This is a genomic window from Aquimarina addita (genome assembly GCF_039539305.1).
GTDB classification, from domain to species: domain Bacteria; phylum Bacteroidota; class Bacteroidia; order Flavobacteriales; family Flavobacteriaceae; genus Aquimarina; species Aquimarina addita.
The window spans coordinates 356,194-413,864 of the sequence record NZ_BAABCW010000001.1; the positions used below are offsets into that span (position 1 = coordinate 356,194).

A 57,671-nucleotide genomic window follows, 5' to 3' on the forward strand; every position below is an offset into this window, starting at 1 on the left:
TAATCTGGAGTACCATCCATATCTGCATCATCAAATGGATCTGTTCCATCATTCTCATCAACATCCAAAATACCATCATTATCATCATCCGGATCTACATTATCTGCTACACCATCATTGTCATTATCTTCTATATCCCTGTAATCAACATCTCCTGTTCCCGGGAAATCATTGTCAGCATCGCCATAAGCATCTTCTAAAGTTGTACTATCAGTAACTACATCTCCCGTACCTAATCCATCATTAACTGTGGCTCCTACCTCAGTACTATCGTCATTATCGTCAAAAGCATCATCTAACCCATCTCCATCTGCATCATTACCTGAAGGGGTATTATCAGTATCACCATTCTCTGTGATATCTAAAACTCCATCATTATCACTATCTGTATCTAAATAATCAGCAGTGTCTATACCATCTGTATTCTCCGGATCAATAGCAACTCCAATTGGATCAATACCAACAGTAGTACCATCATCACCGTCATACACATCGTTAAGTCCATCGCCATCTGTATCTGTAAATGTTCCCGGAGGAATATAACCTCCTGATGTTTGTCCTTCTATATTATCTGGAATACCATCGCCATCTGCGTCAATATCTAAATAATCTGGTAAACCATCCGGTGTAGCTTCTGAATCTGGAACTGTTAACGGCGTACCATCAGTAACTTCTCCTGTACCAGAACCACTATCTACATTATCAACGGTATCAATCAATCCGTCAGCATCTGCATCTCCTCCATCCAAAACACCATCACCATCTGCATCAATACCACCTGCCTCTATAACATCTGGTAAACCATCATTATCTGAATCTAAATCAAATTGATTGATCACACCATCTCCATCAACATCAAAAACATCTATGATACCATCCATATTATCGTCATCTCCAAAATCTGGATCTAAATAATCTGGAGTACCATCCATATCTGCATCATCAAATGGATCTGTTCCATCATTCTCATCAACATCCAAAATACCATCATTATCATCATCCGGATCTACATTATCTGCTACACCATCATTGTCATTATCATTAGGAAGAACAACACAAAAATCAAAATTTCCAAATCCATATCCATGTTTGATATTAGTACACGTACTACAATTATTCCATTGAACAATGATACTACTAATTCCATTTATATCTGAAAAATTTATTCCTAACTGGCCATTGATAAAGCTATTAGTCCTTGTGGTCGCATCAACTATTCCAGTATCTTCATCAAATGTGTAGTTTGGAGTGGTTGGTGTTGAAAAATCTGGATAAATTGTATTTCCAAGCGTATTGATTGCTGTAATTGTAAATTCATCACCATTGCTACCAAATTTATCAACATTATATAAGTCAAAACCAACTGAATATACTACTGTGGTTCCTCCAGAAAAAGTAATCGTTTGTGTAATACCTGATGCAGAAGTGAATCCATCAGTAAAGATTTGTAGTACTTCCTTATATCCACGTGTAGCATTTGATCCTATACTTGGTGAAATGTCATTTGCTATTCCGGACTGAGCAGAATCCCAATTACCTAGAGTACCAGTATCTCCGGTAAAATTATGTGTCAAATTAACACCTGAACCTCCTATATTATTGAATGTATTTGTTAGCGCCCCAACAGGAGTATACTCAAATTCATTAATACCATCTGGAGCATTACTGTTCCAAATAAAACTATATACTGTATCGGTACACTCAGGAGTTGCATGTAGCTCATCTGGAACCTGAAATAAGAATCCATCATCCGCTCCCGATGTATTTACCCCTGCGACCGCTGTAATAGTATCCGGATCGGGTGCGCCCTGAGTTTGCGTACTGCCAGTTGGCAAATCAGCATTATCAATATCTATATTAGTATCACCAGCAGGAACTATTGCACTCCAATTTCCATTTGCATCTGTATCAACAGTCTGCGTACCTCCTCCAAATTCTGTAATATTAATTGTTACTCCTGATAAATTTACTTCTCCATTGTCCTGTATTCCATTTCCATTAGTATCAGCGTATAAATGCCCGCTTATTATAGGAAGACAAATACCAACGTTTGCATCAGTTACACTAGCATTAGTTCCTAAAGAATAATCGATACCTATCTCAGTAACTAAACCATTATCGTCAACGGTTGCTGGATCCGTAGTTCCAAATTGTCCCCCATCATCTCCATCCGCATCATTGTCATTATATGCTTCGTCAGCATCAGTACAACCATCTCCATCACTATCAAGGTTCAAGTAATCCGGAGTGCCTGTTGTTGTTGCTATAGGTACTAGACCTGTTCCCGCTGATGCCGGAATACCATTAGTAGGAGGAGTAGTTCCTACAGCTCCATCAGCTTGACCGGGATTAGCCGCACTCGGTGTACCTCCTGCTTCAATTACATCATAAATACCATCATTGTCTGAATCAAGATCTAATTGATCAATAACACCATCACCATCCGTATCAAAACCTGGTTGTATAGCATTATCAGTGTCACCTACACTAGCATCTCCGTCATCATTATCGAGATATGCAGGTATACCGTCATTATCTCCATCTAGAAATGGATCATTACCATTATTTTCTACAGTATCTAAAATACCGTCGTTATCATCATCAAGATCATCTGTATCATTAAAACCATCGTTGTCATGATCCACATTGAGTGTAGCTGCATTTTCAATAATGACGCACACATTATCAGGATGTGTAACTATCAAATTATAAATTGTTCCATCCAGACCTGTTACGTCCGAAATACCCAACATAAATGTATCTGTCCCACTATAAACTCCTTCATTTGATAAATTAACTCCATTTTTTTGCCACTGATATACTATAGTCGAACTTACATCTGTAGGACTGGCAGTATAGTCTGGTGTCCCAGGAGTTGTATATGTAGTAGTACTTAATGCAGTAGCATCTGTAGGTGCAAACGTTGTTGCTCCAGATACAACAGTCTGATCAATCAGATCGGTAGCGTCTACTAAAACTTGTGTTGCTATTTGAGTAGTATTACCAGCTGGTGTAACGCTGGTTGCTGGTGTAGTATCATAAGTATTTCCAGTTACTCCCGCAGCAATAACGAGACCATTAGCATCTACTAAACCATTATCAATAGAAGGTATCGGATCGTCTGCTCCATAAAAACCTCCATCTCCTCCGTCTGCAGTTAATGAAGCATAAGCTTCATTCGCATCAGAGCAACCATCATTATCCGAGTCAAAGTCATAAGCATCTGGAATAGAATCCAAATCTCTATCAAAATTATCATTAATCCCATCACCATTCGTATCAACAAAACCTGCAACACTTGGATTTCTATAATTGGGTTCTCCATTAATCCCCTGAATATCATCAGGATCTAAACCTGATCCATCCCCTTCATTAACATCAAGGATTCCATCATTATCATTATCCAAATCTACATCATCCGAAACTCCATCACTATCATAATCTAAAAAATCTCGAACCAATTCACAAGCAAAACCATCATTTGTGTTTGTTGGTTCTGCTATAAAAATCTTTCTGAGAGTAGTTGACGTATTTAATTCAGCATCATCTAATCTATAAATACCGCCTGAACTATTATTAAACGCATAGAGATTACCATCCAAATCTTTCCAGGTTGCTCCAAAAAACTCATTAACAGGTTCAATATTATCCAAAGAATAATCAATATTCAATAAACGTTGAGTGGCATCTCCTGTTGATAAATCGACAACATATAGAAAAGTTGTGTAAATTCCCGACCCTGGGGCTGTTTCGGTAAGTCCATTTACTCCGTATACCGTGCCTCCAAATAATGAAAAATCAGAAATATTACTAGGAAATGTAAAAGAGCCACCTGTATTAATAGGTTCTTCCACCACAGGAATGGTTACATTAAACGGAATTGGATCGGTTATTCCTGACACGTCTAAACTAACGATTTTGGTACCTAGTTTTATAAAACCAATCCTATCACCGTTAGCAAACATAGTGTTGTTTGTTCCTCCCGTATTACCGCTCATATTTATTGTACCTACCAAACTAAAATCATTAGGATCATATACCCTAATCGTATTTCCATTATTAGCAGGCGCGCTATATATATATCCAGTATTTACATTATAAGCAGAGTTGGTAGCACTTGTTCTTGGAGCACCGGCAAGACTTCCAATTGCCACAAATGATTGTGAAAATTGATTATACTGCTTTACCTGGGCTACACCGCCTGGATTAGGTGTTCCAAACGTCTGATATAAAGTAACAATAGGACCACAATCCTGTGCTTGCCCGTAAAAAAATGGAAATAATAGTAAAATTATGAAATTTAGGAATACATAACCTTTACAAAACCTGTAGTTCTGGGTATTTTTCTTCATACGATGATGGTTTACAATACTATTTCAGGCTACGGGTAATAGCTCTAAAAAGTATTTATAAAATATTAAGTAACTAATTTTTAGCACCTATGTTTCTATCCTTTTATTAAAATAGATATTCACAAATATGGTAGATTTTTTATCTATTAACAATTTTTTGCTTTGAAAGTGTAACCAAAATCGATACAAAACTCATTTATTCGATATAAGACATAAAAACAAGTAAGTAAATGTATATTACAAGGAAAAAACAAGAAAAGAATGAAGTAACCCTATTTTAATAGGTATAGTTATCATACAGCTCATTGTATTTTTTAGCATTATATTTGCACCCTTATTTAGTATATCAAGATGAAATTTATTGACGAAATTAAGAGAAGAAGAACTTTTGGCATTATATCACACCCAGATGCAGGAAAAACTACACTGACCGAAAAGTTACTTCTTTTTGGTGGCGCCATTCAGGAAGCTGGTGCTGTAAAATCTAATAAAATCAAGAAAGGAGCCACTAGCGATTTCATGGAAATCGAACGTCAAAGAGGAATCTCTGTTGCTACCTCTGTTTTAGCTTTTGAATATAAAGGGATCAAAATTAATATCCTTGATACTCCGGGGCATAAGGATTTTGCTGAAGATACTTTTAGAACACTGACAGCAGTGGATAGTGTGATCGTGGTAATTGATGTAGCTAAAGGTGTAGAGGAACAAACAGAAAAGTTAGTTTCTGTATGTAGAATGCGTAACATTCCGATGATTGTATTCATAAATAAACTTGATAGAGAAGGTAAGGATGCTTTTGAACTCTTAGATGAAATCGAACAAAAACTTGGATTAAAGGTCACTCCACTTAGTTTCCCCATTGGCATGGGTTATGATTTTAAAGGTATCTATAATCTTTGGGAGAATAATATCAACTTATTTAGTGGTGATAGCAGAAAAAACATCGTTGAAACTATTCAGGTCTCTGATTTAGCATCAACAGAATTAGATGAATTGATAGGAGATACCGCTGCAGAAACTCTTAGAGAAGAATTGGAACTAGTACAAGGTATCTATCCTAAATTTGATAAAGAAGCATATCAAAGTGGAACTTTGCAACCAGCTTTTTTTGGATCTGCCCTTAATAATTTTGGAGTAAGAGAACTGTTAGATTGTTTTATATCCATTGCTCCTACTCCGCGGCCTAAAGAAAGTGATACTCGTATAGTAGCACCTGATGAAAAAGATTTCACAGGTTTTGTTTTTAAAATTCATGCTAATATGGATCCAAAACATCGAGATCGTTTAGCCTTTATTAAAATAGTTTCAGGAACTTTTGAGAGAAATGTTTCGTATTTACACACCCGACATAAGAAAAAACTAAAATTCTCTAGTCCCAATGCCTTTTTTGCAGAAAAAAAAGAAATTGTAGATATATCATATCCAGGTGATATTGTGGGACTTCATGATACTGGTAATTTTAAAATTGGAGACACTTTAACAACTGGAGAACTATTAAATTACAAAGGAATTCCGAGTTTTTCTCCAGAACACTTTAGATACATTAATAATGCTGACCCCATGAAATCGAAACAGTTAGCAAAGGGTATTGACCAATTAATGGATGAAGGTGTTGCTCAATTATTCACATTAGAACTTAATGGAAGAAAAGTAATTGGCACCGTAGGAGCACTTCAGTATGAAGTGATACAATATAGATTAGAGCATGAATATGGTGCTAAATGTATTTATGAAAACTTAAACGTGCATAAAGCATGCTGGATACAGACTTCGGATACAGATAGTGATGAGTTCAAAGATTTTAAACGTGTAAAAAGTAAATTCCTGGCTAAAGATAAAAGAGGTCAGTTAGTCTTTTTTGCTGATTCTTCTTTTAGCTTACAAATGACGCAACAAAAATATCCATCAATAACATTCCATTTAACCTCAGAATTCTAAGATCATAAATTCCCAGAGGTGTAATAATTTATTAATTAAGTTCATGTAAGATCCTAAAAGGTCATATTTATGCGCTAATAGAGAAGTGCTAATTTGAAAAGAGGTCAATGTAAACTAACATTATTTAATAGATTTTATTTTTACTATTACAAAACCTATAATTGAAAATATAGCGGTCATGATAATTGACACTAATCTTTTTTACTATCAAACGATCGCTTACCAAAAAGAATTTCAAAAAACAGTTTGAAATCAGAAATCAAACTCCAAAATGGATATTTAAAAGTAGCTGGTTTATTTTTTTCGAAAAATGCGTGACCTACCCAAGCAAAACCATATCCAACGAGAGGTACAAAAATCCATTTCCAACTCCAATTAAAGTAAATCGCGATTCCGATAACTACAAATACCAGAAAAGTACCTATAAAATGTAATGTTCTACTTGTTTTATTTTGATGTTCTGTTAAATAGAATTTATAAAATTCTTGATATGTTTCGATTCGATCAGACATAACGTTTTTATTTTAAGACTTACTCAATATAACAAAATTACCACTATTATCAAGCGTATTATGTAAGCAAAAAACCTGTCTGATTATAAATCAAACAGGTTTTCTACTCTATATGCATTAAAATTATGCTTGTCCAGTAGGACCAAAATTTAGAGGAATAGAAGGCTGTTCGTAATCTTTAATTTCTCCATGTGCAGATTCAAATCGAGACACATTATCAGCAAGTGCTTTTAATAATCTCTTTGCATGCTGAGGAGTCAAAATTATTCTGCTCTTCACTTTACTCTTAGGTCTTCCTGGCATAATATTCACAAAATCTACTACAAACTCTGAAACTGAATGATTTATAATTGCTAAATTACTATAAACCCCATCAGCAATAGATTCATCTAATTCAATATTTATCTGATTTTGCTTTTGATTCTTCTGGTTTGACATGTTGCCTATTTTTATGTAAATATCAGTTTATCCTAAAAAAAACAGCCTGCTGTTATGCAGGCTGAATTATTTAATTATAATTTACTTCTTGTCGCTTCTCCATTCGATCTTCGAATTCTTCTTTAGAACCAACAATAATACTCTCATAGTTTCTCATTCCTGTTCCTGCAGGGATTCTATGTCCTACAATTACATTCTCCTTAAGACCTTCAAGATTATCTACTTTTCCACTTACCGCTGCTTCATTCAGTACTTTTGTTGTTTCCTGGAATGATGCTGCAGAGATAAATGATTTAGTTTGTAGCGATGCTCTGGTGATACCTTGTAATATCGGTGTCGCTGTTGCAGATGTTGCATCTCTTGCAATAACCAGATTTTTATCTTCTCTACGCAATAAAGAATTTTCATCTCTAAGATCCCGAGGAGTAATAATTTGACCTTCTTTAAGGTTTTCACTATCTCCAGAATCTTCAATAACTTTCATACCGAAGATCGCATCGTTCTCTACAATAAAATCAGATTTATGGATCAGTTGATTTTCTAAGAAAATAGTATCTCCCGGATCCACAATTCTTACTTTACGCATCATCTGTCTTACTACAACTTCAAAATGCTTATCATTAATCTTTACACCTTGTAGTCGATAAACTTCTTGTACTTCATTTACTAAGTATTGTTGTACTGCAGATGGCCCTTTTATCTTAAGAATATCTTCTGGCGTAACAGAACCGTCTGATAATGGCATTCCTGCACGTACATAATCATTTTCCTGTACTAGAATCTGGTTAGAAAGCTTCACTAAGTATTTCTTAATTTCACCTATTCTAGATTCCACTATAATTTCACGATTACCACGTTTAATCTTACCAAATGACACCACACCATCCACCTCACTTACAACAGCGGGGTTAGAAGGATTACGTGCTTCGAATAATTCGGTAACTCTAGGAAGACCCCCTGTAATATCACCCGCTTTAGCTGATTTACGTGGTATTTTCACTAATATCTTACCTACTTTAATCTTATCACTATCATCGACCATTAAATGTGCTCCTACAGGAAGGTTATATGAACGTAATACTTCATCTCCTTTTCCTAATACCTGTAATGTTGGTATTTTTTTCTTATCACGAGATTCAGAAATAACTTTTTCCTGGAAACCAGTTTGTTCATCAATTTCTACCTGATAGGTAATTCCTTGTTCGATATTTTCATATCTAACTTTACCAGCAAACTCTGATATAATTACACCATTATAAGGATCCCATTGACAAATCACCTGATCCGCCTTTATAGTATCACCACTCTTTATAAATAACTGAGAACCATAAGGAATTAAATTGGTACTTAAAACTATTTTGGTCTTAGGATCAATTACCTTTACTTCTGATGTACGTGAGATGACAACATCAATCACATTTCCATCATTATCTTCGCCTTCTACAGTTTTTAATTCTTCTATTTCAGCTTTTCCGTTGAACTTAGCTTTTAACTGATTATCCTCAGAAATGTTACCTGCAATACCTCCTACGTGGAACGTACGTAAAGTAAGCTGCGTTCCTGGCTCACCGATTGACTGAGCAGCTACAACACCAACAGCTTCACCTCGCTGTACCGTTTTACCAGTTGCAAGATTACGTCCATAACATTTAACACAGATACCTTTTTTAGCTTCACAAGTTAATGCAGAACGAACTTCTACAGATTCTACAGGAGAATTCTGAATAATTTTAGCAGTAGCATCATCTATCTCGACACCTGCTTCTACAAGAACTTCTTGGGTTAGAGGGTTGATCACATCACTTAATGAAGTTCTACCAACAATCCTTGCTCCAAGTGACTCTATAACTTCTTCATTCTTTTTAAGCGCTGAAACTTCTACTCCTCGTAAAGTTCCACAATCTTCTTCATTTACAATTACATCCTGAGCCACATCTACCAGACGACGTGTCAAGTACCCTGCATCAGCAGTCTTAAGAGCTGTATCCGCAAGACCTTTACGTGCACCGTGCGTAGAAATAAAGTATTCAAGAATCGAAAGACCTTCCTTAAAGTTAGAAAGAATTGGATTTTCAATAATTTCACCACCAGCAGAATTAGATTTCTTTGGCTTTGCCATTAATCCACGCATTCCGGTCAATTGACGAATCTGTTCTTTAGATCCCCTTGCACCAGAATCAAGCATCATATATACTGAGTTAAAACCTTGTTGATCTTCTCTAATACGCTTCATTGATAATTCTGTCAACTGTGCATTCGTAGAAGTCCAAATATCAATTACCTGATTATAACGCTCATTATTGGTAATAAGACCCATATTATAATTAGAAACAATAGTATCTACCTGTGTATTTGCATCATCAATCATTGATTGCTTTTCTGCAGGAATAATAATATCACCTAAACTAAAAGATAAACCTCCTCTAAATGCAAAGTTGTACCCTAATGTCTTGATTTCATCTAAGAACATTGCTGTTTCCGGCACACTAGTTACTTTTAAAATATCACCAATAATATCCCTAAGAGATTTCTTAGTTAATACTTCATTAATATACCCTGCTTTCTCAGGAACTTTCTCATTAAATAATACCCTACCTGTAGTAGTTTCTATTATTTTAGTTACTAATTCTCCTTCTTCATTGATATCCTTCGTTCTCACTTTTATATTAGCGTTGATATCCAATCTTTTCTCGTTATAAGCAATAATTACTTCTTCTGGAGAATAGAAAGTTAAATCTTCACCTTTTATAATTAATTCTGCTGTAGATCTTCTTGACTTAGTCATATAATAAAGACCTAATACCATATCCTGTGATGGTACAGTAACAGGAGAACCATTTGCAGGATTCAAGATGTTATGCGATGCAAGCATCAATAACTGAGATTCTAGTATTGCTTCAGGACCTAAAGGTAAGTGCACTGCCATTTGATCTCCATCAAAATCGGCATTAAATGCTGTACAAACCAATGGGTGTAATTGAATTGCTTTACCTTCTATTAATTTTGGCTGAAAAGCTTGAATACCCAGACGGTGAAGCGTAGGAGCACGATTAAGCAGTACTGGATGTCCTTTTAGAACATTTTCCAAAATATCCCATACAACAGGCTCTTTTCTATCTATTATTTTCTTAGCTGATTTTACAGTTTTTACAATTCCACGCTCGATCAGTTTTCTAATCACAAACGGTTTGTATAATTCTGCTGCCATATTTTTAGGCAGACCACATTCAAATAATTTTAATTCTGGCCCAACTACAATTACAGAACGAGCAGAATAATCCACACGTTTACCAAGTAAGTTCTGACGAAAACGTCCTTGTTTACCTTTTAACGAATCCGATAAGGATTTCAAAGGTCTGTTAGAATCTGTTTTTACTGCAGAAGCTTTACGTGTGTTATCAAACAATGAATCTACAGATTCCTGTAACATACGCTTTTCATTCCGTAAAATTACTTCTGGTGCTTTGATCTCCATCAAACGCTTTAAACGATTGTTTCGGATAATTACACGACGATACAAATCGTTTAAATCTGAAGTAGCAAAACGTCCACCATCCAATGGTACTAAAGGACGTAATTCTGGTGGAATAACAGGCACCACTTTAAGAATCATCCATTCTGGACGATTCTCTCTGTTTTTATTAGCATCTCTTAATGCTTCAACAACCTGTAATCTCTTTAGAGCCTCTGTTTTACGTTGTTTTGATGTTTCGTTGTTAGCTTTATGTCTTAGTTCGTATGATAACCCGTCAAGATCAATTCTTTTTAAGATTTCGATCAAACATTCAGCACCCATCTTTGCGATGAACTTGTTAGGATCTGTATCATCCAAATATAAATTTTCCTGCGGAAGACTATCTAGAATATTCAGATACTCTTCTTCTGTAAGGAAATCCATTTTTTGAACAGCTTCTCCTTCTTCATTCTTAGCGATACCTGGTTGGATTACTACATATCTTTCATAATAGATAATCATATCTAATTTCTTAGATGGTAATCCTAATAAGTATCCTATTTTATTGGGTAAAGATCTAAAGTACCAAATATGTGCTACTGGTACTACTAAATTAATATGACCAACACGATCTCTACGAACTTTCTTTTCTGTCACTTCAACACCACAGCGATCACAAACGATGCCTTTGTAACGTATTCTTTTATATTTTCCACAAGCACATTCAAAATCCTTTACAGGACCAAAAATACGTTCACAGAACAAACCATCACGTTCTGGTTTGTGGGTACGATAATTTATAGTTTCAGGTTTTAAAACTTCTCCTCTGGATGCTGCTAACACAGACTCCGGAGATGCTAAACCTATAGAGATTTTATTAAATCTCTTTACTGGATTCTTATCATTATTTCTTGCCATAATATATGGTTGCTTAAGAATTATTGTAATTAAATTTTGAATAGTATATTAATTCTTACCACACACTCAGATTTCTCATAGTGTGCGGTATTGAACTATTACATTATTCTTCTAATCTGATATCAAGTCCCAGACCTTTCAATTCATGCATTAATACATTGAATGATTCTGGTAATCCTGGTTCTGGCATAGGTTCACCTTTTACAATACTTTCGTATGTTTTAGCTCTTCCTATAACATCATCAGATTTAACGGTCAATATTTCACGTAAGGTTGCAGAAGCTCCATAAGCCTCTAATGCCCATACTTCCATTTCTCCAAAACGCTGTCCACCAAACTGAGCTTTACCTCCTAATGGTTGTTGCGTAATCAATGAGTATGGTCCTATAGAACGTGCGTGCATTTTATCGTCTACCATATGACCCAGTTTAAGCATATAGATAACACCTACAGTAGCCGCTTGATCAAATCGATCTCCAGTACCTCCATCATAAAGGTAAGTATGTCCAAATCTAGGAATTCCAGCCTCATCGGTAAACTCATTGATTTGCTCTAATGAAGCACCATCAAAAATTGGAGTAGCATATTTTCTACCTAATTTCTGACCAGCCCAACCTAAAACAGTTTCATAAATCTGTCCGATATTCATACGAGACGGTACCCCTAGTGGATTCAACACAATATCTACTGGTGTCCCATCTTCTAAGAATGGCATATCCTCTTCTCTAACAATACGTGCTACGATACCTTTGTTACCGTGACGCCCTGCCATCTTATCTCCTACTTTAAGCTTACGCTTTTTAGCAATATAAACCTTTGCTAATTTTATAATACCAGATGGTAATTCATCCCCAACAGAGATTGTGAATTTCTCTCTACGCAGGTTTCCTTGCAGGTCATTTTCTTTGATCTTATAATTATGTACAAGATCTGCTACCATAGCATTTAATGCATCATCAGTAGTCCACGTTCCTTTAGTAAGGTGTGCATAATCATCAACACTATTAAGCATTTTCTGAGTAAACTTCTTGCCTTTTGGCAATACTTCTTCACCAAGATCATTAATAACTCCCTGAGAAGTTTTACCTCCTACAATAACGAATAGCTTATCAATTAATTCTGTTTTCAGCAATTCGAATTTTGCATCATATGCTTTTTCTAAGATAGCAATATCCTCTTTATCCTGAGAACGTTTGCGCTTATCTTTTACAGCACGTGCAAATAATTTTTTATCAATAACCACACCATGTAATGATGGAGAGGCTTTTAAAGAAGCATCTTTAACATCTCCAGCCTTATCCCCAAAGATCGCTCTTAACAGCTTTTCTTCTGGAGTAGGATCACTTTCTCCTTTTGGTGTAATTTTACCAATTAAAATATCTCCTGGCTTTATCTCAGCACCAATACGAATCATTCCGTGTTCGTCAAGATCTTTTGTGGCTTCTTCAGAAACATTAGGAATATCATTAGTCAATTCTTCATTACCTAACTTAGTATCTCTAACCTCTAATGAATATTCATCAATATGTATAGATGTAAAAATATCTTCACGTACTACTTTCTCAGAAATTACGATTGCATCCTCAAAATTATACCCTTTCCAAGGCATAAAGGCTACTTTCATATTTCTTCCTAAAGCAAGTTCTCCATTTTCTGTTGCATATCCCTGACATAAAACCTGACCTTTAGATACTCTATCTCCCACTCTCACGATTGGTTTTAGATTAATCGATGTACCTTGGTTAGTTTTACGGAATTTTATTAAATTATAAGTTTTGGAATCGCTTTCAAAACTTACCATTCTCTGCTCTTCAGTTCTATCGTATTTGATACTAATTTTTTGTGCATCCACGTACTCTACCACACCTGCTCCTTCTGCATTAATCAATACACGAGAATCTGAAGCTACCTGACGTTCTAATCCAGTACCTACAATTGGAGCATCCACTCTTAATAATGGTACAGCTTGACGCATCATATTGGACCCCATCAATGCACGGTTGGCATCATCATGTTCCAAAAAGGGAATTAAAGATGCGGAGATAGAAGCAATCTGATTAGGAGCAACATCTGCATAATTAACAGTAGTAGGTTCGATTACCGGGAAATCACCTTCCATACGGGCAATAACCTTATCACTCTTGATGCTTCCATCATCAGTTAAAGGTATATTCGCTTGCATGATCAATTTCTCTTCCTCTTCTTCTGCGCTTAAATAAGTGTACTCGGCTAAATCTACTTTTCCTTCTTCTACTTTACGATAAGGAGTCTCTAAGAATCCCATAGAATTCACCTTAGCAAAAACTGCCAAAGAAGAAATCAAACCAATATTAGGTCCTTCAGGTGTTTCAATAGGACATAAACGTCCGTAATGCGTGTAATGTACATCTCGCACCTCAAAACCAGCTCGTTCTCTTGACAGACCTCCAGGTCCTAAAGCTGACAATCTACGCTTGTGAGTAATCTCTGCTAATGGATTGGTTTGATCCATGAATTGAGAAAGCTGATTAGTTCCGAAAAATGAATTAATTACAGAAGATAATGTTTTAGCATTAATCAAATCTATTGGCGTAAAAACTTCATTGTCCCTAACATTCATACGCTCACGAATCGTACGAGCCATACGAGCAAGTCCAACTCCAAATTGCTGAGATAATTGCTCACCTACAGTTCTAACACGACGATTAGAAAGGTGATCAATATCATCAATTTCAGCTTTAGAATTGATTAACTCAATTAAATATTTAATAATAGTAATGATATCTTCTTTGGTAAGCACCTGCTTATCCATAGCAATATCAAGACCTAACTTTTTATTCATTCTGTAACGACCAACTTCACCTAAATTGTAACGTTGATCAGAAAAGAATAATTTATCAATAATACCTCTTGCAGTTTCTTCATCAGGCGGTTCTGCATTACGTAATTGACGATAGATATGTTCAACTGCCTCTTTTTCAGAATTTGTTGGATCTTTTTGCAGGGTATTATGGATGATTGCGTAATCACCTTTCTGGTTATCCTCTTTATGTAGCAAAATAGTTTTTGCTCCAGATTCTATAATCTCTTCCAGATGATCTTTATCTAATACAGTATCACGGTCTAAAACAATTTCATTACGCTCTATTGATACAACTTCTCCAGTATCTTCATCTACAAAATCCTCATGCCATGTATTTAATACACGTGCTGCCAATTTTCGTCCTAAAACTTTCTTTAAACCAGACTTAGAAACTTTAACCTCTTCAGCAAGGTCAAAAATTTCAAGAATATCTTTATCTCTTTCGAAACCAATCGCTCTAAATAGCGTAGTAACGGGTAATTTTTTCTTTCTATCAATATATGCGTACATAACGCTATTGATATCTGTTGCGAATTCTATCCATGATCCCTTAAAAGGAATTACTCTGGCAGAATACAGCTTGGTTCCATTTGCGTGAAATGATTGACCAAAAAACACACCTGGTGAACGGTGTAATTGAGATACTACCACACGTTCTGCTCCGTTAATACAGAATGTACCACTAGGGGTCATATATGGTATAGTACCTAAATAAACATCCTGAACGATTGTCTCAAAATCCTCATGCTCAGGATCCGTACAGAAAAGTTTTAAACGTGCTTTTAGAGGCACACTATAAGTAAGACCTCTCTCTATACACTCCTGTAAATCATACCTTGGAGGATCAACGAAATAATCTAAAAATTCTAGTACAAATTGATTACGTGTATCCGTAATCGGAAAATTTTCCAAGAAGGTATTATAAAGACCCTCGTTTCCTCTTTCTTCAGATTTAGTTTCTAATTGAAAAAAATCCTGAAATGATTTGATCTGAATATCTAAAAAATCAGGATAATCAGGTCTGTTCTTTACAGAAGAGAAATTCAATCTTTCAGTTTGCGTTGCTAACATCAATGGACGGAATTAAATTAAAATTTAAAAAAAACTTGCGTATTTTAATACTTGATATTTATATACGCAAAATGGTTTAGACCTTATTACACTTTTTTGCGCAATAGGTCTAAACCTTTATGTCAATCTATGGTAAGCTTACTTAAGCTCAACCTCAGCTCCTGCCTCTTCTAATTGAGATTTTAGAGCTTCTGCTTCATCTTTTGCTACTCCTTCTTTAATTACACTAGGAGCTTCATCTACTAATCCTTTAGCATCTTTAAGACCAAGACCAGTTAATTCTTTTACTAATTTAACAACTGCTAACTTAGCACCACCTGGAGCCTTAAGTATTACATCAAATTCTGATTTTTCAGCTTCAGCATCACCTCCACCAGCACCACCAGCAGCTGCAACAGCTACTGCTGCAGCAGCAGGCTCAATACCATATTCATCCTTTAATATAACTGCTAATTCATTAACTTCTTTTACTGTTAAGTTAACTAATTGTTCTGCGAATTCTTTTAAATCTGCCATTTTCTATCGTTTTAAATAATAATTTTTAATTGAAATATATTTGTTAAAAAGTGCGTACACATTTATATTATCCTTCTTTTTCGGATAATGTTTTGATAATACCTGCAATAGTTCCTCCTCCTGATTTCAATGCTGAAATAACATTCTTAGCAGGCGATTGTAATAAGCCAATAATTTCTCCAATAACTTCTTCTTTAGATTTAATATCAACTAAAGCCTCTAAGTTATCATCACCTAAATAAATTGCTTCAGCAATAAAAGCACCTTTTAATACAGGTTTTTCCGATTTTTTACGAAATTCTTTTATCACCTTTGCCGGTGCATTACCAGTTTCAGAAAACATAATGGAGGTATTACCTTTTAAAATAGTTGGTAATTCTCCAAAGTCCTTATCAGAATTTTCCATTGCTTTAGCAAGCAATGTATTTTTGATTACTTTTAATGATACATTAGCTTTAAAACAAGCTCTACGTAAATTTGATGTTGTACCTGCATCCAGACCTGAAATATCTGTCAAATAGATATTTGTATTTTCAGCCAACTGAGCAGTTAAGTCATCAATTACTAGTGATTTTTCTTCTCTTGTCATGATTGTCTATCTTAATTACCCAGCAAAGTTTTTAGCATCTATCTGAACACTTGGGCTCATTGTAGAGGACATAAATATAGATTTTATGTACACACCTTTAGCCGTTTGTGGCTTTAACTTCACTAATGTTGTTAATAATTCATTAGCGTTACCTTCTATTTTATCAGCATCAAACGATGATTTTCCGATAGCTGCGTGAATGATTCCTGTTTTATCAACTTTAAAATCAATCTTACCAGCTTTTACATCTGAAACAGCCTTTGCTACATCCATAGTTACAGTGCCTGTCTTTGGGTTAGGCATTAGACCACGAGGACCTAAAACTCTACCCAACGGACCTAATTTACCCATTACACTAGGCATAGTGATAATTACATCAACATCAGTCCAACCTCCTTTGATTTTATCCAGATACTCATCTAAACCTACATAATCGGCACCAGCTTCTGTAGCTTCTGCCTCTTTATCCGGAGTTACTAATGCTAATACTTTTACATCTTTACCAGTTCCGTGAGGTAATGTTACAACACCACGTACCATTTGATTTGCTTTACGAGGATCTACATTAAGACGAACTGCGATATCTACAGATGCATCAAAATTAGTACTGGTAATATCCTTAATCAGTGCAGAAGCTTCTTTCAAGGAATACTCCTTTTTACTTTCCACCTTTGCTCTGGATTCTTTTTGCTTTTTTGTTACTTTTGCCATTTTGTAAATGTTTTTGGATTAAAAAGGAGCTTGTCCTTTTACAGTTACACCCATTGAACGAGCTGTTCCGGCAATCATTTTCATAGCAGACTCTACCTTGAAAGCATTTAAATCTGCCATCTTATCTTCTGCAATTGCACGAACTTGATCCCAAGTAACACTTGCTACTTTTTTACGGTTAGGCTCTCCAGAACCTTTTTTCTGTTTCGCTGCTTCCAGTATTTGTACTGCTGCTGGAGGAGTTTTAATAACAAAATCAAAAGATTTGTCTTTGTACACATTGATTACAACTGGTAATACTTTACCAGCCTTATCCTGTGTTCTACCATTGAATTGCTTACAAAATTCCATGATATTTACTCCGGCAGCACCTAAAGCAGGTCCAACTGGCGGAGACGGATTTGCCGCTCCTCCACGTACTTGAAGTTTTACAACCTTACTTATTTCTTTAGCCATTATCTATAATTTTAATTTAGAAAAGCTCTATTAAGTGGAAGCCCTAAGAGCTATTCTGGATATAATGTAACAATTATTATACTTTTTCTACCTGCATATAACTTAACTCTAATGGTGTTTTTCTTCCGAAAATTTTCACCATCACTTCAAGTTTACGCTTTTCTTCATTTACTTTTTCTACAGTACCGTTAAATCCATTAAAAGGACCATCAATCACTTTAATCGTTTCTCCTACTGTAAACGGTATTGCGATATTATCAGTTTTAACTGCTAACTCATCAACCTTACCAAGCATTCTATTAATTTCTGCTTTTCTTAAAGGAACCGGATCTCCTCCTTTTACCTCACCTAAAAAACCAATAACTCCGTTAATAGATTTAATAATATGAGGAATTTCACCCGAAAGATTTGCTTCAATCATAACATAACCAGGAAAATAAACTCTCTCTTTGTTTATTTTTTTCCCGTTACGTATTTGAATAACCTTTTCTGTAGGAACTAATATCTGAGAAACATAATCTTCTAATCCATTATGCGCAATTTCACGCTCAATATAATCTTTAATTTTGTTTTCTTGTCCGCTTACTGCACGTACAACGTACCATTTCTTTGTGTTACCAATTTCAGCCATTATACTTGTACTTGTTCTGGTTTAACTAATGAGAAATAATACTCTATTGCATTACTAAATACGGTATCGATCCCCCAGATAGCCAAGGCAAAAATTACAGAAAAAAGGATCACTACTAATGTCAACCTTTGCGCTTCTGCCCATGGTGTCCAAGTAACGTGATTCTTTAACTCGTTAAATGATTCCGATATATAGTTTACTAATCCTGCCATCCTATTATTCTATTTTTAACAAAAAATACAACTTTACTTTTTGTTATACAATTATCATATAAACTTCATAAAAACTTACAAAGATATCAAATTCAAAGCACGGGTTGAGAGACTCGAACTCCCGACACCTGGTTTTGGAGACCAGTGCTCTACCAACTGAGCTAAACCCGTATACATAAGGGAAGGTATCTGCCGCAACAGATACCTTTTCTTATATACTATTATTTATAGTATTAGTCTAAAATTTCGGTTACCTGACCAGCACCTACAGTTCTACCACCTTCACGGATCGCAAAACGAAGACCAACATTCATAGCAATTGTCTGAATTAGCTCTACAGTAATTGTTAAGTTATCACCAGGCATTACCATCTCAACTCCATCAGGAAGCGCAATGTTTCCAGTTACGTCAGTCGTACGAACGTAGAACTGAGGACGGTAGTTATTATGGAAAGGAGTATGACGTCCACCTTCTTCTTTTTTAAGAATATACACCTCAGCTTTAAACTTTTGGTGAGGAGTTACAGATCCAGGCTTAGTAATTACCATACCTCTAGAAATCTGAGATTTCTCTATACCTCTTAATAAAATTCCTGCATTATCTCCAGCTTCTCCTCTATCAAGAATCTGACGGAACATTTCGATACCAGTGATAGTAGAAGTAAGCTTTTCAGCTCCCATACCAATAATTTCAACTGGATCTCCTGTATTAGCAATACCCGTTTCTATACGACCAGTAGCAACAGTACCACGACCAGTAATAGAAAATACATCTTCAATAGGCATTAAGAAAGGCTTATCAACATCACGTGCTGGTAATTCAATCCAAGAATCTACTGCTTCCATTAATTTAAGAACGGAATCAACCCATTCTTGTTCACCATTTAATGCTCCTAATGCAGATCCAGGAATTACTGGTCCATTATCTCCATCATACTCATAGAATGAAAGAAGATCTCTTACTTCCATATCTACTAATTCAAGCATTTCTTCATCACCGTCTAGCATATCCACTTTATTAAGGAATACTACCATTCTAGGAATACCAACCTGACGTCCTAATAATATGTGTTCTCTTGTTTGTGGCATTGGTCCGTCTGTAGCCGCAACTACTAAGATTGCACCATCCATCTGAGCTGCACCAGTTACCATGTTTTTCACATAATCCGCGTGACCAGGACAGTCAACGTGTGCATAGTGACGATTAGCAGTTTGATACTCAACATGAGAAGTATTAATAGTAATTCCTCTTTCCTTTTCTTCTGGAGCATTATCGATAGTATCGAAATCTCTAGCCTCAGAAAGACCAGCGTCTGCTAATACTTTAGTAATCGCAGCCGTTAGCGTTGTTTTACCGTGATCAACATGTCCAATAGTACCAATATTTAAGTGCGGTTTGGAACGATCAAAAGTTTCCTTTGCCATAATTAATTTATTTTAATCTTAGTTATATATTAGTGTTCAATTTATGCTTCTGAACTAAGAGCCAATGACGAGATTTGAACTCGTGACCTCTTCCTTACCAAGGAAACGCTCTACCCCTGAGCTACACCGGCTTTTTAAACTACACAATGATAAACCAGAGTCCCTCAATAATCAGAAAGAAAACGGATTTATCACTACTTTTGTCTTTAAAAAACTTAACGCAATGTATGCATCGAGATTAGCTCTTTATGCTTAAACAACTTCTATAAAAGAAATTATTTAGAGCGAGAGACCAGGTTCGAACTGGCGACATTCAGCTTGGAAGGCTGACGCTCTACCAACTGAGCTACTCTCGCATTTTGTAATCCATTAATTTAGATTACTTGGTGTTTCAATATTTTAAAATAGTATTCTACGTTTGACAGCATTTTTTTTACAACATATACATTTTTAGATTCCTCTCTAAAGTATATTTTTTATTAAGTAAAAAACTACACTAACTATTTTGTGGGGAGAGCAGGATTCGAACCTGCGAAGACGTAGTCAGCAGATTTACAGTCTGCCCTCGTTGGCCGCTTGAGTATCTCCCCAATTGATCAGAATTATTTTTGAATTTTGAAAGCGCAAAACTAATAAAATATTTTACATTTCAAAGTGAATAAAAATTTTTTTACAAATATTTAATACCTTTCAAAAAGAATGAATAAAAAACCTTATTTCTTTCCAAATAAAAACAAAAAAGCATACGGTTTTTAATCTAATTAATTAAAATCGTTGAACTGAATCAACATCCTAATTCTGATAAAATCTCAATATTTCAATGAGCCGATGGAGGGACTCGAACCCACGACCTGCTGATTACAAATCAGCTGCTCTAGCCAGCTGAGCTACATCGGCTTTTTTACTTTTTAACATAAAAAAGTCCGCTATTTCTAACGGACTGCAAATGTATTGTATTTTATTCTTTACACAAAATAATTTTTAAAAAAAATTACTACACATGTGCATTTAATTTATCTTTCCTTTTTTGCAATTGCCTTTCTAATGACCCAACACACTCATCCACACCACCTTCGAAGCTTTTATTAATTTTTTTAATAATAAATTCATCCCCAGGCACACTTAATAAAATTTCTGTAATTTTATTTTCCTTACTACTTGTATTCATCACCTTAAAAAAAACATCTGCATGAATTATTCTACTAAAATGGTTTTCTAACTTATCTAGTTTAGCCTGAGTAAAATCTAATAATTTCTGATCTACATTAAAATTTACTGATTGCAAGTTTACTTTCATAGGTATTAAGTTTAAATTGGTTGAACGAAAATTTCAAAACCTAAAAAGAAAACAAACGGAAGATAACATCTAGTTATTTTTATTCCTAGGATGAGATGCTTTATACACCTTTGTTAACTCTGCCATACTTTGATTCACATACACCTGCGTTGCTGCTAAGCTTGAATGTCCAAGTAATTCTTTTACGGCATTTAGGTTTGCCCCTTCATTAAGCAAGTGAGTAGCAAAAGAATGTCTTAGTATATGCGGACTCTTTTTTACTTTAGAAGAAGCCTCACTAAAATAGTTATTTATAACACGATACACAAGCGTTTCATACACTTTAACTCCTTTTTCTGTTAATATAAAAAACTGAATTTCTGAATCAGAAACAACTTCTTCTCTCAAAGACAAGTACTCCTTTATTGTACTAACAACCGAAGGTATTAATGGTATATAACGTTCTTTATTTCTTTTACCCAACACCTTCACTAAAGCATTAGACAGATCAACATCTCCCAATGTAAGCTCAACAAGCTCAATTCGCCGCATTCCTGTCGCATAAAACAGCTCCACTATTAATCGATCCCTCACGCTTTTAAAATCACTCCCGGTAACCAAACACCGCAACACATTATCAACCTCTTTAGAAGAAAAAGGTATTTGTAGTTTTTTAGAAACTTTTAGAGATTGATGCTTTGTTAATGGATTTTTATCAATATGCTCTATCTTCAAAAGAAATTTATAATATGTCTTGAGAGAAGACACTTTCCTATTGACAGTACGATTAGAAATCCCACCATCCACTAAAGCCACAATCCAAGATCGGATTTGAGAATAATTAGAAGTAGATATATCACTAAGACTATATTCTTTTTCAAAAAAAACAGAAAAAGACTTCAAATCTGCTTCATAGGCGGTAATTGTATGCCTGGAATACTTTTTTTCTAAAAGAAGATAATCAATAAACTCTTTAACAAACATAAAAAAAACCATTAGACTGTAAAAGTATAAAACTTTTCACATCTAATGGTTTTAATTATTATATACTAAAAAACGTAGTTGATTTTAAATTAAAATCAATATAGACAACGTTTTCAATAGTTACTAAATTTCTTCTGCGTCTCTTAAGTGCTGAATATATTGCGCTTTTTGAATCTGAGCTCTACGCTCTACAGAAGGTTTTAGAAACGCTTGGCGCTTACGTAATTGACGCATTGTTCCTGTTCTATCGAATTTACGCTTAAAACGCTTTAGCGCTCGATCTATATTTTCTCCGTCTTTGACTGGTATAATTAACATAGTTGGACCTCCTTTCTTTAAAATTAGGTTGCAAATATACTACAAAAGTATTATTCACAAAGCTTTATTTTGTTTTTTTTGATTTAATTTTTACCACACTTCAATAATCCACATAAAAACTTAAAAATCAATCAAATAGTTCTAATAAACTACTTCGATCCAAGGACACTAAGTATAAAAACGAGATCAACTCACTACAAGAATCAGGAAACAAGATTCCTTTACCTTGCTTCTATGTACTACACTCAAGGCAAAGCCTTGAGGAACTCTAGTAATTAAATTTTATTGAGCTTCAAAAACATTTTGATATACTTATTAATAACACCATAATTTAGGTTTTGGTCTTATATTCTTTTTTATCAATAACCATTTTAGCTATAATCTCTCGCAAAATCTCAGAAGTCCCTCCTCCGATAGGCCCTAATCGACTATCTCTAAACAACCGTGCTAATGGATACTCTTCCATATACCCATATCCTCCTAAAAGCTGCAAACATTTATAAATCGCCTCATCAGCTATTTTGGTAGATAATAGTTTAGACATTGTTGCTTCTTTGACTACATATTGCCCATCATTTAATCTTTTTGCTACCGAATAATTAAATTCCTTGCACATCTCTACTTCGCTTGCTATATCAGCAATCGTATGTCTTAATGCTTGAAATTTATCAATAGTTTTACCAAAAGCTTCTCTCTGTTTCATATAATTCACCACATAATCTAGAGCAAATTCACTTCTGGCATGAGCATTTACACCCATTATTAATCTTTCTAATGCAAAATGCTGCATGATATATCCAAAACCTTGATTTTCTTCACCCATTAAATTCTCTAAAGGAATGCTTACATTATCAAAAGCGATCTCTCCAGTATCTGAAGCTCTCCAACCTAATTTATCCAATTTGGTCGCAGAAACACCTGAAGCTCCTCTATCTATAACAAAAATACTGATCCCTTTGTTTCCTAGATCAGGTCTGGTCTTAGCTGCAATTATTAAATAATCGCTATAAACCCCATTAGTAATAAAAGTCTTAGAACCATTAATAATATATGAATCCCCAGATTTAACAGCGGTGGTTCTCATACCCGCTACATCAGAACCTCCAAAAGGTTCAGTAATACAAAGACAACCTATTTTCTCTCCGGATATACTTGTTCGCAGGTATTTTTCTTTGATTCTATCATCCCCTTCTTTATTAACATGTGTCATCGCTAAATAGACATGCGCCCATATGGCAGCAGCAAACCCACCAGAATTTATTTTCTGAAGTTCTTCTAAGAAAATAATGGTGTAAAACAAATCCAAATCCATTCCACCATATGCTTCTGGGTATGCGATACCAAAATAGCCCATCTCACCGAATTTCTTCCAGATAAAACGTTCTATAACTCCTGTTTTCTCCCACTTTTCAATATGTGGTACCACTTCCTTTTTTAAAAAATCCTGAAGACTCTTTCTGAATAATTCGTGCTCTTCTGTAAAATACATAGTGTTCAAATGATATCTTTAATTTCTTAACTAACACATCACTGAAATTTTATATTTCCAATTCTATATCTCATACTATAATACTATATAATATTGACAAAACTATATAGCATAGATGTCTATTTCATAGGATATTACTTATAAATGAAACATTTAAATCTTTAATAAAGAGATAATTTGAAATCTTGGTTTTGAAAATTTACAGCAATTTTTTTTCCGATTCTTAATCTAATTTCAAATATAGTTCTATTCTATCTATCTTTTCTAAAGAAACTCCTATGATTTTTTCTAATTCTTTGAAATCCGATATTTCTTGATTTTCTGACACAAAATCTCGTATCTCTAAAGCTGTTTCAAAATCAAAATAGGGAATCTCTACGAGCTCCTTTACTGTAGCTTTATTGATGTTAATCTTTTGTATTTTAACAGGAGTTTTTACCGTGTATAAGGCTAACAATTTAGTGCGCTGATGCTCATATAAACCGGAAATATCCTGAAGTTGTATATCACTAATAAAGCCACCTATTTTATCCCTGTATTGCACAATCCTTTCTGCAATAAAATCAGGAATTCCTATTTCTTCCATGAGCAACTCAGCGCTAATCTGATTTAGATCACCTTTTTGCGCGTAAGATTTAATTGGATACTTATTCGTAAAACTAGGTGTTGATTTTTTATTCTTTTGAATCCAATCCGGAAATTTAAAGAATGGCGAAATCTTTGCAAGTATAGAATCTGAAACCTTAGTTACTTTTTTAAAATCTTCAGTAGAATTTATCCACTTACCGTGACTTCTAAATTCATACAATTTATCTAATTCTAAAGTTGACAACCCTAAGACATAGCCCTTATAATCTGATATAAAATTTGGATTAAAAGGTCTCTGCTCATATGACTCTTTATTCTTAAGCACTTCTTCTTTTAAACAATTAATCTGTGATTGATGCACTGCAAGTTTTTTTAACCCAACGATATCTTCTTTCTGAGGATTAGGATAAAAATAAAAGGTTATCAATAAACAGAAAATTAATAAAGCAAATACAAAAATCCCATTTCGGAAACGTGTGTGTAACTCGAAATGGGATTTTAAAATTTTCATCTATTAAAATAATAAGATTAACTCGTAGAACTTTTTATAGCATCAAAATAACGAGCCAGTTGTTTCTTAACCACTGGAAACAAAAAGAAGAGTCCTATCATATTTGGAAATACCATCGCAAAAATCATAGCATCAGAGAAATCCCAAATGGACCCCATACTTGCAGCTGCTCCGATGATAACGAAAGATAAGAATAAAAGTTTATACACTAAATCCGCAGACTTACCTTTTCCGAATAAAAACTTCCAGGATTGTAATCCATAATACGACCAGGATATCATTGTAGATACTGCAAATAAAACAACAGCTATTGTTAAGAACCAGTCTGAATACGGTATATATTGAGCAAATGCTTTAGATGTAATACCAGCTCCTTTGACCGTCTCACATGACTTAGCTAATTCACCATTTTCATTAATTATATCTGTACACACCACTAATGCTCCACTACCATCTCCACTAACATCTGCGCCATACTCAAAGAAACCACCAAAATTAAATATCACAATGACCAAAGCAGTCATAGTACATATTATAACGGTATCAATAAACGGCTCTAATAATGCAACTAATCCTTCAGATGCAGAATATTTAGTTTTTACCGCAGAATGTGCAATAGAAGCGGACCCAGCACCTGCTTCATTAGAAAAGGCCGCCCGTTTAAAACCAACTAACAAAACACCAATAAGACTACCCACTCCAATGGCAGTAGGACTAAACGCTTCTGAAACTATTAAACTTATTGCATCATCCACCAATGAAAAATTACTTATAATTATATACAAACAAGCAATAATATACATTACTGCCATCAAAGGCACTACTTTTTCTGTAACAGAAGCAATACGCTTAATACCGCCAATAATGATAATTCCTACAAGAATTGCTAATACTACTCCTATCCAAAATCCTGCTCCAGTACTAGTTAATCCAAACAACTTTTTCAAAACCACCGTTGCTTGATTCGATTGGGCTGCATTACCCCCTCCAAAAGAGCCTCCAATACAGAAAATTGCGAATATGACAGCAGTGATTTTACCTAATACTTTAAAACCTCTTTCTTTCAACCCTTTACTTAGGTAATACATAGGCCCTCCGTATATAGTTCCATCTTCTCCTACATCACGGTATTGAACTCCAAGTGTACATTCTACAAATTTTGTAGACATTCCTAATAATCCACAAATAATCATCCAGAAAGTTGCTCCCGGACCTCCCAGAGCAATTGCTAATGCTACACCTGCTATATTTCCGTTACCGACAGTACCGGAAACAGCCGTTGCTAATGCCTGAAAGTGAGAAACTTCTCCTTCTTTACTTTCATCACGGATAGTATCTGGTATATCGCCGTCTACTGCTGCTGAAGGATCTCCCAGGCTATGCCCTTCTACATCATCATACTTACCTCTTACTACATTAATAGCTTTACCAAAATATCGAATGTTTGGGAATCCAAAATACAGTGTAAAAAACAAGGCACTTAATACCAATAAGATGATGACAAAAGGTGCACCATCAAATACTTCAAAAAATATAACACTAGAGAAAAAATCAGAAACAGGCTTAAATGCTTCGTCTATTTTTTTGTCCAGTCCCTTCTCCTGAGTTTCTTGCGCAAAAGTTAAAAATGGAATTATGAGTGTAAAAAGTGAAAGAAGAATTCTCTTCATGATTATGTGAGTTAATTGAATTTAGTTATTTTTTAAGAAACGAGCAAGATGCTAAAAAAAAGCATTGTTACCAATTATTTTAACTATTAAATTATAACGCAAAATAAAAGTGTATTAAAGGAATAACTCACTAAACCTACATTTTCAATACTAAATCTATATATAAAAAACAGATTGTATATTTTCTTATAACAAACTAAATATTGAATTCTTTATTCAATCGATTGATTTGTTCAGGGCGTCCTAAAACCACCACTTTAGACCCAGGCATTAAAATTGTATCTGCCTCTGGATTTACAATATATTCTCCATCCGGAGATTTATATCCTATAATAGTACAGCCTGTTCTGGATCTCATATCGATATTACGAATCGTTCGTTTTTTTGGAGTATCAAACATATCTTCATACGATACTTCTTCTATATTAATAGATTTTTTTCCAATAATAGATAAATTATCCAAGAATTCTATCAAATCAGGCACTACCACAAGTGATGCCATATGATCTCCTCCTATTCGATCGGGCATAATTACATTATCTGCTCCAGCCAATCTAATCTTTTTATAGGAAGCATCCTGAGATGCTCTACTTATGATCTTAAGTTTTCTATTTATTTGCCTTGAAGAAAGCACAACAAATAAGTTATCTGCATCTTCTGGCAATGTACAGATTAGACAAACAGCTTTTTTGATTCCTGCTTTTATCAAAACGTCATCTTCTGTAGCATTTCCTTCTAGAAAACAAAGAGCATCATTTTGATACCTTTCGATTAGTTTTTTGTCCTGCTCAATTACAACAAATTGTTTGTCATATGCTAATAATTTGTCCGCTGCCTGCTTTCCATTACGACCATAGCCAATAATGATAATATGATTTTCCAGTTTGTCTATCATCTTTTGTGATTTTCTATATTGCACTCGTTGAGGGTCGCTTTTACCTACGATATATTCTGTTATAACAGATAAAGAATATCCTAATATTAAAACACTCGTAGTAATCAAAAATATTGCAAATAACTTAGAGGTATCATCCAGGGGTTCTACCTCACCATAACCTACAGTAGACATAGTAATTATTGTCATATAAATAGCATCTATCCATGAAAGTTCGGACACAAAACGAAATCCAAATATCCCTATTATCATCACAGTAACTAATAGGGTAAGTGCTATATATATTTTAGATTTAAACCATGTTAATATCATATTTATAAGTCAAATACTGAAGTCCTTTTAGTATATAGTAAATCTTTTAATTTAAGCCAAAATGCTAGTGTAAGGTAAATCACAAAACCTAATCCAACCGTTGCAAAAGTGGCATAGATAAAAAATAGACGTACATTTTTAGCCCTCATGCCAAGGCGATCAGCTAACCTGCTGGAAACATAAAATCCGTTACGTTCTAAAAATTGTCTTAGATGATAAAGCATATTGCAAATTAATTATATTCTGTAAAAGTCTACAATTTATTTAGCAGATAATTACCAATCGCACATTTTAAACACTTTTTTTGCTCACAATATCCACTTTTGAGCTGGATCATCGATTGTGAATGAATAGCATCTTCTACAGAAATCCCTAAATTAGAGAATCGATCTATAATTGCATTCTTTTCTGCTGGTAATTGTGACATTATTTTAAATATCTCTTCTTCATTACTTTTACCTATACTTTTTGAATATAAAAACTTTAAAGGAATCACTGTATTGATCAATAGTAAATGAACAAAAGCCTTAGTTAAAATTTTCTTTTTAGGAACTGATATTTTAGCAAAAGTATAGTGGGTTTTCCAAAAATCACTGGTCTCTACACTAAATAGATCATAGAATTCATCCAGCGTATTTCTTTTTATAACCTCACTAAACAATTTATTATTTTTATGGTAAAGATTTGCTAACTGTGACAATCTAATAGTAGGGAAATTAGGCGGGCGCAATCTAAAAAACTGAAACGGTAATACTCCTTGATTTGTTAATTGAAATTTATGTTGTAAAAAATGGTAGGTTTTCTCAAGTTTTTGATCATACGGATCATTCAGATCATTGCCTAGTAAATTTGCCTGACCAAAAAATAAGGCCTCCAGCATATCCAAATCAGAACTACATTTTCTTACTATCGAAAAATCAAAAGAATTTGCCAAACTAAAAAATGCATCACCGTTTACCTTTAGTCCAAAATTCTTTGACAATAACTTAAACAAAACAGTCTCCCAATCATTAGAAGAATCCTTTAATAACTTTTGTATTAATACTGATTTTTGCTCTAATCGCTCCAGATATAATCGTTCTTGCCAGTTAGAAACAATAAATTTTGAAACTTCTGATAAACTCTCTTCACATGGAATCCATTTCTCAGTATCTTTTTGAAAAACGTTTTCATACTGTACCAATAATGTTGTATCTACATAATCTGCCAACTGCAAGGAAGGTATAATAGAATTATCATTTCGAAAAATCTCAATATCATCTTCCCACACCACATGTAAAATAACATTATCATAAGCACTATCCTTTTCATGATGATGAACATACCAATCACTAGATTTCTTATGAATCTCTACAGTACCTGCCCATATCTGATTATCAATAGTCAACTGTGCGTTAAAAAAGTCAGGTCCAGAATTAGATTGGTTATGATCTCCTGTACGTTGAAGCACTATTTTTTCATTCTTTGTTGTTCTGAGATTAGAGAAATCAAACTTCTTATGTTTCCAGAGGTAATGGAGAAAATCTTCCTTCATATAGAGTAAATAATCATTGTCATTTTTCAATTCTATGAAAGTAATAAAATTATTATAATCTTATATGTCAATCCCAATATCATTAATAAAGTAAATTTATTTAAAAAAGTGTACTGTGTTCTTAAAACTGAGCGAGAATATTCTTAAGAGAACAACTTTATAATTAACTTCTAGATTTTTACCTCCCAGAAACAAAATTATCCTGCTTATTTTTTCAACCGTATCAGAACCTGTAACTGGCTTAAAATTTTAATATAAAAGTCATAGCTTCATCAATTATTACGATTCTGCAATAAAAAATGATATAATGCCACGTTTTTGTTAATGAAATAATAATATTCTTAGGCTTATTGTCTTTTTATTCTTCTTACAAGTGATTAAGAACTAAAAAATCACAAAAATGTACTATTGGTAAGATTTTTTGTATTAATGGAAATTATTAGGATCATTTCATTTCATTTCTTTGTCTAAGAATTAAGAAACTAACTTTTAGTCAACAATATAAAGATTACAAAATCCTAAGCTTAGTTGAGTTTGTGTTAGGTTATAAATGGTCGTCAATTTTGATGACCATTTATATTTTATAGCATTTCTAGAAATTAATAATTTGTTTTCCATTTTATCTTATATGCTGTCGATACAAGACAACCCAAAATGATTCAGATTAAAATCAAGCTTACATACTCACATCAGGATATACATTAAACCTATTAAAAAAAGCTTTTTTAAACTTTGAAGAATTAGAATAGTTAAGATTATTCATAACTTCTTTTATAGACAAGCTCTCAGTAAAAATCATATTATAAGAGCTTTCCAGTTTTTTATTATTAAAAAATTCTAAAGGAGTTTGATTATGAATTTCCTTAAACATATTAAAAAAATTAGTTCGACTCATATGTGCCATTGATGCTAATTGATCAACTCCTATAAAAGGCTCATCTAGATTGGCTTCCAGATAGTTGCTTACTTTATAGATATTACCTACCTGTGAGCTATTAATATTAAATGGATTCCCATCTGTTTCCCATTTTAATACATCTTTCCAAAAAGTTTCCAGCAATCTAATTCCTCTTGCTATATAATATAGATAATTTTCTATTGCATCCTCCTTGGGATTTACAATTTGATCAAAAAATATAGATTGCTTATAAGAGAGGTAAAACTTATTAATATATTGATGAGAATACCTAATATATTTATCTATTTTCTCTGCCATGTCACTATTTTTCATAAAATAAGGCTTGACATAAGAACTTTTTAGTACAATCATAGTAGATTTTACTTCTGCGCCTTTTGGAATATATACCTTTTCTCCCTTTTGAGCATCTATACATCTCATATTACCAGGTGTATAATTGTCAGAATAAGAACTTACAATCTCATTTTTATGAATTTGATGATCCAGTGCATATTTCCTAAAGTGCAAAATAATATCTTTTTCGCGGATTGGTTTTCTCTCATATTCTATATCTACATTTGCCTTATAATTATTAATTAAAAGGAATACTTCTGGAGATATTTTATAATAACTCAGATATCCTTCACCTATCTCAGGTGGGAAATAAATACGATCTGAAGTACCTTCAGGATTCAGTTGGCTTCTAAAATAGCTCCTTAAAATATCTATATCAGAAAAATCAAATGAATATTTGTTCATGGTTCTCAAATTTTATGAGGATTCGTCAACTTAAAGAGTGTTTTTTTACCAGAACGTTGCGTTAAAAGTTATCAAAAATCAAAATTAACTATTATAATCCGTAAAAAGTTAAAACTACTATTTACCTATACACTATAATATTATAGATCTTTAAACTAAAAAACAATCTACCCAGGTGATTCATTCAGATAAAAACAACCCCTATATTAACTGTTAACAGTTAATATAGGGGGATTGTTGTGTTGAGTAAATATAATAAATTATTTTATATGACTGATTACATCATATTTTGTAATAATATGGTGAGCACCGTTTTGCAGTGATACTATTACTGCAGAATTACCTTTCTTAATCAAACCTGATATCTCATCTAATGATGTATTAGATGTTACTATAGGAAATGGTGCGTTCATAATTTCGCGGATAGGTGTATTACCCATATTTTTATCATCAAGATATGCTGTAAACAAGGCGCTCTCATCTACAGAGCCTACAAAACCTTCACTATCTACTACAGGTATTTGTGAAATCTGAAATTTACGCATACGTTCAATAGCATGTGAAACCAGTTCTTCTGTTTTAACTGTAATTAAAGGTTTCTCTATATGATCTTTTACTAAATCAACTGCTGTAGACACTTCTTCTTCAAGAAAGCCTCTTTCTCTCATCCAATCATCATTAAACATTTTTCCTACATATCTACTTCCATGATCATGGAATAAAACTACAACCACATCCTCTTTTTTAAAATTTTCCTTTAGTTGTAATAATCCTTTGATAGCAGCTCCAGCACTATTACCTAAAAACATACCTTCTTCTTTCGCCAGTTTCTGCGTATATACTGCTGCATCTTTATCTGTAACCTTTGTAAATCCATCAATTATAGAAAAATCAACATTTTCAGGTAAAATATCTTCCCCAATACCTTCTGTTATGTACGAATAAATTTCATTTTCATCAAAAACACCTGTTTCATGATATTTTTTAAATACTGATCCGTAGGTATCAACACCCCAAATTTTTATGTTAGGATTTTTTTCCTTCAAATATTTACCAACACCAGATATAGTACCACCTGTACCAACCCCCACAATAAAATGTGTAATCTTACCTTCTGTTTGTTCCCAAATTTCAGGACCTGTGCTTTGGTAATGGGCTTTTGCATTAGATGGATTATCATATTGATTGACATACCAGGAATTAGGTGTTTCTTCTGCTAATCTTTTAGAAACAGAATAATATGATCTTGGATCATCAGGTTCAACATTTGTTGGACACACCATTACTTTTGCACCTACGGCTCTGAGAATATCCATTTTCTCTTTAGATTGTTTATCCGCCATTACACAGATTAACTTATATCCTTTTACAATAGCAACCAATGCTAATCCCATTCCTGTATTACCAGATGTTCCTTCAATTATAGTACCTCCCGGCTTTAATCTCCCATCTGCTTCTGCATCTTCTATCATTACTAATGCCATACGATCCTTAACAGAGTTACCTGGATTAAAAGTTTCGTATTTTGCTAAAACCAAAGCATCAATATCTTTAACTAAAGCATTCATTTTTACAATAGGCGTATCTCCTATAGTTTCTAATATATTTTTTGCGTAATTCACGAGTTAAACGTTTTTGAGTACATTTTTTGAGTTATTGAGTCCTGTTAAGGTGTTCAAAGATACAAATACCAATTAAGAAGTAAGGGGTTGATTACACCAAACCCAAAACACTAAAATATTTAATTTTCAGACAGCCGCACTGATAACAAAATAACTCAGATGAATCTATTGAAATCTAATAGCCTTAGAAGGTGTAATTTTCGCCACTACATAAGAAGGTAATAGTAGCATTATCAAACACAGTAACATGGTTCCTATATTCAATAAAAAGACAAATCCTATATCAATATATACAGGGGCTTTGTTCACGTAATATGTTTCTGGATTAAGACTAATGGCTCCATAATACTCTTGCAACAGTAATAATCCTATCCCTATAAAATTGCCCCAAAACAATCCGATTAAAATAAGGTATGAAGCATTGTACAAAAATATTTTTCTTATACTCCAATCACTCGTCCCTAATGATTTTAAAATACCAATCATTTGTGTTCTTTCCAGAATCATGACCAACAATGCTGTTATCATATTAATTCCTGCTACCAATATAATTATACCAATAATCCCAACAATATTGAGATCAAATAGTTTTAACCATTCAAAAACACTTCCATACTTCATTGCAATTGTCTGTGCTTGTAAGGTAGAAGGTATTGTTCTATAAATCTCTTCTCCTTTTATATCTATGTCATCAAAATTGTCAATAAAAATTTCAAAATTACCTATTTCATCAACTCCCCATTTATTCATTTTCTGAATATGCCTTATATCTGCTATAATAAATTTTTCGTCGAATTCCTGAAATCCCGAGTTATATATCCCCACAATTTCGAATGCTCTGATATTAGCTTTAGAGTTAGATGTCGTATTTTTTTTTAGAAAAAAAGTGGTGGCCTTATCCCCTACCTTTAATCCTAAACGGTTTGCGGTATAATCAGAAATTATTATTTCTTTATTTCTGGGGTCTGTAAAATCCGGAAGCTCACCTTCTACCAAATATTCTCTAAAATACTCCCAGTTATAATCGTCCCCAACACCTTTTAGTACAATTCCTTCAAAATCATTTGCTGTTCTAATTACACCTAATTTGGTTGCCACAGCCTGCACGTGTACCACGCCTTCAACCTCATCAAAATAAGGATAAAAATCCTGTTCTTTGCGTATAGGAATCAACGATTCTAAACTATTATTATTATCATAACCAGAGACCAGTACATGTCCATTAAAAGCTTCTACTTTTTCCCTGATTTTGTGCTGCAAACCTACTCCTGTAGCAACGGTAATAAGCATCATAACCATCCCAATGGCTATAGCAAAAATTGCAATTTTAATAATCGCAGATGAAATACTACTTTTATGTTCCTTACCTTTGATAAGGCGTTTGGCTATAAAATATTCGAAATTCAATGTTAATTATGGTTTTAATAAGAAATGCATCTACCTACCGATTAGATAAATTCAAAAATACGTTTTTATTCCTTTTTATCCTGTTTTTTTCTTGTGGAAGAGGAACAAAACTCTCATCACAGACCTCAACTGATACTGATATTACAGTATTAAAAGATACAATTCTGGCTAAAAAGACAGTTATAGATTCATCAGCAAACACAGAACCCATTATTATAGGTGCTAATCAAACTGAACTATATTTACCTTTATTAAAGGATAAGAGAGTAGCTATTGTAGGCAATCAAACTTCTGTAATTTTTAAGTTCCCTAATCTTTCAGCTCTTTTACCCAAAGAAAAGAATACTCCGTCCATTCTTACTGAATGTACTCATCTTGTTGATTCTTTATTAAAACAAAATATTAATATTAAAAAAGTTTTTGCTCCGGAACACGGATTCAGAGGAAAAGCAGATGCTGCAGAATTGATTGCAGATGGGAAAGATATAAAAACTGGCTTGCCTATTATTTCATTATATAGTAAAAACAAGAAACCATCGGCAAAAGCACTGGCTGATATTGATATTATAATTTTTGACATTCAGGATGTTGGAGTTCGATTTTACACATATATCTCTACCCTACATTATGTAATGCAGGCATGTGCAGAGAATAATGTCAAGCTACTTATCCTAGATCGTCCCAACCCTAATGGTCATTATATAGACGGACCAACATTACAAATGGAGCATACTAGTTTTGTAGGGGTACATCCGATACCGGTAGTTCATGGAATGACCATTGGCGAATATGCTACCATGGCAAATGGTGAGGGTTGGTTAGGAAATGAGCTAACATGTGACATCCAGGTAATTCCTGTAAAAAACTACACACATCAAACTCCATATAGCTTACCTATAAGACCATCTCCAAATTTACCAAATGACAAATCAATTAATTTATATCCCAGTTTAGGCTTTTTTGAAGGAACTACAATCAATGCAGGAAGAGGAACAGAAATGCAATTTCAAATTTTTGGATCTCCTGATTTCCCTATTGAATTGTATGACTTTTCATACACACCTCAATCCAATTTTGGTGCAAAATACCCTAAACATAAAGGAGAAGTATGTTATGGAAAAGACCTTAGAAATACTAAACGATTGAGTGCTATCGATTTGAAATGGTTGCTCGATGGCTATAAAAACTCTAAGAATAAAGAAACTTTTTTTAATACTAAATCATTTACAATACATGCAGGCTCAAAAATACTTCAAGAGCAAATCATACAAGGATATAGCGAGGAAGACATAAGAGAAACATGGAAAGAAGGACTGGAAAAGTATAGAAAAATACGATCAAAGTATCTAATGTATAGATGATACCCCGAACTTTTTTATGTTTAATGATCACACCGTTTATTATCAAAACTATTTTAATATCAATTTTAGAAAAAACAATAGAGTACTACTTGTTAAAAACGTACTTTATTATTATCAAATAGTACAATATTTACAACCTACATTCATTAAGACCACAATAAAACCTTTTACAAACATATCATTATACGTTGATCAAGACACATCAGAGTTTAAGAATTCATCGATGTATGTACAATCTTATTTTTCACAATTTTGTAATAAACTTCTTATTGTTGCTATCATTTTTTATAGCATAGTGACTGTAGCACAAAATAAGAATAAATCTATAATAGATCGTCAGGAATCCACAACATATCAAAAAGAGAAAGAAGAATTAGATCGCATTGAAAGTCTTTTTGATAATGGAAATCAAAAAGAAGGCTACAAGATGACGCACCAAATTTCGCAAAGAACCAAAAATGAAATAATTCAAACCCGTACTTTACTAATTTTAGGAAATTATTTCAATACAATAGACCTTCCTGATTCTTCTCTTTTTTATGGCAATAAAGTCATTGACCTGGTCAAAAATAAAAAAGACACCGTTTCTAAGATTAACTTATCCAATGCATACAACATAATAGGAAACGCCTATGGAGATAAAAATCTATTAGAAAAAAGTAAACTATGGCACTTTAAGGGATTGGAGATTTCAGAAAAGTATTTAATTCAAGAACATTATTATAAAAAATTAATTAACCTGGCTTCTAATTATAATAGATCTGGTCAATACGATTACGCCATTGAACTACTAAAACCTTGTTTACAATGGGATGGGGATCAAAATATAAAACTAGGTATATATGCAAACCTAGCTATCGCATATTCATACAAAGACCTTCCTATATTATCAATAGAGTATTTTAAAAAGTGTCTTCAATTTTTTAAAGGGAACAACTCCAATAATGAGGTTGCTGTAACACAAAACATAGGAGCTCAGTACCATATAATGAAAGAGTATGACAAAGCGTTAGCATATTATAAAAAGGCGTATCAAATAGCAGAATTAAAAGGTTACCACAGAACTGCTATTGATGCGATGACCAATATGGGATTAGTATATCAGGAGAAAAAACAATATTCCAGAGCTGAAGAAATATTTGTACAAACCTTAATTATCACAAAAAAAAAGAAATTCACTGATAAAACTATTTCATTATTAGAACATTTAGAAAAGAATTGCAAAGAATTAGAAAGGTATAAAGAAGCATATGATTTTTACAATAAAAAAGTACAATTAAAAGATTCTATAAGACTCGCGCAACAGAATAGTGAGATTAAAGAATTAGAAATTAGATTTAAAACATTACAAAAGGAAAAAGAGATCAAACTCCTGACTATCGAGAATAAAAATCGAGAATTAGAATCAAAAAGCCAACAGGAAGCAATTACTAATCTTACACTACAACAAGAAATTAAACAGAAAGAAAATCAAAACAAAATATTGGTTTTTCAAAACACAAATACCAGAACGATCAATGAAAATCTTTTGCTAAAAAGCAATCAAGAGATTAAAGAAGTACAACTAGAGGTTCAGCAAGCTGAAACACGACGGCAAAAAGAATTCAAAAACACTATTATATATTTCTTCTTAATACTCTTAGTCCCTATAATCGGTTTACTTATTATTTACTATCAAAAATTACAAACACAAAATGAATTGAATCAAAAACAAAAAGAAATAAATAATCAAAAAATAGCTTCATTGCTCAAAGACCAAGAACTAAAAATTATTAAAACCTCTGTAGACATTAAAAGCAAAGAGCGAAAACGAATTGCTCAGGAACTTCATGATAGTATCGGTGGAAACCTCGCAGCAATAAAACTACAACTTAATAATACCATTATTAATACAAATAAAAAGGAATTAAAATCTATAAATTCACAGATAGACGAAACCTATATCCAAGTAAGAAATCTTTCTCATAATTTACTTCCTAAAAAGTTTGATAATAATCACTTCTGTGATGTAATAGAAGAGTATTTAAATAATATATCGGGTGTAACAAATATTAATTCTTCTTTCTCTCCATATCCAAAGACTGATATTAACCAGCTGGAAGAGAATCTGCAAGTCCAGATATATCAAATTATTCAGGAACTGATTACTAATACTATAAAACACGCAAAAGCTACAACCATAGAGCTACAAATCAATATATCCGATCATATTGTAAATATTTTGTTTGAGGATAATGGGATAGGTTTTGACATAAAACTATTAAAAGAAGGTATCGGTTTAAAAAATATAAAAAGCAGATTACACCAGATCTCAGGAGTATTACATATAGATTCCAGAAAAAAACGTGGAACTATTATAAATATAGAAATTCCCATTATATCAAGTAAAGTAATCGAGTCAAAGATGCTTTAAATTATATATTCAGTAACCCAATCATTTTAAGATATAGAAGCTTAATTCAAATCATATTTTGGGTTTGATTCACCCTTATTTTGATACTTTTCTCAAAATAAAATATCCCTATTTTCAGGGATAAAAGAAAGCGATAGAAATAATACATTTGTATATGTCCAAATTAAAACTACAGGTTTTACTGCTCTTCATTGTCTGTATATCCCAAAAGGGAACCGGGCAAATAAACAACGCCAAAGACAATCCTGATTCAAGTTTGACAAGTGCATCAGAGAAAAAGAAAGAAAAAAAAGAAATTGAACATATATCTCTTCTTTTTAGAAATGATAAAGCTGAGCAAGCCTATAATAAGGCATTGCTTATTAGTAAAAACTTAAAAGATAAAGAATCAATTGTTACTATTAATTTATTTTTATCAAGATATTTCTATAAAAAATCATTACTTGATTCCTCCATCCATTATGCTAAAAAAGCATTAAAAGTAAATACAATCTCTAATGACTCCATTAAAAACAGAAAAAAAGGGCAAATATATGAAGTACTCGGAGCTAGTTATACTATAAAGGGATTATATAACGAAAGTAAAAAGTGGCATCTTATGGGTATGAATGCTACAGAAAAATATGGTGAAAAAGAATTTTACTACTCTCACCTACATAATCTTGCCATTAGCTATATGATGCTAGAAGATTACACTACAGCATTACAATACTTCAAACAATGTTTGATTTATCAAGATGATGAAGAATTAACATATCTCACCTATTCTAATATAGGAGATATTTATGGAACTCTAGGACAATTTGATGTATCCAATGATTATCTGGAAAAAGCAAACGTTTTATTACAAAAAACTGGGGATACCTATATGTACGCGATAACATTAATAAGTATAGGATCTAATTATCAAAAACAAGGTAATTTAGAAAAAGCTATTTCATTATATCAAGATGCGCTGGTGATTTCTAATAAAAATAATTATGACTACATTACATTAACTGCTAATTTCAATATTGGTATCTCACTTATTGAAACAGAGGAATATAAAAAAGCAACTACTTCATTTTTAACTGTTATAACCGATGCCAAAAAACTAGGTATATTGCAGGAACAGATGGATAGCTATGAGCAACTTAAAGAAATTGCATTACTAAAAAAAGACTACAAAAAATCTTACACATACTTAGTTCAAGAGACACAGATCAAAGACTCTATAATAAAGTCACAAAAAAGAAAGGAAATTGCTCAACTTGAAATACAATATAAAACTTTGAAAAAAGAAAAAGAAATTACTTTTTTACAGGCAGAAAATGCTCATAAAAAGTTGGATATTGAAAATCAAAAAAAAGCATTAGACAATATAGTATTACAGCAAAAAATAGAACAAAAAGAAAATAGCAATAAAATATTATCTTTTCAGAACTATACAGAGAAGACACTAAATGAGAACATTTTATTAAAAAAGAATCAGCAAATTAAGGATGTTCAATTTAAAATTCAGGAAACAGAAACATTAAGACAGAAAGGTTATAAAAATATAATCTTATATTCTTTTTTGGTGATACTGATACCCATCATAGGTCTACTCATTATATATTATCAAAAATTACAAGCACAAAGTGAATTAAATAGAAAACAAGAAGAAATAAGTCAACAAAAAATTTCATCCCTTATAAAAGATCAGGAATTAAAATTAATTAAAGCAACGATAGAAGTAAAAGATAAAGAAAGAGAACGCATTGCACAGGAACTTCACGATAGTATCGGTGGTAATCTTGCGGCTATAAAAATACAATTAAATAATGCTTTCGCAAAAGTCAAAAAAGATGAATTAAAAATCATCAATACGCATATAGATGACACCTATGAACAAGTGCGAAGTATTTCTAATAACTTAATCCCAGAAAAATTCAGTAAAAATCTTTTTTCTGATGTCCTAGAAGAATATTTTAACACGATAATTACATCGAGTAATCTTACAGGCTCTTTTACAGCATATCCCAGAAAAAAAATTGATACTCTTCATGAGAATTTACAAATAGAAGTTTTTAAAATTATTCAGGAATTACTAACCAATACAATTAAGCATGCCAATGCTTCAACCATTGTACTTCAATTAAATTTAATAGATACCATACTAAATATATTATTTGAAGATAATGGAATTGGTTTTAATGTAGAAAATAGTACAGATGGTATTGGATTTAGAAATATTAAAAGTCGATTAAAACAATTATCAGGAACTTTGTATATTGATTCCAGAATGAAGAGAGGTACTATTATGAATATTGAAATTCCGAACACAACTATATTTAATGAAATTAATAGTGTCACATCTCATTAAATATCAACCAACACAAACTAACCTTATGAAATATAATTTAATAATAGTGGATGATCATAAAATGTTTTTAGATGGACTGCTTAGCATTCTTAATTCTAAAAATGAATACAATATCCTTTTAACAGCAAAAAACGGTACTCATATTGTCAAATATCTAGAAATCAATCCTAACGAGAAGATTGATCTAATTATTACTGATATCACAATGCCAGAAATGGACGGTATTACCCTCAACAAAATTATAAAAGAAAAAAATAACAATATAAAGACACTAGTGGTCAGCATGCACAATGATCCTGACATGATTGATAATCTTATCGCTCATGATGTGGATGGTTATGTGCCAAAAAATGCAGAAAAAGAAGAGTTTCTAAATGCTATAAAGACGATCATAGGTGGAGATAAATATTTTTCAAGAGAAATAAAAGATATTTATACCGAAAACAAATTTTCTAAAAAAAGAAAAGAACAAATTAACCTTACACAAAGAGAAATTGACGTCATCACATTAATTGCGCAAGAATATACAACTCAGGAAATTGCAGAGGAATTATTTTTAAGTAAGCATACGATTGAAAGCTACAGGAAAAATCTGATCGCAAAACTTAATGTTAGAAACCTTGCCGGACTCACTAAATATGCATTGAAGATGAAGTATATTAAGTCTTAAGTTATCAAGCAAATGACTTGTATCATACATCTGCCCACACATGTAAAAAGCTACACTTCATCAATTAGATTAAATTAACGCTTTTATCGATTTGCTTCAGTGTTTTTTACTCAATTACTAAAAAAAAAAAATTACTTTACACAAAAGTAACAATACTACAAATTACTACCTATACCACTAATATACCCCTGTTTTCAGGGTACTAGATTTCACTAGAAAAGGTGTTTTACAAAATCACAATACTCTCCATCTTTGTAGTATACAATGGCATATAATAATCTTGCCGTTTTTAAACAAACTGTATATTAAAGACTAATCATTAACCCTCTAAAAACAAACAATATGATTTGGGGAATTACATTAATTTTTTTAAGTATTATAGCAGTACCATCGTTACTGCTTTCAAAAAAACCGGATGCAAAAGAACTTTTAGCAAAAATTGAACCTTATCAAGGATGGATAGGTCTTATATTTTGCATATGGGGAGTTTGGGGTATTATTTCTATGGTTCTTAATATAGGATGGCTTTCTACATTTCCAATTCGCTGGACCGTATATTTAGCAGGAAATATAGTTGAAGCCGCATTAGGTTTCATGCTTGGATTCGGTATGATCAATCAATTGCTATTATCTAAAAATGAAGCTGCAAAAGAAAAAGCAAATAAACTAAGAGCAAAACTAGCACCAAAACAAGGAAAATTAGGAGTTCTAGGATTAATCATTGGTGCTGCAATGATTATACTGGCATTTTTGCCTTATTAAGGCATCAAAATATGTTTAAGCATATTAATACAATTTAGTTAGTTGACCCTAAGGGGAGAAATTAAATCTTATCCCAGATTTTTTTCTCTCCTTAATCAGTATGGTGTAGAATTAAAATAAAAAACTCAAATAGTCGTAATGATTTAATTACAATTCATAATGATCAAATACAAAATCAATTACATCCTATTATTAATAAGATAGTTTTATTATTTCCAATTATAATTGTAAGTTTGGCAGGCTAATTGCTATAGTTAAGAGTAAGTTAAAATCAATCATTAATATCTAAATTAAAAACATGAAAACAAAAATTGCAATCCTATTCGTTCTTGCTGCCTTAGGTAGTAACTTTAATGCTCAAGCCCAAAAATTTGGTAGTTCAATCAGTAAAGAAGTGATGGGTAAAACGATCAGAGTACCATATACTGATGTCGTTTCTTATTTAGGACACGCAGAAGCAGGAGCACAGGATGAAGTAAAAGATGGTAAAAACTTTTATTACATATACGTTTGGGTACCTGTAGCAGCTCCAGAATTAGGTGTTAGAATGACATCTCCTGCTGGTAAGAGAAAAATCAAAAATGCTATTGTATCCGAGGATTATACTGCAAATGCAGGTTCGACAGATTCTTTTGATACTTATATCACATTAGAAAGATCTACTATTTTAAGTAAAAGTAATATTACAGAAGAATCAGTTGCTGGAGCAACGTGGTTTACATTAGCACAAAATGACGATTCTGAAGATGGTTCTAAAAAAGGAAGTAATTCTCTTTTAAGACATAAAACAGATATTAAAGATCCATTATCTGCAATCACTGTAGGATTATACCGTATTGGTTTTACAACCTTTAAGGCCGGTGATGTTAAAGGAACTTTCTTAGCAGAAATAGGATCTCCAGTAAAATTACCTGGTGTTGTTATGGCTAAAACTGTAGAAGGACTTAATGCAGCACTAGCAGCAGCAAAATAGTCTCTTAGTAGTACAATAAATACTCACATATTATGTCCCTACAATTGCTTTTGTAATTGTAGGGACATTTTTTATACTTCGTCTATCATTTATCTTATTCAAGTTAATTGAACATTAACATTATCATCTTTTCTTTCTGATCAACGATTCTTTAAAAACACAGGGTTCTTTTCGGTTAGATGATAGAATAGATCTTCCTATTATACATTTTGCATCATTGTTAATCATAGTCTCATCACTTTTTTATAAAATTCCCTGAAAACAGGGTAGTATGTAAGTTGTAATTATATTTTCTTCGAACTCTAAAATTAAAAAGCACATGATAAATTCGATAACTAACCTTATTTTTCTACCATTAATTCTTCTAAGTTTTAATCTTTTAGCAATGACGATTCACACAACAGAAACGAATACTATGGATATGCAGGACGAAGAAAAATTTATATATTTAGAAGTATATGGAGAAGGAAGTCATGTGGAAGTTAGGTTAAACGATATTCCTGTAACTACCTTAAAAACAAACACTACAGAAACAGGGTATGGTAATTCATATACGCAGGCACAATACTTTGTCATGCCAGGAATTAATACGCTATCCGTATACCCATTAACCAATAAAGGAAAAACCTTTATTCGCTTAGTTAATTTCACAAAGGCAGATGGTTCTACAGCTAGAGACAAAGGAGAAACACTTATAAAAATTGAGATTGATAATAATGATACGCCCGTTCACAAAGAGGTCACACTAGCTTCTGATAGAAAAAATTGGTCCTGGATGGAGGTAGATCAAATAAACAATAAAAAAGACAAGGAAGAAGCGCGGTCCTTTGCAACTTCATTTTACAAGACAATGGTATCTGGTGATATCCAGAACATGATTATAGCTATGGATCCAATACTTAATTATAAAATAACGGCTAAGCCAGAGACTAAAAAGGAAACTTTAATTACCGAAATTACAAAAGGATTGTCCATGGCTTTTAACGATGAATGTATTTTTGACGATATTAATACCATATCGATTGATTTAGTTCCTATTGCCAACGGAAAACTATTTCTGGTAAAGCGAAAAGATGGAACTACCTTATTTAGAACCTCAGATAAAAGTGAATTTATCGTTGGTTTTAAGGATATCATCGGGCGTAAAAACGGAGTATGGCAATTTTATCATTGATACTTTTTCTAGAACCTTATCTAATCTTATCAAAACTTAGAATAGTGATCCAATTAAAAGATTTTTATCCTTAAGCTCTATGAAGCCTACATTCAAGCTAAATTTAGCTATAATCTTAATTTTTATAAGCTATTTTTCTTATGCACAAAATAAATTCGATAATATTAAAACAAATTATATGAAATATGGTGCTGTTATCAACATAAAACATGGTGAAGAAATCAAATTCGAAGATGGGTTATCCATTACTTTAGCATCATTTTCTCATAAAAACTCCATAAATCAAGTAACTAAATCATCTGCTTACCTAATACTAAATAAAAAGAAAGAAAAAAACGAAGTATTCTTATCTATTTATAGTGATGATAACGAAAAATCAGATGAGGAGCTTAATTCATATGAATTCACAAAAACTGTTCAATCCGAAGATAATATAGAATCAGTAGTAACTAGTATAAATAATGATAGAGTTATATTATGGAAAAAATATAAAATACAGCTCAAAGGGTTCGAATACGATAAATTCATTAAGATTATAGTATCCGAAAAATAAAATCATTCCAAACTACAAAATATTATCCTCTCCGATTACTCTTATGCTCTAAAGGTATGACTGCTTTTAGTTTTTCCACAATATTATAGGCTGCAGGGCATATAGTAATATTCTCCATGGTTAGCTTAGAAATCTGATAAAACTTTTTATTATTGGTATGCGGATATTCTTTACAGGCTTTTGGTCTTACATCATAAATCAAACAATAATTATCTGATGCTAAAAAAGCGCAAGGGGTCTCTTGCAAGACAAAGTCTCCATCTTCATCTTTTCTTAAATATTGTTCTTCAAACTGATATGAACTTATTTTTAAATGTTTAGCAATACGATCTACATCTATATCTGTAAATAAAGGCCCGGTAGTTTTGCAACAATTAGCACAATCTAAACACTCGGTTTTTTGAAATTCTTTATCATGAAGCTCCTGCATCGTTCTATCCAAGTGCTTAGGTGGCTTCTTTTTGAGCTTTACAAAATACTTTTTATTTTCAATCTCCTTATCTTTGGCCAGTTTTGGTAATTGATCTATGATTTTTTGCATATTGCAAAAGTAACTCATAATGAGTATTAAAAAAACTTATACACTCACTCTATTCCAATAAACCATAAGCTACTATGAATAAAGATATATTTGGATTGGCAATTACCGATTTTTATCATCACAAGTACTGCGAAGATATCATTGTACAAGCGCCTGACTTTGATGATGACGTTATTCCTGTTTCTTATTTATTCAGATCATATGATGATATGCCAGCAATAGAACAAAAGGCACTGGATCTTGCGTATGGAAAGATATTGGATATTGGCTGTGGTGCTGGTAGTCACAGTCTATTTCTTCAGGAAAAACAAAAATTAGATGTACATGCAATTGATATTTCTAAAGGAGCTATCGAGATTTGTAAGAAAAGAGGTCTTGCAAAAGCATCAACCATTAATATTTTTGATGTAAAAGGTATGAAATACGATACATTACTTCTTTTAATGAATGGTAGTGGTATCATAGGTAAATTATCACATATTGACCATTTCTTTATACACATAAAGAGCATATTAAAAGATTCTGGTCAAATTTTAATAGACTCATCCGATATCTCTTATCTTTTCGTAGAAGAAGATGGTGGGCTGTGGGTGGATGCTTCTGCTGGATATTATGGTGAAATGCAATATAAACTAACTTATAAAAACAATAAATCAGACTGGTTTGATTGGTTATATTTAGATTTTAACACCTTACAAAATGCAGCAAATGCTCATGGATTTCTTTGTGAATTAATTATAGAAGGATCAGCAAATGATTTTTTAGCCAGACTAACCTTAGTTTAATAGCCTTTACCGGTTAATTTTTCTATCGTTTGTTCATATAAACTTCTACTCCATAATTCACTTACCTCACTTACCATCATAGTTAGAGTTTCGCTTTGATTCTGAACTTTTTTACCCACCTCAGAGTTATAGAATGCATTCAATTCTGCTTTTTGAGCATCGGTTAGTTGTGTTATATCAGCAACTACCTGTGAGCCCGTTTCAGACTCATAAAAAGTAATCAATTGTCTGATATCATCTTGAGAAAAATTACTACGATAGGCAGATACTAATAAAGACTTAATATTAATAATAGCATCTTCTTTTTGATTTTTTAATTCATCCCATACAGAGTCAGGCACGTTTCTATCCTGATATTGTTGTTGCAGCATCACAAACATTTGATCTACTGCACCCTCATATTGTTGTTCTGTTCCGTTTATTTCTAAATACTTTATAGCATCTTCATGGTATGATCTTTGCTGCCCATATATCACACTTGTTAAAATAAAAGTTAAAATAAAAACTAAACTTCTCATAAATTCGTTTATTTACTAATCAATACTTTTTTGAAAAAATTTTATGCAAATTACAAAATTACTTAGCATCCTGATCATAAGCTCACTAATTCTTATTGGGTGTTCCAATGACGATGAAGATACCCCAATCGCATCAGGTTTATCTGCTAACACACAACCTTTAGGTAGTTCAGCTAATGACCTGTTAAGTGATGCTACTTATAAAGGATTAACCATAGAGATGGTCTCTGTAGAAGGTTTTGAACCAACTGCAACAGCTGTTAATGAGTTCAAATCCTTTCTGGAAGAACGCATATTCAAACCAGACGGTATTACTATTAATCAGCGAAGTGTTGCCTCATCGGGTATGGCCCCTTTTACCACTCAGGAAATTAATGAGATAGAATCTGATTTACGAACCACCTTTAATGAAGGTGATGAAATCGTTATTTATATTTATTTTGCTGATGGAGGCAATGAGGAAGACACCGATACTAAAATCACTTTAGGAACGGCGTATCTTAATACTTCTTTGGTTATTTATGAAGACACACTACGTAAATTAAGCATGAATACTAATGCACCCTTATTATCTACAATTGAAACCGCTACTTTGAATCATGAGTTTGCACATTTATTAGGATTAGTTAATATAGGAACCTCACTACAATCAGAACATGAAGACTCAGAAGCCAAAGGGCATTGTAATGTAACAAGCTGTTTAATGGCTGCAGCTATAGAATTTCGTTCTGGCATGATGAATATGCTCGGTAATGGTGTTCCTCAATTAGATGACCAATGCATTGCCGATTTACAAGCCAATGGAGGGAGATAACCTACTACAGCCATTAATAAGATACTTATAATTTAATCACATAGACTTCTATTTCTTGGCATTTGATTTTTCATACACCATTTCTCCTCCAATATAGGTTTTTATGACTTTGACATTGGGAATTCTATCCTCATCTATTCCCATTATATTTTCTTCTAGTATCACAAAATCAGCAAGTTTATTGACTTCAATACTTCCTTTTTCAAGTTCTTCAAAATTACTATAGGCTGCCCAAATAGTCATTCCTTTTAGAGTTTCTTCACGACTTAAAGCATCTTGTTTTTGAAAACCACCTTCTGGATATTGTTTTAAATCTTTGCGGGCTACTGCTGCATAAAAAGTATAAAAAGGGCTTACATTTTCTACCGGATAATCTGTACCTAAAGCTATTTTCCCGGTTTTTTCTAACAGCTTTTTATAAGCATAGGCTCCTTTTATTCTTTCTTCGCCCAATCGTTCATCTGCCCAATACATATCACTGGTTGCGTGTGTAGGTTGTACACTCATGACCAGGTTATCATTCAAAATCTCAAACTCTGTGGGAGCCACTACTTGTGCATGTTCTACACGCCATCTCCTATCCGATTTATCTTTGAGCACCTCATAATACGTATTCATCACTACTGCATTTGCTGAATCTCCAATCGCATGTGTATTCATCTGAAAATCTGAATCAGCAATTGTTTTTGCCAATTTTTTAAATTCAGCAACACCTATAACCATAGCTCCAAAATGATTTTCTTTATCTGTGTATGCTTCTTTTAACACGGCTCCTCGTGATCCCAAAGCGCCATCTGCATAAACCTTAAAAGAAGAAACATTAAGTCGCTCTGTCTTATAAACGCCATCTGCAAGATATTGATCTACATATTCAGGAACATTACTCACCATAGCATACATTCTTATTTTTAATGCTTCTGATTTTTGTAAACTATCTATCAATGAGATTACCTCTGGACTTAAACCAGCGTCATCTACCGTCGTTAATCCATAACTAAAATTGATAGCTTCTGCTTCCTGTAAAGCGGCAATTTGCTCTTCTCTGGTAGGCGCTGGAAAAACAGCTTCTACAAGCTCCATAGGATTATCAATCAATATCCCTGTTAATTGACCGTCTTTTTGTAATATCTCTCCTCCAGAGACTTTCGTTTCCACAGTTATTTTAGCCAAATCTAATGCTTTCTGATTCACTAGCATGGCGTGACCATCTACTCTTGTTACCGCTACAGGTGTATCAGGAAAAAGACTGTCTAACTTTTCTTTAGTTGGAAACTCTTGTAACTCCCAGTCATTTTGATCCCAACCTCTACCGGTAATAAAGGAAACGTTTTTCTCTTTTTGAAATGCTACAATCCGACTGATCACGTCTTCATAACTAGTAGTTCCTGTAAGATCCACTTTTTGCTGTTGTAACCCCAGTCCATAAAAATGACAATGTGCATCAATGATACCCGGTATAATCGTCTTTCCTTCTGCATTTAACGAATCAGAAAAAGAATATGTCTTCTTTAAAACTTCACTTGTTCCTACTCCAATAAATTTTCCGTCTTTTACAGCAAAAGCCTCTGCTCTTGGCATGCTGTCCTGTACTGTATATACATTAGCATTAAAAACAAGAAGATCTGCTGACTTTTTGGGTTGCTGACAAGAAAAGAAGAATACTATACTTATCAATAAAAAAAATAATTTTCGCATAATTTAGTTGAGTTTGATTTGCTTTTCAAAAGTAAAAATAAAAACAACGTTATTCTTCTTTTATCATAAGCTTAACTTTTGTTAAATACTTTAACCTTTTTATGTCTAAACAAAAAAGCACGTTAAAAACTTTTAGTACATTTATCTATTATTAGAGTCTGTAAATTTAGGCATCCTTGCTGCAATGAAAAACAAATCATTATATTCCAGAAGAGATTTTACAAAACTTACCACATTGGGTGCCATAGGAAGTATACCTCTTATCAATACTGCAAATACTATTTTAACACCCACTATTTTGGTTCCTAATGATTTAAAGATATTTGTGTTTTCAAAACATTTACAGTTTCTCAATTATATGGACATGGCTGAAGCTGCCAAAGAAATTGGTTTTGATGGTATTGATCTCACCGTTAGAGATAAAGGACATGTATCACCAGAAAAAGTGTTAGAGGATCTACCTAAAGCTACAGAAGCGATCAAAGCGTTTGGTTTTACTCCGGATATGATCACTACAAAGATTAAAGATATCGATAACCCGCTACACATAAAAATTCTGGAAACTGCCAGTCAATTACACTATACATATTGTAGAATGGGCTGGTTAAAATATTCTGAAAATAACAAGATTCTAAAAGATCTCAATGAATTTAAAAATAAAATTACAGATCTATCTAAACTCACTCATTCTCTGGGAATCATAGGTACCTACCAGAACCATGCAGGCATCTATATGGGATCTTCTATCTGGGATCTGGATCAGGTTTTAGAAGGCATCAATCCTAATCATCTGGGTGCTCAATATGACATTACCCATGCCACTGTAGAAGGTGGTAGAAATTGGGAAGTAGGTTTTAGATTAATTCAGGATCATATCAACAGCCTGGTAATTAAAGATTTTAAATGGGGAATCTCTAACGGAAAATGGAAACCCATATATACTCCACTGGGAGAAGGAATGGTTGATTTTAACAGCTATCTTTTCTTATTAAAAAAATTAAACATTAACGTACCAATCTCTTTACATTATGAATACGATCTGGGTGGCGCAGAACATGGGGGTACTACTTTATCTATTAGTCACAAAGAGGTATTTGCCAGAATGAAAAAGGATGTAATATTCTTGAGAGAAGCCTGGAAAAACATAGAATAAAATCTGAATTACATGAAACTATCTACCACCACCTATACTCTTTATTTTTTGATTATCGTATCTTATATAAAAGCACAGGAAATCGCAACACATCAGGTAATCAAAACTGATCAATTGTATGAATATCTAAAAGATGATATCAAAAAAAAAGTAACAAATTCTGAAGCTGAACTTGCCACTTATTTTCGCCAAAAGTTTACAGAACGTTTCTTTTATGACTGGAAAACTTTTGAAGACCGATTTGAAACATACAATACATCATATCACAAAAAAATAACTCATATTAGCCGAGCAGAAGACCACATAGGAAAATTCACAGGAACAACGTCCTGGGTGCTTCCTTTTAACTATCGTAATGGAGAAAAAGTAAATGCATACGCATTACGTCATCTTGCCAGACAACATAAAATGGTAGATGTAGGTTTTCAGTATTTCTATGACCAAAAAGATCCTAAATACATCCAATACTTTGTAGATCAGATGCATTCGCTAAATGCATCTTTAGAAAAAGGAACCTACGAAAAAATCAAAGATGGCAATGGTGTGTATGAGGCTTTTAGGTCCGGATACCGTGTACTTAACTGGTTAACAATTCACAACATGTTTTTAGGAGAGAACACCTATACTAATAAAAACCAACTCATTACCATTGCTACTTTATTACAGCATGGTGCCCACTTATATAAAAACAATGCCGAATTTAAATCTGGCAACCATCAAACCAGAGGTGTATCCGCCTTAGCTATGTTAGCTATCCTTTTACGAGATTTTAAAGGTACAGAGAAATGGTATGAACGAGCGATGACCCGATTAGAAGAACATCTCTCTAAAGAGATAAATCCAGATGGCTTTCAGTTTGAACGATCGGTACATTATCATATGAGTGATATCGAAAATTACTTTTATGTATATCAATTAGCAAAAATTAGTCATATACAAGTAGATAGTGTCTGGGAAAACAAACTACAATCCCTGTTTACCACGCTCGCTAAAATTGCTTACCCCGATGGTAGCGCTCCGGTTTTACAAGATGACACTAATATCCCTTGGGGAGAGAAAAATGATATTTCCGGTACAATGACTCTCGGATATTTATTATTTGAAGATCCTGAATTAGGATATTTTGCAACAGATCAGGTAGATGATAGAATGTATTGGTTTCTTCAAACAGCACAATTACATTTACTTGAGAATATAAAAAAACAAACACCTTCATATGGTTCTCTTTCGTTTCCCGATACTGGATACTATATTATGAGAGAAGGCTGGAATAACCATGATAAAATGATGATCATTAGTAATGGTATCGATGATAAAAAACCTGATCATCAGCATGGTGATATTTTGGGAATACAAGCCATTGCCAATGGTCAGGCAATATTACCTAATTATCAGGTTCGGTATTCGTTAAAGGATTTTGAACTATTCAAAAATTCTATGGTAAAAAATGTAGCTTTAGTAGATAATGAATTACAAGGAAAACAATGGACTTCTAATAAAGGAGGTAGTGGTTTTGGTAAATTCAAAAAATTACCAAAACCTACGACCATTACATGGAAAAGCAATAACAACTTTGATCTATTTGTGGGTACACATACGGGTTTCGAAAACATAGGAGTCTCCTACTCCAGACAAGTATTATATGTAAAAGATGATTTCTGGATTGTAAAGGATAATTTTAAATCTGATACTCAGCACACTTATAAACAAGTCTGGCAAGGACATTATACCCAAGAACAAGGAGCAGATTTAGTACGATCTACATTTGCAGATGCCAGTGGATCCGATATATTTCAATTAATTCCTACAGAGATTAGTAAGAAAAATGGAGCAAGGGGAAAAGAATGGACCGTGATTAACAAAACAGGAGTAAATAACTTTAGTTTTATTACGGTAATTTATCCATATACCGGATATGATAACAGAATCAATGAAGAAGATAAAAATCCAGTACTAAAAGATTGGAAAACGAATGACCTGTCATTTGAAGCAACAGGTCATCAGCTTCGTTCTCTTTCTAAGGATCAAAGAGCATTTCTTTTTAATGTTAAGAATATATCCATAAATAAATTAGATCTTACGTTTGCAACAGAAACTGATATTTTTATTGAAATAGATGAAAAAATGATCTCAGTACACTTACTAGGAGATAAAAAAGTAGAAATTGTAATGGTGGGCAGTGATGCTAACACAATAAACAACCAAATAGTAAAAAATAAAGGAATCTTAGCGCCAGGAAATATAGTAACTTGTATAAAGAAATAATTATATCAATCGAGATAAAAAATGACAATAAATACTCACTTAAAAAACGCTAAACAAGATACAACATACATTATGAAAAGATTTGTTGTATCAACACTATTCATTTTTTTTATTTCATCCCACAATGCACAATCTATAGAACAACATGAAAAAATCGGAGACTCTTTATTAACCGCTGGTCAGTATGATGTAGCAATCACATATTTTGAAAAAGAATTACAAGAGTTTCCTAAAAATGAACAAATCCTACGATACCTCGGTTATAATCATATTGCAAAAAACAATTTTGATCAGGGTGAAAAATATTATACAGAAGCATTATCTGTAAATCCCAAGTGTGGACGTTGCTATAATAACATTGCAAGAATTTATTATCTAAAAGGTAACACCAGAAAAGCTTTAGAACTTGCTAATAAATCGGTAAACATAGATCCTAAAGATGCATCCTTATATGCTAGCAGAGCCAAATTAAAAGAAGCCTTGAATAATAAATACGGAGCCTTAATAGATTATAATAAAGCTATTGAAATTGATCCTACGCACCCCGGCTATTTTTTAGAACGTGGTTCATATTATGCTAATACTGGAAATGTTACTTCAGGTCTTGCTGATATGACAAGAGCAATAGAATTAGCTCCAGAAAGTTATAACCCTTATTTTAGTAGAGCCAATATATATTATGACCAACAAAGGCATAAGGAAGCTTTAAAAGATATAAACAAGGCAATTGAACTAGATAGTACCCAGCAATCTTTGTACACAGGGAGAGGGTCTATCTATGCAGCTCTTCAAGAAGATCAAAAAGCAATTGACGATTACTCTAAAGCCATAGCTATCAATAAAAACTATTTTTTACCCTATCTTAATAGAGCCTTATCGTATTATCAACTAGAAAATCTAGATGCTTCTTGTGCCGATTATAATGCACTCAATTCTTTAATCGAAAAAGGAAACCTAACAGATGAGGTAATAATATCAGATATAAAAAAATCAATTGAAGATATTTGTAATCCTGAAAAACCTAGTTATTACTATCAAAGAGGTGTGGCACACTACAATCTAGCAGAATTTGATAAAGCACTCAATATATATGACGAAGGACTTGCGAAGTTCCCTGAGAGCGGAATGTTATTATCATTCAAAGGAAATACGCTACTAGCTATTGAAAAATATGAAAAAGCTATAGAATTCTACACATATTCTTTAGAAAAAAAGGAAAGTGTAAAAGATGAAATAGCAGTCCATCCCAGGTTTGAAAAAGAATCAAAAAAACAAACAAGTTTCTATGATCGTTTCTTAGCATCGACAAACCTTAGTATTACAGAATGTTTAATCTACCTGGACCGCATGGACGAAGCTTTGATAAAAATCAATGAGGCTATTGCGCTCATTCCAGATGTAGTCGATTTTAATAAAGAATTCTATTATAATATAAGAGGACATATTTATTTGAATATGAATAAAAATGAACTAGCAATAAAGGACTTCAAAACAAGTATTGAACTGAATAAAAAATTTCCTGCAGCTTATGTAAATATGGCAATTGCAAAGATGAATTTATCAAAAAAAGTAAAATTCTCAACATTTACTGTGGGTAGTAATTTTAAGAATCAACCTAGAAATGTTAGTTGGAGTTTCCCTAACACATCATCTTTTAAAAAATCTGAATCAAATATAAAAGCTGCTTTGTCAGACTGTAACACCGCTATTGCTATTAATAAAAACTATGGTTTTGCTTATTATATTAGAGGACAAATAAAACAAATCTTACAATCCAGTGATTATTGTATGGATTTTTTGACTGCTCAGCGATTAGGGTTAATTGTAGAAGATAATTTACTTAAAGGTTGCATTCAATAAAAAAAGAAAATTGAAGCAAACAACGCGCCACACTCTTACATTTTTCTTTACTCTTATTAATACCCTTTGGTATATGCTACTTTCTCTTGTAACTGAATTGGACCTTCGATATTACCTATTAAAAATTTTGTAGGTAACGTTTCTCTAGTTTTAAGTCGTTGTATAAAAACAATAAAATGTAGATGTGGACCTGTAGACCATCCTACATTACCACTATATCCTATAAGCTGACCCTGTTGTATGTGATCTCCTGGTTTGACGATAGATCCATTTTTTTTAAGATGAGTATATTCTGCAAAAGTTCCATCACTATGATGTATCAATATGTAATTATTAAACTTAGCGCAATCCGCAGAAGTACAGGTTTTATTATATCCTTCTTCTATCAAAACTACTACTCCATCTCTCGATGCATATATCTCTGTACCTATGGGCATTCTAAAATCTAATGCATATTCGTCTTTATGAGAAATAGCTCCATTATACCCCTGTGTCACCGTGAATGTTTCTCCTTTTTTAAATGGTAAATGATATGCATACTCTTTATCATATTTTTTTTGTAGATGGTTACCATGGTTATATCTAATGCTATATCCTATTTTAATCCCTTTTCTTTTATTAAGAATAGAAAGATCAGCAATATGGAATTTATCTGTTTGCGCTGGTATCACCAAAATTTTTTGATCACCAATATTAGAAGCTAAATTTTCAGTTTCAAAAGTAATTTCCATAGAAACCGGACTGTACTCGCCATTATCAGCTAATATGGCATAACCATTCTCTATCTCTTCATAATAAACTTTAAAATTTTCTTGTGCAAACGTGTAAACTGACAACATACTCATTATCAAAAAAGTATTAAGCTTCATAGATCTATATTTAGAATATTATCTTTTCAAAAACCATACCGATGTCTCCTACGCAAAAAACCAAAAATCTGTAACAGGCTTTTTGTTCCAGGAGCTTAATAAATCATTTATTTCTATTTTACCATCGGGAGAACTCACAACAACCATAATCTGGGGATGATCCAGCATTGGGATATCATTACAATGCTGGATTCTCACGTCATAAATATCTTTTCCTATTTTTTTTTGATTATCACATACCCAATGAAACGTATCGTCATACGATTGTAATAGCTTAGCCATATGCTTACCGTTTCTTCCTGCTCCCCACAATACTAATGGTCTGCTTCGGTCACGATCCAATTCATAGAAAAAGCGAAGTTTTAAATCAAAATAGCGATTATCCTTATATTCATCCCAAGTTCGCGAGATTCTATTAGAGCGATCTCTCCAATGATGCATGACTTTATCAATCCCTACGACATGGAGCCCCTTTCTATAAAATCGAAAACAAAGATCATAATCTTCTGGATAAACGATCGGATCAAAAGCGCCTACACTATCAAAATCTTCTTTATGAATAATCCAACAATGAGAAGGAATCACACATTCTTTGTAAATTTCCTGATAGTGTGTGCTTGTTTTAGCTACTTTATTTAGCCATCTCTCATATTTAAGAAATCCGTCACCTACTTCTCCCTCATCTACAAAATGTTCTGTTCCTCCAGCTATCACCGTGCCTTTACCATACTTCTGCCAATTGGTTACTAATACTTCTAGCTTATCAACAGGCATTTTATCATCAGAATCCATTCTATTGATTAATGTTCCTTTAGTTTGAGCATAACCTACCTGTAGGGTAGGAATCAATTTTGGTCTATCACTATTATAAAACCGGATGCGATGATCTTTTGTAGCATACTCTTGTAAGATAAGGTCACTCCCATCAGAAGAATGATCATTAACAGCAATTAATTCCCAATTAGAATAGGTCTGCGAGATAATAGATTCTATACATTCGGGTAAGTAGATAGCTGTATCTTTTACCGCCATAATGATCGTTACCAGTGGTTGATTATTCATTAAATATTTTATTTATTTCCAAGAAGGTGGAAGATTTTTTGTAATTTCTATATGCTTAAACTTTTTACTGGAATGAGCACCGTTTTCTTTTACCCACCTTGCCATCTCAGTAAGTCCTTTTACTAACGGTGTGTAGGTGTCTGGATGAAAAATAGTTTCAAATCGAGTATGATCTGCATATGCGTGCGTTACTTCATCTCTTTTATCTAACGTCTGAATATTTGGTTTTGCATCCATGGCTTTGCTAACAGCCATGGCAAGTTCCTTTACACTGTATACGGTATCATCACCTACATTAAAAATTTGATTATACGCATCTGGTATATCCGTTGCATTAGCAATATAAGGGGCTACGTCATCAATATAAGTAAATGCTCTGGTCTGGCTACCATCTCCAAAAATTGTTAATGGTTTGTTTTTTAAAATCTGATTCATAAAGATTCCCACTACATTCCTGTAGTTATCACCAATATTCTGATAGATCCCATAGACATTATGTGGTCTGAATATAATTGAATTAAGTCCAAACATTTTCTTTGCATTTATTAAATCCATTTCTACCGCATACTTAGCAATCCCATAGGGATCTTCTGGCTTAGGATACTGGGATTCTTTTAGAGGTAATGTATTAGTACCATAGACAGCTATAGAAGAAGTAAATACAAAACACTTTATCTCATGATTCACTGCGGCATTAATTAGATTAATACTACCAATAACGTTGTTTTCATAATTAAATCTGCGGATAAAATGACTCAAACCTTCCGCAGCATAAGCAGCTAGATGATACACATAGGTAAATGCATATTTTTTGAATATTTCTTGAACCAATGTCGTATCAGTAATAGAACCAATACAGATTATCGCCCTTAGGTCTATATTGCTCTGCACACCCCCAGACAAGTCGTCCAACACAACCACCTTATGACCTTTATCTAATAAATATCGAACTACATGAGAACCTATAAACCCAGCTCCTCCTGTGACAAGTGATGTAATTTTCATATAGCAAACCTACATAAAATTCTAATAATCTTATTTTCTAAAACCAAGTTACTAATACCCCGTATAAGTATTGACTCATTTTTATAAAACCCTTAATAATTGTATGTTGATTCTTAATCACCTAAGTCGAATTAACAGATTTAAAAGATCATTTCACGTATACTTTTCTCACATTCACTTAAAATAAAATTTAATTATTTGCTTTTTGGTTAATTTAACGGAGCAACTCATAAAATTAAGCTAACTATAAACATTTAGTTTATAAAAAGTTTTTATTAAACCTCATCTATGTGCTTTCAGGAAATCTATAAACAATATCGTAGTTTGGTGTTCACTATATCTTTTCAATACTGTCAAAACAAAGAAGATGCTGAAGAAATAATGCAAGATGTATTCATCAGTGTATATGAAAATTTTGATTCATTCAATAGTAAATCAAGCATTAAAACATGGATTTATAGAATTACTGTGAATCAAGCTCTGGATTTTATAAAGGCAAAAAAAAGGAACAAACGCAGTTTCTTTTT

General features: G+C 33.0%; 45 protein-coding genes and 5 tRNA genes (1 of these 50 running past the window's edge). 15 read left to right on the plus strand and 35 right to left on the minus strand.

Translation table 11 applies throughout. The features are described 5' to 3' along the window. Positions 1 to 4,352, minus strand: a 4,352-nt coding sequence (locus tag ABD816_RS01625; protein ID WP_425549101.1) for a beta strand repeat-containing protein, incomplete at its 3' end; no start/stop codon positions are given. Positions 4,353 to 4,703: 351 nt separating this feature from the next. On the opposite strand from ABD816_RS01625, the gene ABD816_RS01630 reads away from it, so the two are divergent. Continuing rightward, entirely contained in the window at positions 4,704 to 6,290 is a 1,587-nt protein-coding gene (locus ABD816_RS01630) for a peptide chain release factor 3 (protein ID WP_344924136.1), read from the plus strand. A 191-nt stretch (positions 6,291 to 6,481) separates the two neighbouring features. Here the strand turns inward: ABD816_RS01630 and ABD816_RS01635 are convergent, their stop codons facing one another. From ABD816_RS01635 to ABD816_RS01770, 28 genes are all read right to left on the minus strand, one after another. After that, positions 6,482 to 6,802, minus strand: a complete 321-nt coding sequence (locus tag ABD816_RS01635; RefSeq protein ID WP_344924137.1) for an Mpo1-like protein — start codon at positions 6,800 to 6,802, stop codon at positions 6,482 to 6,484. A 123-nt stretch (positions 6,803 to 6,925) separates the two neighbouring features. Beyond that, complete coding sequence (locus tag ABD816_RS01640) at positions 6,926 to 7,240, minus strand: DUF3467 domain-containing protein (protein ID WP_344924138.1); 315 nt, start codon at positions 7,238 to 7,240, stop codon at positions 6,926 to 6,928. Between the two features lie 70 nt (positions 7,241 to 7,310). Then, positions 7,311 to 11,612: a DNA-directed RNA polymerase subunit beta' gene (rpoC, locus tag ABD816_RS01645; protein WP_344924139.1), complete on the minus strand. Its 4,302-nt coding sequence runs from the start codon at positions 11,610 to 11,612 to the stop codon at positions 7,311 to 7,313. Positions 11,613 to 11,715: 103 nt separating this feature from the next. Then, positions 11,716 to 15,525, minus strand: coding sequence for a DNA-directed RNA polymerase subunit beta (rpoB, locus tag ABD816_RS01650; RefSeq protein WP_344924141.1), 3,810 nt, complete (start codon positions 15,523 to 15,525; stop codon positions 11,716 to 11,718). Positions 15,526 to 15,663: 138 nt separating this feature from the next. Continuing rightward, positions 15,664 to 16,041: a 50S ribosomal protein L7/L12 gene (gene rplL, locus ABD816_RS01655; protein WP_344924143.1), complete on the minus strand. Its 378-nt coding sequence runs from the start codon at positions 16,039 to 16,041 to the stop codon at positions 15,664 to 15,666. 67 nt (positions 16,042 to 16,108) lie between these two features. Beyond that, positions 16,109 to 16,630, minus strand: coding sequence for a 50S ribosomal protein L10 (rplJ, locus tag ABD816_RS01660; protein WP_344924145.1), 522 nt, complete (start codon positions 16,628 to 16,630; stop codon positions 16,109 to 16,111). A 15-nt stretch (positions 16,631 to 16,645) separates the two neighbouring features. Then, positions 16,646 to 17,341 carry a 50S ribosomal protein L1 gene (gene rplA / locus ABD816_RS01665; RefSeq protein ID WP_344924147.1) on the minus strand — a complete coding sequence of 232 codons (696 nt, stop codon included), beginning with the start codon at positions 17,339 to 17,341 and terminating at the stop codon, positions 16,646 to 16,648. Positions 17,342 to 17,359: 18 nt separating this feature from the next. Beyond that, positions 17,360 to 17,797, minus strand: a complete 438-nt coding sequence (gene rplK / locus ABD816_RS01670; RefSeq protein WP_344924149.1) for a 50S ribosomal protein L11 — start codon at positions 17,795 to 17,797, stop codon at positions 17,360 to 17,362. Positions 17,798 to 17,873: 76 nt separating this feature from the next. Beyond that, the gene (gene nusG / locus ABD816_RS01675; protein WP_344924150.1) at positions 17,874 to 18,428 is read right to left on the minus strand and encodes a transcription termination/antitermination protein NusG; all 555 of its coding nucleotides are present in this window, start codon (positions 18,426 to 18,428) and stop codon (positions 17,874 to 17,876) included. Then, positions 18,428 to 18,640 carry a preprotein translocase subunit SecE gene (secE, locus tag ABD816_RS01680; RefSeq protein ID WP_344924152.1) on the minus strand — a complete coding sequence of 71 codons (213 nt, stop codon included), beginning with the start codon at positions 18,638 to 18,640 and terminating at the stop codon, positions 18,428 to 18,430. The genes nusG and secE overlap by 1 nt, the downstream gene beginning before the upstream one ends. Positions 18,641 to 18,738: 98 nt before the next feature. After that, positions 18,739 to 18,811: transfer RNA gene (locus ABD816_RS01685), tRNA-Trp, on the minus strand. 62 nt (positions 18,812 to 18,873) lie between these two features. Further along, positions 18,874 to 20,064: an elongation factor Tu gene (tuf, locus tag ABD816_RS01690; protein WP_344924154.1), complete on the minus strand. Its 1,191-nt coding sequence runs from the start codon at positions 20,062 to 20,064 to the stop codon at positions 18,874 to 18,876. 59 nt (positions 20,065 to 20,123) lie between these two features. Beyond that, positions 20,124 to 20,195: transfer RNA gene (locus ABD816_RS01695), tRNA-Thr, on the minus strand. A gap of 152 nt (positions 20,196 to 20,347) precedes the next feature. Next, a tRNA-Gly gene (locus tag ABD816_RS01700) sits at positions 20,348 to 20,420 on the minus strand. A 152-nt stretch (positions 20,421 to 20,572) separates the two neighbouring features. Then, positions 20,573 to 20,654, minus strand: a tRNA-Tyr gene (locus tag ABD816_RS01705). A 233-nt stretch (positions 20,655 to 20,887) separates the two neighbouring features. Beyond that, positions 20,888 to 20,961 (minus strand) — tRNA-Thr (locus tag ABD816_RS01710). A gap of 97 nt (positions 20,962 to 21,058) precedes the next feature. Beyond that, positions 21,059 to 21,361: a ribosome hibernation-promoting factor, HPF/YfiA family gene (hpf, locus tag ABD816_RS01715; RefSeq protein WP_344924155.1), complete on the minus strand. Its 303-nt coding sequence runs from the start codon at positions 21,359 to 21,361 to the stop codon at positions 21,059 to 21,061. A gap of 69 nt (positions 21,362 to 21,430) precedes the next feature. Next, positions 21,431 to 22,324: a tyrosine-type recombinase/integrase gene (locus ABD816_RS01720; protein ID WP_344924157.1), complete on the minus strand. Its 894-nt coding sequence runs from the start codon at positions 22,322 to 22,324 to the stop codon at positions 21,431 to 21,433. A gap of 123 nt (positions 22,325 to 22,447) precedes the next feature. After that, on the minus strand, positions 22,448 to 22,642 hold the full coding sequence (rpsU, locus tag ABD816_RS01725; RefSeq protein ID WP_344924159.1) for a 30S ribosomal protein S21: 195 nt from the start codon (positions 22,640 to 22,642) through the stop codon (positions 22,448 to 22,450). Positions 22,643 to 22,973: 331 nt separating this feature from the next. Next, positions 22,974 to 24,140, minus strand: coding sequence for an acyl-CoA dehydrogenase family protein (locus ABD816_RS01730; RefSeq protein WP_344924161.1), 1,167 nt, complete (start codon positions 24,138 to 24,140; stop codon positions 22,974 to 22,976). A gap of 214 nt (positions 24,141 to 24,354) precedes the next feature. Then, positions 24,355 to 25,230 (minus strand): helix-hairpin-helix domain-containing protein, encoded by an 876-nt coding sequence (locus ABD816_RS01735; protein WP_344924163.1) that lies wholly within the window; start codon positions 25,228 to 25,230, stop codon positions 24,355 to 24,357. A gap of 17 nt (positions 25,231 to 25,247) precedes the next feature. Next, on the minus strand, positions 25,248 to 26,900 hold the full coding sequence (locus tag ABD816_RS01740; protein WP_344924165.1) for an alanine/glycine:cation symporter family protein: 1,653 nt from the start codon (positions 26,898 to 26,900) through the stop codon (positions 25,248 to 25,250). Between the two features lie 196 nt (positions 26,901 to 27,096). Further along, positions 27,097 to 28,107 (minus strand): potassium channel family protein, encoded by a 1,011-nt coding sequence (locus ABD816_RS01745; RefSeq protein WP_344924167.1) that lies wholly within the window; start codon positions 28,105 to 28,107, stop codon positions 27,097 to 27,099. Positions 28,108 to 28,109: 2 nt separating this feature from the next. Further along, positions 28,110 to 28,331, minus strand: a complete 222-nt coding sequence (locus ABD816_RS01750) for a PspC domain-containing protein (protein ID WP_425549102.1) — start codon at positions 28,329 to 28,331, stop codon at positions 28,110 to 28,112. A gap of 29 nt (positions 28,332 to 28,360) precedes the next feature. Then, complete coding sequence (locus tag ABD816_RS01755) at positions 28,361 to 29,641, minus strand: DUF2851 family protein (protein ID WP_344924168.1); 1,281 nt, start codon at positions 29,639 to 29,641, stop codon at positions 28,361 to 28,363. Positions 29,642 to 30,317: 676 nt separating this feature from the next. Further along, positions 30,318 to 31,298, minus strand: coding sequence for a helix-turn-helix domain-containing protein (locus ABD816_RS01760; RefSeq protein WP_344924169.1), 981 nt, complete (start codon positions 31,296 to 31,298; stop codon positions 30,318 to 30,320). Between the two features lie 260 nt (positions 31,299 to 31,558). Next, positions 31,559 to 32,920: a pyridoxal-phosphate dependent enzyme gene (locus ABD816_RS01765; RefSeq protein ID WP_344924170.1), complete on the minus strand. Its 1,362-nt coding sequence runs from the start codon at positions 32,918 to 32,920 to the stop codon at positions 31,559 to 31,561. Positions 32,921 to 33,085: 165 nt separating this feature from the next. Then, complete coding sequence (locus ABD816_RS01770; protein WP_344924172.1) at positions 33,086 to 34,327, minus strand: ABC transporter permease; 1,242 nt, start codon at positions 34,325 to 34,327, stop codon at positions 33,086 to 33,088. Between the two features lie 8 nt (positions 34,328 to 34,335). Here ABD816_RS01770 and ABD816_RS01775 point away from each other — a divergent pair, with 8 nt between their 5' ends. From ABD816_RS01775 to ABD816_RS01810, 8 genes are all read left to right on the plus strand, one after another. Next, positions 34,336 to 35,688 (plus strand): exo-beta-N-acetylmuramidase NamZ family protein, encoded by a 1,353-nt coding sequence (locus ABD816_RS01775; RefSeq protein ID WP_344924173.1) that lies wholly within the window; start codon positions 34,336 to 34,338, stop codon positions 35,686 to 35,688. A 223-nt stretch (positions 35,689 to 35,911) separates the two neighbouring features. Beyond that, positions 35,912 to 38,101 carry a tetratricopeptide repeat-containing sensor histidine kinase gene (locus ABD816_RS01780; protein ID WP_344924174.1) on the plus strand — a complete coding sequence of 730 codons (2,190 nt, stop codon included), beginning with the start codon at positions 35,912 to 35,914 and terminating at the stop codon, positions 38,099 to 38,101. 154 nt (positions 38,102 to 38,255) lie between these two features. Continuing rightward, positions 38,256 to 40,445 carry an ATP-binding protein gene (locus ABD816_RS01785; protein WP_344924176.1) on the plus strand — a complete coding sequence of 730 codons (2,190 nt, stop codon included), beginning with the start codon at positions 38,256 to 38,258 and terminating at the stop codon, positions 40,443 to 40,445. A gap of 25 nt (positions 40,446 to 40,470) precedes the next feature. Continuing rightward, positions 40,471 to 41,115 carry a response regulator gene (locus tag ABD816_RS01790; RefSeq protein WP_344924178.1) on the plus strand — a complete coding sequence of 215 codons (645 nt, stop codon included), beginning with the start codon at positions 40,471 to 40,473 and terminating at the stop codon, positions 41,113 to 41,115. Positions 41,116 to 41,457: 342 nt separating this feature from the next. After that, entirely contained in the window at positions 41,458 to 41,877 is a 420-nt protein-coding gene (locus ABD816_RS01795; protein WP_344924180.1) for a hypothetical protein, read from the plus strand. A gap of 298 nt (positions 41,878 to 42,175) precedes the next feature. Then, positions 42,176 to 42,850: a LipL32 family surface lipoprotein gene (locus ABD816_RS01800; RefSeq protein WP_344924182.1), complete on the plus strand. Its 675-nt coding sequence runs from the start codon at positions 42,176 to 42,178 to the stop codon at positions 42,848 to 42,850. Positions 42,851 to 43,169: 319 nt separating this feature from the next. Then, the gene (locus tag ABD816_RS01805; RefSeq protein ID WP_344924184.1) at positions 43,170 to 44,024 is read left to right on the plus strand and encodes a hypothetical protein; all 855 of its coding nucleotides are present in this window, start codon (positions 43,170 to 43,172) and stop codon (positions 44,022 to 44,024) included. Positions 44,025 to 44,202: 178 nt separating this feature from the next. Further along, positions 44,203 to 44,577: a hypothetical protein gene (locus ABD816_RS01810; protein WP_344924186.1), complete on the plus strand. Its 375-nt coding sequence runs from the start codon at positions 44,203 to 44,205 to the stop codon at positions 44,575 to 44,577. Between the two features lie 22 nt (positions 44,578 to 44,599). On the opposite strand, the gene ABD816_RS01815 is transcribed toward ABD816_RS01810, so the two are convergent. Beyond that, positions 44,600 to 45,118 carry a YkgJ family cysteine cluster protein gene (locus ABD816_RS01815; RefSeq protein WP_344924188.1) on the minus strand — a complete coding sequence of 173 codons (519 nt, stop codon included), beginning with the start codon at positions 45,116 to 45,118 and terminating at the stop codon, positions 44,600 to 44,602. Positions 45,119 to 45,192: 74 nt separating this feature from the next. On the opposite strand from ABD816_RS01815, the gene ABD816_RS01820 reads away from it, so the two are divergent. Then, positions 45,193 to 45,903, plus strand: a complete 711-nt coding sequence (locus ABD816_RS01820) for a class I SAM-dependent methyltransferase (protein ID WP_344924190.1) — start codon at positions 45,193 to 45,195, stop codon at positions 45,901 to 45,903. Here the strand turns inward: ABD816_RS01820 and ABD816_RS01825 are convergent. Further along, entirely contained in the window at positions 45,900 to 46,421 is a 522-nt protein-coding gene (locus tag ABD816_RS01825; RefSeq protein WP_344924191.1) for a DUF2059 domain-containing protein, read from the minus strand. The genes ABD816_RS01820 and ABD816_RS01825 overlap by 4 nt on opposite strands. A gap of 43 nt (positions 46,422 to 46,464) precedes the next feature. Between ABD816_RS01825 and ABD816_RS01830 the strand changes: the two genes are divergently transcribed. After that, a complete protein-coding gene (locus tag ABD816_RS01830) occupies positions 46,465 to 47,235 on the plus strand; it encodes a hypothetical protein (RefSeq protein WP_344924192.1) in 771 nt (256 codons plus the stop codon). A gap of 48 nt (positions 47,236 to 47,283) precedes the next feature. Here ABD816_RS01830 and ABD816_RS01835 read toward each other — a convergent pair whose 3' ends face one another. Then, positions 47,284 to 48,930, minus strand: a complete 1,647-nt coding sequence (locus tag ABD816_RS01835; RefSeq protein WP_344924193.1) for an amidohydrolase — start codon at positions 48,928 to 48,930, stop codon at positions 47,284 to 47,286. A 184-nt stretch (positions 48,931 to 49,114) separates the two neighbouring features. Between ABD816_RS01835 and ABD816_RS01840 the strand changes: the two genes are divergently transcribed. From ABD816_RS01840 to ABD816_RS01850, 3 genes are all read left to right on the plus strand, one after another. Then, positions 49,115 to 50,083, plus strand: coding sequence for a sugar phosphate isomerase/epimerase family protein (locus ABD816_RS01840; protein ID WP_344924194.1), 969 nt, complete (start codon positions 49,115 to 49,117; stop codon positions 50,081 to 50,083). 12 nt (positions 50,084 to 50,095) lie between these two features. Further along, on the plus strand, positions 50,096 to 52,348 hold the full coding sequence (locus ABD816_RS01845) for a heparinase II/III family protein (protein ID WP_344924195.1): 2,253 nt from the start codon (positions 50,096 to 50,098) through the stop codon (positions 52,346 to 52,348). Positions 52,349 to 52,420: 72 nt separating this feature from the next. Continuing rightward, positions 52,421 to 54,208, plus strand: coding sequence for a tetratricopeptide repeat protein (locus ABD816_RS01850; RefSeq protein WP_344924197.1), 1,788 nt, complete (start codon positions 52,421 to 52,423; stop codon positions 54,206 to 54,208). Between the two features lie 56 nt (positions 54,209 to 54,264). Here ABD816_RS01850 and ABD816_RS01855 read toward each other — a convergent pair whose 3' ends face one another. Genes ABD816_RS01855 through ABD816_RS01865 form a run of 3 tightly spaced genes read right to left on the minus strand, consistent with a single transcriptional unit; the run spans position 54,265 to position 57,144 of the window. After that, the gene (locus tag ABD816_RS01855) at positions 54,265 to 55,077 is read right to left on the minus strand and encodes a M23 family metallopeptidase (RefSeq protein WP_344924199.1); all 813 of its coding nucleotides are present in this window, start codon (positions 55,075 to 55,077) and stop codon (positions 54,265 to 54,267) included. 48 nt (positions 55,078 to 55,125) lie between these two features. Continuing rightward, the gene (locus ABD816_RS01860) at positions 55,126 to 56,139 is read right to left on the minus strand and encodes a glycosyltransferase family 2 protein (RefSeq protein WP_344924201.1); all 1,014 of its coding nucleotides are present in this window, start codon (positions 56,137 to 56,139) and stop codon (positions 55,126 to 55,128) included. Between the two features lie 12 nt (positions 56,140 to 56,151). Continuing rightward, positions 56,152 to 57,144, minus strand: a complete 993-nt coding sequence (locus ABD816_RS01865) for an NAD-dependent epimerase/dehydratase family protein (protein ID WP_344924203.1) — start codon at positions 57,142 to 57,144, stop codon at positions 56,152 to 56,154. A 288-nt stretch (positions 57,145 to 57,432) separates the two neighbouring features. On the opposite strand from ABD816_RS01865, the gene ABD816_RS01870 reads away from it, so the two are divergent. Further along, positions 57,433 to 57,671 carry the 5' end (the start) of an RNA polymerase sigma factor gene (locus ABD816_RS01870; protein WP_344924205.1) on the plus strand. It continues 307 nt past the right edge of the window, so the window shows 239 of its 546 coding nt (coding positions 1-239); the start codon lies at positions 57,433 to 57,435; its stop codon lies off the right edge, out of view.

Coding starts and splice junctions, on each gene's coding strand:
- ABD816_RS01630 (WP_344924136.1), top strand. CDS start 4,704: ATGAAATTTATTGACGAAATTAAGAGAAGAAGAACTTTTGGCATTATA.
- ABD816_RS01635 (WP_344924137.1), bottom strand. CDS start 6,802: ATGTCTGATCGAATCGAAACATATCAAGAATTTTATAAATTCTATTTA.
- ABD816_RS01640 (WP_344924138.1), bottom strand. CDS start 7,240: ATGTCAAACCAGAAGAATCAAAAGCAAAATCAGATAAATATTGAATTA.
- rpoC (WP_344924139.1), bottom strand. CDS start 11,612: ATGGCAAGAAATAATGATAAGAATCCAGTAAAGAGATTTAATAAAATC.
- rpoB (WP_344924141.1), bottom strand. CDS start 15,525: ATGTTAGCAACGCAAACTGAAAGATTGAATTTCTCTTCTGTAAAGAAC.
- rplL (WP_344924143.1), bottom strand. CDS start 16,041: ATGGCAGATTTAAAAGAATTCGCAGAACAATTAGTTAACTTAACAGTA.
- rplJ (WP_344924145.1), bottom strand. CDS start 16,630: ATGACAAGAGAAGAAAAATCACTAGTAATTGATGACTTAACTGCTCAG.
- rplA (WP_344924147.1), bottom strand. CDS start 17,341: ATGGCAAAAGTAACAAAAAAGCAAAAAGAATCCAGAGCAAAGGTGGAA.
- rplK (WP_344924149.1), bottom strand. CDS start 17,797: ATGGCTAAAGAAATAAGTAAGGTTGTAAAACTTCAAGTACGTGGAGGA.
- nusG (WP_344924150.1), bottom strand. CDS start 18,428: ATGGCTGAAATTGGTAACACAAAGAAATGGTACGTTGTACGTGCAGTA.
- secE (WP_344924152.1), bottom strand. CDS start 18,640: ATGGCAGGATTAGTAAACTATATATCGGAATCATTTAACGAGTTAAAG.
- tuf (WP_344924154.1), bottom strand. CDS start 20,064: ATGGCAAAGGAAACTTTTGATCGTTCCAAACCGCACTTAAATATTGGT.
- hpf (WP_344924155.1), bottom strand. CDS start 21,361: ATGAAAGTAAACTTGCAATCAGTAAATTTTAATGTAGATCAGAAATTA.
- ABD816_RS01720 (WP_344924157.1), bottom strand. CDS start 22,324: ATGTTTGTTAAAGAGTTTATTGATTATCTTCTTTTAGAAAAAAAGTAT.
- rpsU (WP_344924159.1), bottom strand. CDS start 22,642: ATGTTAATTATACCAGTCAAAGACGGAGAAAATATAGATCGAGCGCTA.
- ABD816_RS01735 (WP_344924163.1), bottom strand. CDS start 25,230: ATGAAAATTTTAAAATCCCATTTCGAGTTACACACACGTTTCCGAAAT.
- ABD816_RS01740 (WP_344924165.1), bottom strand. CDS start 26,900: ATGAAGAGAATTCTTCTTTCACTTTTTACACTCATAATTCCATTTTTA.
- ABD816_RS01745 (WP_344924167.1), bottom strand. CDS start 28,107: ATGATATTAACATGGTTTAAATCTAAAATATATATAGCACTTACCCTA.
- ABD816_RS01750 (WP_425549102.1), bottom strand. CDS start 28,331: ATGCTTTATCATCTAAGACAATTTTTAGAACGTAACGGATTTTATGTT.
- ABD816_RS01755 (WP_344924168.1), bottom strand. CDS start 29,641: ATGAAGGAAGATTTTCTCCATTACCTCTGGAAACATAAGAAGTTTGAT.
- ABD816_RS01760 (WP_344924169.1), bottom strand. CDS start 31,298: ATGAACAAATATTCATTTGATTTTTCTGATATAGATATTTTAAGGAGC.
- ABD816_RS01775 (WP_344924173.1), top strand. CDS start 34,336: ATGGTTTTAATAAGAAATGCATCTACCTACCGATTAGATAAATTCAAA.
- ABD816_RS01780 (WP_344924174.1), top strand. CDS start 35,912: ATGTATGTACAATCTTATTTTTCACAATTTTGTAATAAACTTCTTATT.
- ABD816_RS01785 (WP_344924176.1), top strand. CDS start 38,256: ATGTCCAAATTAAAACTACAGGTTTTACTGCTCTTCATTGTCTGTATA.
- ABD816_RS01790 (WP_344924178.1), top strand. CDS start 40,471: ATGAAATATAATTTAATAATAGTGGATGATCATAAAATGTTTTTAGAT.
- ABD816_RS01795 (WP_344924180.1), top strand. CDS start 41,458: ATGATTTGGGGAATTACATTAATTTTTTTAAGTATTATAGCAGTACCA.
- ABD816_RS01800 (WP_344924182.1), top strand. CDS start 42,176: ATGAAAACAAAAATTGCAATCCTATTCGTTCTTGCTGCCTTAGGTAGT.
- ABD816_RS01805 (WP_344924184.1), top strand. CDS start 43,170: ATGATAAATTCGATAACTAACCTTATTTTTCTACCATTAATTCTTCTA.
- ABD816_RS01810 (WP_344924186.1), top strand. CDS start 44,203: ATGAAATATGGTGCTGTTATCAACATAAAACATGGTGAAGAAATCAAA.
- ABD816_RS01815 (WP_344924188.1), bottom strand. CDS start 45,118: ATGCAAAAAATCATAGATCAATTACCAAAACTGGCCAAAGATAAGGAG.
- ABD816_RS01820 (WP_344924190.1), top strand. CDS start 45,193: ATGAATAAAGATATATTTGGATTGGCAATTACCGATTTTTATCATCAC.
- ABD816_RS01825 (WP_344924191.1), bottom strand. CDS start 46,421: ATGAGAAGTTTAGTTTTTATTTTAACTTTTATTTTAACAAGTGTGATA.
- ABD816_RS01830 (WP_344924192.1), top strand. CDS start 46,465: ATGCAAATTACAAAATTACTTAGCATCCTGATCATAAGCTCACTAATT.
- ABD816_RS01835 (WP_344924193.1), bottom strand. CDS start 48,930: ATGCGAAAATTATTTTTTTTATTGATAAGTATAGTATTCTTCTTTTCT.
- ABD816_RS01840 (WP_344924194.1), top strand. CDS start 49,115: ATGAAAAACAAATCATTATATTCCAGAAGAGATTTTACAAAACTTACC.
- ABD816_RS01845 (WP_344924195.1), top strand. CDS start 50,096: ATGAAACTATCTACCACCACCTATACTCTTTATTTTTTGATTATCGTA.
- ABD816_RS01850 (WP_344924197.1), top strand. CDS start 52,421: ATGAAAAGATTTGTTGTATCAACACTATTCATTTTTTTTATTTCATCC.
- ABD816_RS01855 (WP_344924199.1), bottom strand. CDS start 55,077: ATGAAGCTTAATACTTTTTTGATAATGAGTATGTTGTCAGTTTACACG.
- ABD816_RS01860 (WP_344924201.1), bottom strand. CDS start 56,139: ATGAATAATCAACCACTGGTAACGATCATTATGGCGGTAAAAGATACA.
- ABD816_RS01865 (WP_344924203.1), bottom strand. CDS start 57,144: ATGAAAATTACATCACTTGTCACAGGAGGAGCTGGGTTTATAGGTTCT.